Genomic DNA, 57671 nt, shown 5'->3' on the forward strand with positions numbered 1-57671 from the left:
ACACTTCAATTTATTATAATAAAGGTTCGCCGCTTGATGTCGTTTTTTAGTAGCATTTAATTGTTCATTCTAATACATCTTGCATGTCCCGAATTTTATTTTTGTTTTTGTGCTTGCCTTTAATAGGTTCAGCACAGAATAACATATCAGCTCATATTTATAACAGTCACACAAATGAGCCTTTACAAAATGTTGAACTCAAATTATTCAATGTTTATCATGGTTTTAAGCAATTACAAACAACTTCATCTGCGGGTGTTGCACATTTTAAATCTGTGCCTTCATTTGATGGATTTCAAATTGTATTCAATGGGAATTCTCAGTTTAAAGAAGCTAAAAGCGAAGTATTCAATTTGCGTTCAAATGAAAACCCGACAATTATTTTATACGCGACTTCTACAAAATCAGAGATCCAAAATTTAGACGAAGTTATTATCTCTTCTGAAAATCAGCCTCAATTAAATCGACGTGATGCTGAAGTTTCTTTCGAGATAAATTCTAAAGAAATTGAACAAATTCCCGTTGAAGGACGGTCGATTTCAAAAGTGCTTCACCGCTTGCCAAATGTGACCAAAGCGACTGGATTTTTTACTGAAGCGCCAAATGTAAGCGTGAACGGTGCCAATCCATTATTTACAAATTATACGATTGATGGCTTAGATAATAATGAAAGATTTCTTGGCGGAATGCGTTTTCCAATTCCATCTGGAGCTGTTAAAAATATGACTGTATTCACCAGTAATTATTCTGCAGAATATGGTTTGACGCATAATGCTGTGATTGATGTGACAACAAAATCTGGTCGTAATCATCTTGAAGGAGAGGTTTTTTTCTTGACGCGACCTGGTTCTGTCATTGATGCTTCTAGTCCTTTTGCACAGAGAGATTTATCAGGTAATCAAGTTAAAGATGGTTTTGCACGTTATCAATCAGGTTTTTCTCTTGGTGGACCTTTGGTAAAAAACAAAACTTTCTTTTTTATAAATTACGAACACACGACAGATGTGAAAGATAACTTGTTGAATAGTCCAGATTTAGGAATTTCTGAAACAATTAGAGGAAACAATAATTTTGATTATATCACGGCTAAAATTGATCAGCATTGGAGTCCGAAATTTAGATCTTCATTACGTGCCAATTTAGGTTTAATCACTATTGACAACCAAGGCGGCGGTTTAGATGGCGGAGTTGCATTTCCTTCAGCTGGTTTTGTGCAAGAACGCAACAGCTTCAATTTAGCCTTTAAAAATGCTTATTATGTTGATAATTTTGATTTTGAAACAAATTTTCAATACAGCCGCTTTCATTGGGATTATTCAAAATCTTTTCAAGATGGGCCTCAAGTCACAATCCGAAATCCTCAAGAGTTCCCCATCGCAATTATCGGTAATAATGGAACGACCTTCGATGAGCTTGAAAACACTTTTCAGTTTCAACAGAAAGTGAGTTATTTCTATAAAAATCATACCTTCAAAGCTGGATTTCAGTTTTTGTCAGGCGATCATCAACTTTTTGGCGGTGGCAATCCTGATGGTAATTATCTTGTTGATTTGTCACAAAACCAACTTGACTTTTTAAGATCTCAAAATTTTGGAAGTCGATTATCACCTGAAGATCTTCCTGCAGATGTTGATGTTGTCAATTATAATGTCGAATTAAATCCAAATTCTTTTGGAGCAACACAAAGAATTTATAGCTTTTATCTTGAAGATGAATGGCAAGCTTCACGCAACTTAAAATTGACTTTTGGGTTAAGATACGATTATGACAATCTTTCAAAAGGCGGCGCAACAAAAGGTGACAAAAATAATATCGCACCACGCTTAAATTTCAATTATCAATTGTCCAAAAACTCAGTGATCAGAGGTGGTTATGCCATTGCTTATGATAAAATTAATTATGCAATTTACAGCGATGCGCTTCAGCAAAACACAACTTCTGATGCTTATAAACAACAACTTCAAGCTTTGATTGATCAAGGTATTTTACCACAAAATACGTCTTTAGATCGCATCACTTTTGATGGGAATTTAGTTGCAAGTTTACCTGATGTCCCTTACCTCAATGCGCCAACGGCTTCAGATTTACAAAACCAAAGAGAAAGCATTTTTTCTAATGAACGTCGTATCTTAAACCCTAACGGCTATCAAAATCCTTATAGTCATCAGTTTTCTTTGGGATATCAAACAAAAATTGATGGTGATAAATTATTTTTCATCGATCTTTTTCATAACCGAGGTGAAGATTTGTTTCGTTTACGAAATTTAAATGCTGCTGAGGAGATGACGATTGATCAAAATTTCACTGCAGCTGATGTGAGAACTGTTGAAGAAGCTGATGCTTCAAGACCTATTCCTATTAAAAATAATCAAGGATTTATTAATGGTCAGTGGGTTGACGGTGTTGCAAGAAACATTGTGATGACAGAATCAAAAGGGCAATCAGAATACTGGGCGGCGAGTTTTAATTTTCAAAAATCACGTGGCGATGATGCTTATGAACTCAGGCTAAATTATACGATTTCTTCTTTAAAAAATAATACTGAGGATATCAACTTCCGAGCACAAGATGCTAATAATTATGAAGCAGAATGGGGACCGTCCATCAATGATAGAACGCATAACATCAATGGGATTCTGACTTATTTTCCATTGAAAAACACGCAATTAACTTTTGCAGGTTTGTTGCAAAGCGGACAACCAATCAACAGAATTCCTGATGCTGAAATTTATGGAACCACAGATCTAAATGGTGATGGGTCAGGATTTGGGGAAGCTTATTTGGGTAATAGCGATAGGTCGCCAGGCGAGTCTCGAAATAACGACCGACTGCCTTGGTCTTTTAATTTTGATCTTGGAGCTCAATATCAATTCGTATTTAATGAAAATTCACGTTTCATCATTCGTGCCGATATTTTCAATGTCTTTAATGTTGAAAATTTGAGCGGTTATAGCAATAATGCAACGCAGAGCAATCAGATTCAAGTTGGTTCAAAATCTTCAGGTCGTTTTGTTCAGCGTAATGCAGGTCCGCCACGTCAATTTCAGTTTGGTTTAACTTACTTATTTTAATAAAATGAAATTTTTAAAACTCGCTTTTAGTATATTAATTCTATTTTTTTTGATGTCTTGTCAAGAATCAAAAAAACAAGAAGAGATTGATTTGTCAAAATTATCTTGGGATGAAATTATTGAACAAGGCAAATCTCAAAAAATCAATATGATGATGTGGAAGGGCGACCCCAAAATCAATGCTTATATGAAAGATTTTGTAAAGCCTTTGGTTAAAGAGAAATATGATATTGAACTTAACATTATCGGTGGACAAGGTAATGTTTTGGTACAAAATTTAATGAACGAAATACAGGCTGATGCAAGCCGAAGTGAACTTGACTTGCTTTGGATTAATGGAGAAACTTTTTATCAGTTGCGACAAATCGATGCGCTATTCGGCCCGTGGACTGAAAAACTTCCGAATTCAAAATATATCGATTTTGAAAACCCTTTTATAGGTAAAGATTTTCAGCAAGAGATTGATGGATATGAAATGCCTTGGGGAAATGTACAAATGACTTTGATTTATAATTCTGATAAAGTCAAAAACCTACCACAAACACGTGAAGAATTATTTGATTTTGTTAAAGAAAACCCTGGTAAATTCACATTCGATAACCACTTTACGGGTTTAACTTTTATGAAAAGTTTACTCATTGATATCGCTGGAAGAAATACACTTTCTGGTGATTTTGATGAAGAAAAATATAAGAAATACAGCTCAGAATTATTCTCCTATCTTAAAAAACTAAAACCTTACTTATGGCGAAAAGGAGAAGTTTTTCCTGAAGATGTTGCGCAGATGCATCAACTTTTCGCTGCGGGTGAGTTATGGTTTACAATGAGTAATAATGATGCAGAAGTGGATAATAAAATTAATGAAGGTCTCTTTTCAAAAAAATCACGGGCTTATGTTCCTGATTTTGGTAGTATTCAGAATTCTCACTACCTCGGGATTCCTGAAAAATCTGCTCATAAATTATCAGCCATGCTGGTAATTAATGAAATGATTTCGCCTGAATTACAGTTTCAAAAAATGCAACCAGAAGTTTGGGGAGACGGAAGTGTTCTTGATATTGAAAAGTTGCCTGAAGACTTGCAAAGGAAATGGCAGTCAAAAGTTCAACGACAATATGCACCATCAAGAGCTGAAATTCAACATAACGCTTTGCAGGAATTGGCACCTGAATATATGATAAGATTAGCTGATGATTTTCGAGAAAAAATGCTCCAAGAGTGAACAAAAAAGGCATCTACACAAAACTTTTTAGAGTCATTTTTTTAATACTGATTCTATTACCAACCTTAGCAGGTTTTATTTATGCACTCCTTTACAGTTTCGGCTTAACGGGTTTGCTTAGTGAAGGTTTCAGCTTAAAGTATTGGTCAAAAACTTTATCTGATTTCTATGTTTGGAAATCTATTGGTTTTAGTTTAATGATTGCCATGATCAGTGTGTTTATCAGTTTTTGCATATCACTTTTTTTGGTTTTAAAACTCACAAAAGATTTTCAAAAGAAATGGTTTCACCGTCTGATTTTTGTGCCTTTGTGCTTCCCAGCAACCGTGATGGCTTTTTATGTGTTGCAAACTTTTTCTAAATCAGGTTTTTTTTCAAGAATAAGTTATCACTTGGGTCTTATTGATCAAATAGAAAGTTTTCCTGAATTAACAAATGATGCTTACGGGATTGGGATTATGCTCACTTCAGTCCTGATGCTTTTTCCTTTTTTTACAATTTATATCAAAAATATTTTTGATACCGAAAAATTAAATGATTATCAACAGCTGTCTCAAAGTTTAGGTGCTTCATCTCAACAAACCTTTTGGAAAATTTCATTACCAATTTTATGGCGAAAATCTAAACTGACTTTGATGCTTTACATCATTTTTGTGATGGGAAGTTATGAGGTGCCTTTACTTTTAGGTCGACAAAATCCGCAAATGATAACACCACGAATTGTTGATAAAGCACAGCGCTTTAATCTTCAAGATATTCCTCAGGCTTATGCCATGGCACTAATGTATTTAGGTGTTGTTTTAATTTTAATTCTGGTGACTTCAGCTTCTTTTATTCAATTTTTTAAAAGAAAAACTGATGCTTAAAAGAACTATACATCTCGTTTTAATCACCCTAATTTTATTACCTATCTTGGTTTTAATGATGTTGTCATTTGGTGAGCAATGGATTTTTCCTGATGTTTTCCCTCAAAATTTTAACATCAAAACTTGGCTGAAATTGTTTTCATCAGATTCAGAATTGACTCAGAGTTTAGCTCTATCGATTCTGATATCTTTAAGTGTTGCTTTTTTATCAACCTTCATGGCTTTTGTTTTTTCTAAAGTGATTTCAACCTCAAAATATAAAAATCAATACATCAAAATTGCCTATTTACCTTATATTTTGTCGCCTGTTGTTTTGGGTGTTTTATGGCATTATTTCGCAGTAATTTTAAAGCTCAACGCAAGTTTTTTCGGTGTTGTTTTAGCACAGTTTTTAATCTGTTTTCCTTTCGGATTTATCATTTTATCGAGTTTTTGGACACGACATATTTCTGATATTCAAAATCTGAGTTTCACCTTAGGTTCTTCATCATATTTCACTTTTAAAAGAATTATTTTTCCTTTAGCAAAACCTATTTTAGGTTTGTGTTTCTTTCAATGTTTTCTGATTTCGTGGTTCGATTATGGTTTAACACAATTAATCGGTGGCGGACAAATCAAAACACTAACTTTATCAGTGTTTAGTTTTATAAAAGAAGCCAATATTTTTTTAGCAGCTTTGGCGAGTTTACTTCTTTTATTTCCTCCGTTATTGCTTTTGTTTTTTAATAAAAAAATTATGTTTAAAAGAAGTTTGATCAATACTCAATAAAATGCGATTAGAACTTAAAAATATAGCTAAAAGTTTTCAACATAAATCTGTTTTATCTTCAGTTAATTTACAATTGAATGAAAATCAGGTCATCAGTATTTTAGGAAAATCAGGTAGTGGGAAAACGAGTTTATTAAAAATAATTGCCGGACTTGAAAAACCTGATTCTGGTGATGTTCTTCTCAATCGAAAATCCATTTTAAATCAGCAAATTAATCAACGACAAATCGTTTATCTCTTTCAGGAAGCTTTACTTTTTCCGCATTTAAATGTGTTCGACAATATCGCTTTTGGCTTGTTGGCGCAAAAGGTTGACACAACAGAAATTGAGCATCGCGTTAAAGCTATTTTAAAAGAAATTGCTTTGTCAGATCATTCCTCTAAATTACCGCATCAATTATCTGGTGGCGAAAAGCAGCGCGTTGCTTTTGCAAGAGCCATCATTATTAAACCTCAGGCTTTGTTGCTCGATGAGCCTTTTGGAGCCCTAGATGTAGAAACGCGTGAAAATATGCAAAAGCTGTTTCTGAAACTGATCAAACAATACGGAATTTCAGCTTTGTTTGTCACCCACGATTTAAAAGAAGCTTTGATGATTGGTGACCAAATTGCTAAAATCGAAAAAGGTTATTTGAAAACATACACAAGTAAAAAAGATTTTATTCAAGATGAATCATCTGGTGTAAAAGAAGAAATTGATTTCTGGACGACAATCCAGAAATTTGAATAGACGAAAAATGAAGAAAGATTTTAATCACGTTGAGTCGCTTTATTGGGTTTTTACACAACTTTGTAATGACGATTGTGACCATTGCTATAACGACTCAAGTCCGTTTGGGGCGAGAATTTCAAAGGAAGATTGCTTTGCGATTATTGAGAACATGCCTGATCGCGTTGATCGTTTGATTTTGAGTGGAGGCGAACCTTTATCCGAGCTCAAATTACTCTATGCTATTTTAGATAAAATTCAAGAAAAATACGGAGATGAAACGCAGGTGATGTTGCAAACAAATGGAGACTTGTTGAGCAAAGAGAAACTTGAAATTTTAATCGAAAAAGGTGTCAGACGTTTTGACATTGCAAGTATTGATCGCTATCACAAAAAAGCAGGAAGTCGTCTAGCTGAATTAGCTGAGATTTTTGAGACTTGCGGCGTGAATGGCACAGAAAAAGATCCGTTGATTGAAGGCGGACATTATTTAGCCGAAAACCCTTTGAGCTGGGGTTACTGGGGCGCAACTGAAGAAATGTGGCTCGGCGGAAATTGGGCGAGAGGCAAAGCCGTTAAAAATGATATTTATAAGAAAGACCCTGATCATAATTTCTGTAATATTTTATCAGGCGCCAGAAACTTTTTAGGCGGCTATGATGATATTCCTAATGAATTTAGCATTCAGTTATGGCGCATTAATCCATGTTGCCCAGGCACACACTTTCCGATGGGCGATGCACGAAAAGAAAAAGTTGTCGATGTTTTAGAGCGCGCTTCCAAAAATTTGGTTTTCAGAATGCTCAACGAAGGAAAGCCGCTTGAAATGGGAAAACATCTCGGTGTTTCTGAAGAAGAAGCTAAAGCTAAAAATGCTGATTTGAAAAATATCTGCTTGTATTGTGATGCGTTTATGAAGTGTCACAAAGACGAAATTTTTGATAAAAATGGAGTGATGCATACTGATGCTGTTCAAAATTGATAATCTTACTTTGAAAAATGTCAATATCTCATCAAAAAATCATTCAAGAATTATTAGCACAGAAAAATACTGGCGAAGTTCCTTATATTTCTGTTGAAGATTTACATCAAATAAAAGAAGAAGATTTTCTTATTTTCGATACGCGTGAAAAAGATGAATTTAATGTCAGTCATTTGCCAAATGCGATACATATAGGTTATGAAAATTTTGATTTAGAAAGTTTTAAAAATGAATATTCAAAAAACTCAAAAAATATTCTTTATTGTTCTTTAGGTGTTCGCTCGGAACGCATAGGAATTCAACTTCAGAAAGCCGGATTTGAATCTGTTCACAATTTATATGGTGGCATATTTCAATGGGCAGATTTTGGTTTTCCGCTTTTTAATTCTTCAAATGAAATCACCGAAAAAGTTCATGTTTATAGTTCAAAATGGGAAAAATATCTTTTAAAAGCTGAGGCTGTTTTATGAGTAAAGAAAAAAACATCTTATTGATTTTTGCACGACATCCAGAGTTGGGAAAGTGCAAAACAAGATTAGCCAAAAGTGTTGGAGATCATGCAGCTTTGGAAGTTTATAAATACCTTTTAAAAAATACAGCCGAGATCACTCAGAAAATTAATGTTGAGAGACAAGTTTGGTACGCCGATCAAATTCATCAAAACGATATTTGGTGTGATGATTTATTTAAAAAAAGAGAACAAATTCAAGGTGATTTAGGTCAGAAAATGAAAGCTGCTTTTGAAACTGCTTTTGATGAAGGCGCACAAAAAGTTGTGATTGTTGGCACTGACATTCAAGATTTAGATGAGAATATTATCAATCAAGCTTTCAAAGAGCTTGATGTAAATGATGTGGTGATTGGTCCAGCAACAGATGGCGGTTATTATTTATTAGGTATGAAAAATTTAAAACCTAAAGCTTTTCAGCTCAAAGAATGGAGCACAGCACAAGTTTTTAATCAAACAATTGATGCGCTCAAGGACAAAAAAATAAGTATTTTAGAGCAGAAAAATGATGTTGATTATCTAGATGATATTAAAGGAAACACAGAATTAGAAAATATTATAAAAAAATACAAATGACATACATCGAGCAAACAGTTGACTACCTAAGAGAAAGAGGTTTTGAGTCGCCAGATATCGGAATAATTTTAGGAACAGGTTTAGGGAAGTTACCTGATGAAGTTGAAGTTTTAGCTGAAGTCAGTTACAATCATATTCCGCATTTCCCAACAGCAACAGTTGAATTTCATAAAGGTAAATTGATTTACGGAAATCTTGAAAGTAAAAAAGTCGTGATTATGCAAGGGCGTTTCCATCTTTATGAAGGTTATGATTTTCTTGATGTGACTTATCCTGTTCGGATTATGAATCGTTTAGGAATCAAAAAACTTCTCGTTTCAAATGCGGCTGGTGCGATTAATTTAGATTTTAAAAAAGGAGAAATCATGTTAATTGACGATCACATCAATTTATTGGGCGGTTCGCCTTTAGCTTATAAAGGTGTTTCTAAAACTGGAGAGCGTTTCGTAGATATGAGTTGTCCTTACGACAAAAAAATGAGTGAAAAAATCGAAGCAATTGCCAAACGAAATAACATTACTTTACATAAAGGTGTTTATGCTTCTGTAAAAGGACCTCAACTTGAAACAAGAGCCGAATATCGTTATTTGAAAATTATTGGTGCCGATGCTGTCGGGATGAGTACAGTACCAGAAATTATTGTTGCCAACCACCTGAAGCTTCCTGTTGTTGCTGTTTCTGTGCTAACTGACGAATGTGATCCTGATGATTTAAAAGAAGTTGATGTACAATCTATTTTAGAAATGTCAGCTAAAGCAGAACCTAAAATGATCAAGCTGTTTAAAGAATTAATTGCTGATTTAGAAGTTTAAACATCGGTTTTGACATAAAAATTTAATTAAAAAGCATAGTTTTGAAGACTATGCTTTTTTTGTGAATGTGAGAATTTTATTTGTCCTTATTTTATTTTTAAGCTTCGTTGTAACACAAGCGCAAAACCAAATTGATGGTTTTTATACGACTTATCTTTTTGGGAAAGTAATTAAGCACAAACCAGAAATGTCACATCTTGTTCAAGGACCAACACATGGATTTTCTTTATCTTATGATCGTTTTTTAACTGGCGAGGAGGAATGGCATCATTATTATAATTACCCGAGTTTTGGTGTGAGTTTTGTTTATCAAAATATGGGTTCTAAAGAGTTGGGAGGCGTTTACAGCCTTCACCCGCATTATAAGTTTTATTTTCTTAAACGTCGTCTGAACTTGAAGTTTGGCTTAGGTTTGGGATATGTCACAAATCCTTTTGATAAAGTTGGCAATCCTAAAAATGTGGCTTACGGATCAAAATTAACGGCAAGTGTTTTATTTGAACTTTCTTATCAATCTCAGCGATTATTTGACTTGCCATTAAGGTTTCAAGCTGGATTATTTTTGATGCATTATTCAAATGGGAAAATGCAATCACCAAATACAGGAACAAATAATTATGGTCTTTCTGCCGGTTTGACGTATGATGTTTCTGAAGACATAAGTTTTAAGGAGAAAGAAATCTCAGGAACTCCAATCAAGCCAATGAATTTCCAATTTATATTTGCTTCAGGTTTTAATGATTTAGGTTTGTTGCAGTCAAAAAAATATCCATTTTTTACACTAACAGCTCTAGCTGAAAAACCTTTGACTCACAAAAATGCAATACAATTTGGTGCAGATTTATTTTTGAGTCAAGCGGCAAAAGAATATAATGTTTATAGGGAAGCTGCTTTTCCTGATGATGGCTTTTCAGCGGATGATGATTACAAAAGAATCGGACTTTTTGGAGGGCATCGTTTTTATATGGGAAAACTCAATATAGCAACGCAAATCGGATATTATATTTATTACCCTGTTGATTATTTAAAGAGAGTTTATACCAGAATTGGTTTACAATACGATATTTCAAAACACTTTTTTGGATCCTTATTGTTGAAAACGCATTTCGCAAAAGCAGAATCAATTGAATTCGGAATAGGTTTTAAGTTATGAGAAAAATTTTGCTTTACATCTGTATAATCACTTTGTTTTCTTGTGAAATTGAAGACGCTAAAGATTGTTTGCGTTCTCATTCTGATAAAGAAACCTATGAACAAGACATCATTGCTATTGAAGAAGTGATTGTGCGCAGAGACATTCAGTTATCTATTAAACAGTCTTCTGAAAATAAACTAGAAATCATCACCGATCAAAAATCTTTTGAAAACTTAAATATTGACTTTAATAATCAAACTTTAGAATTGAGTTTAAGCAATGTTTGTCCTTTCGGAAACTCAAAACCACTGGCTGAAATTGTTTTGCATGTAACTGATATCCGACAAATTCGAAATTCAAGTCAGTACACAATACAAAGTCTTGGACAGCTCAATTTTCCTTTTTTAAGATTGGTATCTGAAAGTTTTAATGACAATGAAGCTTTAAATTCAGGTGATTTTGAAATGGAAATTGATGTTGATAATTTCGGGATTGTTAGTTCTGGCATTTCAGATTTCTACATCACAGGAAAAACCAATAAGATGTCACTCGGGTTTTATGATGGTTCAGGAGCCTTTTTTGGGGAGAATCTTCAGGCTCAAAAAGCAGATATATTTTACCGATCGAGCAGAAATTCACGACTTAATGTGCAGCAAAAAGCTGTTGGTGAAATTCGCTCGACAGGCTCAATATATTTTCAGCAAAAGCCAGAAACTTTAGCGATAGAATGTTTTTATACAGGATGCTGGTTTGTGACAGATTAGTCACGAGAAATCTCGATAATCTCGAAAGTAAGCGTGCCATTTGGCACTTTAATATCAGCAAGTTCGCCTTCTTTTTTGCCAAGTAAGCCTTTGCCAATAGGAGAATCAACAGAAATTTTGTTCGATTTTAAATCAGCTTCGCTTTGTGCAACCAATTTATAAGTCATCTCTTGATTCGTTTTTGTGTTTTTAAGTTTTACTGTAGAGTGAATCAAGATTTTTGATGTATCTAATTGCGATTCATCAATAACACGTGCATTTGCTACTAATTCTTCTAATTTAGAAATTTTCATCTCTAACATGCCTTGTGCTTCTTTTGCAGCATCATATTCAGCATTTTCACTCAAATCGCCTTTGTCTCTTGCTTCACCAATTGCTTGTGAAGCTTTAGGCCTTTCAACATCTCTTAATTGGTCAAGCTCAGCCTTCAGCTTTTTTAAGCCTTCTTCTGAATAATAAGATACTTTACTCATAATCTTAGATTTATATCATAAAAAAAGAATCCCGCTTTTACGAGATTCTAAGTTGCAAATGTAATAATTTTACAGATTGAAATCAATAGTTTTAAGTTATGTTTAAAAAAGCCCTCCTGATATTTAGCTTGTTAATCGCTTTGACTTCATGTGAGTCTGATGATGAAAGAAGAAATAATCCTAATTTGGTTGATCTAAATGTTGATTTGCAAATTAGCTTAAATTTACCTCAATTTATCGACCTCAACTATCCAGGGAATGCTGTTTATGTTGGGACACAAGGCAACCTTGGTATTATCATTGTCAATACAGGAAATAACTTTTTAGCTTGGGATGCTGCTGATCCAAATTTATTACCAAATCAGAATTGTGCACGATTAGAAATTAATGGTTTAAATGCAGAATCGGAGTGTGAGCAACTCAATGTTTATAGCCTTGTGACTGGACAGCCAATTTCTGGTGAAAACCTCATCTATCCGCTATATCAATACAGAGTGGTTCAATCAGGTGATATTATTCAGATTTATAATTAAGTCTGGATTTTATTCTCTTGAGATCAAAGTGAAATTTGATTTGATTTGTAGTCGGTTTTTCAACTGAATTGATGATGATTTCTTCGCCTTTGTATTTTGCAATAATCATATAATGCTGACCTTTAAAATAGATATTTAAAACGTCAGCTTCTTCAGTGGCATTTTCAGATATTTTAATTTCTTCAGGATAAATAATGGTTTTTTCATCTGAAGGTTTGATCTCAGGAATCATGAGTTGATTGACTTCTCCAAAAAGCGAAGCACAGTACATGTTTTTTGGTTTGTTATAAACAGTTTCAGCTTTTCTGTAATCTATTTGTTCACCATTTTTCAAAACCATAATGCTATCTGCAAAACCTAGTACATCATCCATATCATGTGTGGCAACAATCAGGCTGATATTTTCTTTTTTGAGATATGAAAAAATCTCTCTTCTCAGTTTATGTTTTTTAAATTGATCAATATGGCTGAATGGCTCGTCAAATAAAATCAGCTGAGGTTTTTTGGCTAAAGCACGACCGATGGCAACACGCTGTTTTTGTCCGCCACTCAAGTTTTTCACCATTTTATCTTTTAAATCTTTAAGTTCTAAAAGCTGAAGAAGTTCATCAGTTTTCTGTTGACTTTTCTCTGGAAATTGACGTGAGAGATGTTTTTTTATGTTTTCTTCCACGCTGATGTATGGCATCAAATCAAACTCTTGCGCAAGATATTTGAAATGTTCATAACCAGGAATTAAATTGTATTTTGGTCCTTTAATTTCATCTTTATTCCAAAAAATTTGCCCTTCTTTGAGGTCATAAAGTCCAAAAATGGATTTGAGAAGTGTGCTCTTACCGCAACCGCTTTCGCCAATAATCGCAGTAAATTCTCCAGGTTGAACTTCAAAATTGATATTTTTCACACCTTCAGAAGCATTGTGAAGGTAGGTCAGGTTTTTAACTTTTAACATGATACAAAGATGAATAAAAAAATCCTGATGAGATATCAGGATTTAAGTAAAATGTAGTGAATTACTTTTTCAGTCAGTCCTTAAAAGGGTTAAATTTTTGTGACATTTCTTGATAAGACTTTTGACTGACGATAGGTATTTCTTGAGATGGCTTTTTGAGATGAGACGCATCAACTTCTTTTAAACTCACTAAGTTAGCTTTAAAAAGTTGACTTTCTAACTTGATAAGTAGTCCTGGTAAACTTGAATAATCAATAATGTTAAATTGCGTTGGAATAGCAGGAGCGTACCAAAGTTTCAAATTTTGTTTTTTTGAATAAAATGTTTCAGCTAGATAACATTGATATTTACCAATTTTTCGAGATTGTTTTTTTAATACGATTGGTTTAAAATCTGATTTTAACAGAAACTCCTTGATGTCAAGATTTTTTCTGTAGAAATGCACAAGTATGGAATCTTGATTTTTTGAATTGTAATATCTGTTGTTATCACCTGCAAATTTGATAATTGGTAATGATTTTCTTTTTTTATAATTGACCTCATCGTTTTGAATCAAATGATAATAACTTGCTTTTGAATTAAAAATTAATTTAGCAGTTACAGGTTTAGGATCTAGAAACCTTGAAAAAGCTTTTCTCATAAAGGTTGAATCTCCACCTGCTTTTATCTTTTTATGAAGTTCTTTTTCATAGAATTCTTTATTGATCTCAAACTGATAAGTTGCTTCAAAAGTTTGAGCGTAATTCATTTTGACGATAAAAAATAACACAATCAAAATTCTCATAAAACCTGATTTTAAAAACGGCTTAAGAATTCTTAAGCYGTTTTTAATAAATTTTTAATTATTGAACAATCAACTTTTTTGTTGTTGTTTTTGAACCATTATTCATCTTTACAAAATAAACTCCGCTCGATAAATGACTGACATCAATAACTTGATTTTCTGAAGTTTCTTGAGAAAGAATTTCGCGTCCATTAATATCGTATATCTGAACATTAATTTTATCAAAAGTTAACTGACCAAAATCGATTTCAAAATAATTTTGAGTTGGATTAGGGAAAATCTTAAAATCAGATTTATTAAAACTTTTATTATTTAAAGTACAATTTAGTAGATCAGAAGGCGGTAAATCAAAAGCTTCAGTTTGATCAAATCGGTTATATGCAGAACCTTGGTCGGCGCTGTAGCCTAAACCACGACGCGCAAACACTTCCCAAATTAAACATTGGTTTTCTCCATTATTAATCAGTTGGTCTGCTTGTAAAATGGCATCACGTCCGTCAATAAAACCAGGGTCACATGATTGTAGTTTTAACCCATCAATCACAAGCTGCATTACTTTATTGTTTCCGCCATCACCATTGTATAAATCTGGATCATAACCGTAAACATCGATAAATTCCCAAGTTAAATCCCAAAGCATTGTTGCCCAAACAAACCCAATGCCGTGAGGTGCTGAGAGCTGATAATTATTGGTTAAATCATAAGTTGCAGGATTAACACTCATATTCGTCGTGTAAGGAAAAGGACGAATTCCTAAACCTGAAATATCTTGGTTAACAGCAAAAGTTCCATAACCACGAGGATTAGTACCTTGGTCACCTTCATTCATTGTCATGATAAGTCCGATCCAGTCGCTCCAGCCTTCACCCATTTGTTCGTCATTAAAAAGACAATTGACGTCAGCTTTTCCACCAGTCAGTCTGCTTGAAATACCATGACCATATTCGTGAGCAATAATGCCATTGTCAAAATCTCCATCAATTTTGAAAGGACCGTTATTCGCTATGTTTGTTGTTAATGTTTCATTGTTTTCAAGAGCTGAAATTATATTTTGCCCATCAAATTGTGTAATCATTAAGGATGGGATAATGATTGAAGTATTTTCTCCGCCCATTCTGATGGGTTGTCCAGCTTCATTATTGACAACAATCACAGCAATGGCGCCTGCGTTTTGAGCATTCATAACTTTGTCAGTAAAGCTGCAATTTCCTCGCTTGATCACTGCAATTTTTCCATCAATCTCAGCTGGATTGGTTAAGTTATTGCAAGCTTCATAAGCATTCAAGCTATTTTCATTTTCAGCTAAAACAAGATTAGCGATTAAAGCTTCAGTGGATAAAGCCGGACCGAAAGCAGCTTCAATGCCAAAATATTCTCCAGAAGCGCTTGAGTTTGTAATGTTTATTTGTGGTAAAGGCTGTCCTGCTGTTGCCCATAAAAACATTTGCATTCTTGGGCTGTAACCATCAGGAGGTGTTCCGAAATTAGCATTATTGACTCCGCTGCCATCTTGCGCATCAGCATACACAGGATCATTTTCGGAGAAAGCTGAAGCTTCATAGTTTTTTTGTTGGAAGTTGCCAGATTCTTCATCAAAGCCATAAATAAACCAAAGATCGTGCATCATGTTATTACGCACAAAAAGGTTTGTTATTGCAGCATCTTCATTGATTAGTGCAGGCTGGTTTTCTTGAACAGGGAAATCAAAATTAAGATTTGAACCTCCGTCAGGTGAGTAGCCTGGCGAGTCATCGCCAGCTCTATCTTCATGTGCATAAACATTGTTACCTCTTGTGATTGTATATTCTGCACCTTCCACACCATCTGTATCATGCCATCCATAAGGAGAAGCAGTTGTGTTTGCAGGATTGATCAACAAAGATGTTTCGCCGTGATTTGGCGATTCAATAGTGATATCGTAAGCGCGATATTGAGCGTTGTCGCTTAAATTTGTATTGCCAAAAAGAACAGATTCTTTCTGTTGAGTTTTTTTATTTTGCTTTAAACCTGAAAAGTTTTGATGATCATGATTTTCAAAATTACAGCTGAGTAACCAATCGTTCTGATCGATGATTTCTCCTGAGTGAGCATCTAATCTAAAACTCCACCAGTGTTCAGTATTTTTAAGATAGATACTGATATCCCAAGCTAAAACAAGTGCATTATCAATTTCTTGATAAACCAACTTAACAAGAATTTTTTCATGTGAAATCGAGTTGTTTTCTAATACGTAAGAATTCTTAGTTTTACTCTCAATAATTCTAGTTTCAGAATTCTTATCTAATTGAAAATAATTTGCAGCAATATTGATAGCTTCTTTGACATCAAGACTTGCAGATGTGTTTGAAGTTTTTTCATTAAGCTGTGACGTGAAATTGTGACTTTGTAAAGAAACCTCTTGATTTTTGACTAAAAAAGTCCCAATAGCATTGTAAATAAGGATTTCATTGACGCTTTGTTGCATGTAAACTAAATCGGCATCAAGACTTTTAGAAAAATGTTGACTGCTTAATTGCAGTTGATCAACATCTTTAAACTCTAATCCTTCAGTTGAAGCATTGCGTTTAAGATAGTCTGTAATAAGTTGTGAGTTGTTTTGAGCAAAAAGGCTTGACGATATGATCATCAAGTCTAATGTGAAAAGTAAAGTTTTAAACTTCATTAAATTTGATTTTTCTGCAAAATAAACCGAATTTAATGAAAAACTGATTCAACCCATGTTAAAATTATTTCAGGTTGTTTGGGTTGTAGCCAAGATATTCAGTTTGTGTTTCTGTGAACTCAATACCATGTTCTTCTAATTCTTTCAAAATAGGTTTATAAATCTCAGGATAAATTGGTCTGAGAACACCAGGTCTAGTAACTTCTTTTTTGATCATTTTTATAATCGCAATTCCTAATGGTAAACCAACAGTTCGAGACATGGCTGTAAATGTTTGATCTTCGCCAATGCTCACCATTGTCGAGTCAATTTGCTTTTTCTGACCATCGAGTTCATAGCCAAATTTATGATACATCACAATCATATCTTTGTCGTCAGGTTTTAGCATCCATTTTTCTTCAAGAATCGATTGTAAAGCTTGTGCTGGCGTTGCGTTTTTGATGCCGATTGTTTTTTTATTGTTGAAAATATCTAGATCTAAAAGTTTCTCCCAAAGCAAATCATCTTGATCGATTTTTAGACTGTGACGCAGTTTTAATTCAACAGAATCTGTTGGTGAGTAAGGCAAAAATGTATTGAAAAACTCACGATAAGTCATGGGTTCTGAATCTTCTAAAGTATAAGTGTCATCAGTCACGCCAAGTTGAACAAAAACATTCCATGCTTTGCTAAACCCAACGCGACGCAAGGTTCCTCTGTATAAAGTAGGGATGTCTTCGATGCCGTAAACCTCACGGTAAGCTAATGAGTTTCTGTTGGCTAAACCTTCAAACCTGCCATAACCAGGAACTTCTAAAAATTCAGTTCTTCTAAATAAACGTTGATAAGGAATATATTTGTATTTGCCTTCTTGTATAAATTTAGCAGGACCACCTTGTCCAGCAACGACAACATTTCTTGGGTTCCATGTGAATTTATAATTCCAAAGATTATCATCACTTTCAGGAGCGACCAACCCGCCAGTGAAAGATTCGAAAAGGATAAGTTTACCACCATTCTCTCTGATTTCATCAATCACTTTCATGGCACTCATGTGGTCAACACCAGGATCAACGCCAATTTCATTCATAAAAGTTAAGCCTTTAGCTTTAACTTCTTTATCGAGTGCAGCCATTTCATCAGAAACATAGGAAGCCGTTGCCATATTTTTACCAAAATTGACACAATCTTTAGCGACCTCAATATGAAATCTTGCCGGAAGCATTGAGACAACCATATCGGCTGCTTTTATTTGCTTCTGGCGTTCTTCTGTGTTAAATATATCGAGTTCAATTGCTTTTGTTGAAGGATAAGCAGCTGATTTTTTAGCAGCTTGCATATCTTTGTCAGCGATTAAAATTTGTAAGTTATTTTCTTGAGCGTTTACATCTAAATATCTGACAAGTGCAGATGTCGATTTACCAGCTCCAATGATTAATAATTTAGTCATAGTGTAAATAAATTAGTAAATATTAGTTTAATTGGCACGAATGTAATTAAATAAGTTTGAAATGAGCAAGAAGCTATTAGGTTTAGGATTAGGACTCGGTGGAGTCACAATTATTTTAGGTGCTTTTGCATCACATGGTTTAACAAAACACTTAACTGAAAGTCAAATTCTTACTTTTGAAACTGGTGTTCGATACCAAATGTATCAAGCCTTTTTCTTAATTTTAATGAGTTTTATTAAGGAGTTGAGTTCAAAATCGAAATCAGTTGTTTTGTGGCTTAACGTTTTTGGTGTTTTGTTTTTTTCAGGATCTATTTATGGCTTATCAACAAATGCTTTGACGGGCTTTGATTTTACTGAAATTGCATTGATTACACCTTTAGGAGGAAGCCTTTTGATCTTCTCTTGGTTCTATGTTTTATTTCAGGTCATTAAAAAAAGAAAATAAAGGAGCTTGTGCTCACGTATTTGGAAATAAGTGTTTAAATTTGTTTGCCAAATGACAATACAACATCTTATATTATGCAAAACAAGGATAGCAAGGCGAAAACGATTTCGCTAAAATCTTACGGCATTCATTCAGATCAAATTAATTATCAATTATCTTCTGAAGAACTTCACAAATTAACAATCGAGAAAGGGCAAGGGCAGACTGTTGATTCAGGTGCTTTAGCTGTCAATACCGGTAAGTTTACTGGTCGATCTCCAAATGACCGCTTCATCGTTAAGGATGACATCACTAAAGATGAAATTTGGTGGGGAGATATCAACATTCCATTTGATGCAGATAAATTTGACAAACTCTATGATAAAGTTGTCAAGTATCTTTCAGAAAAAGAAATATTTGTCAGAGATGCTTTTGCATGTGCAGAAGAAAGCTACAAAGTTAACATCCGACATATTAATGAGTATCCATGGAGCAACATGTTTACATACAATATGTTTTTAAGGCCAACTGAAGTTGAACTTGAAAACTTTACACCAGAATGGACTGTGGTTAATGCACCAGGATTTTATGCTGACCCAGAAGTTGATGGCACACGTGCTAAAAACTTTGCAATTTTAAACTTTACTAAAAAGATTGCTCTCATTGGTGGAACAGGTTATACTGGCGAAATCAAAAAAGGAATTTTCTCAGCATTAAACTTTATTTTACCTGTTTTCAAGAATACATTGCCAATGCACTGTTCTGCAAACTCAGGAAAAGATGGAGATACAGCGATCTTCTTTGGACTTTCAGGAACTGGTAAAACAACATTATCAGCAGACCCTGAGCGCCAATTGATCGGTGATGATGAGCATGGTTGGACAAATGAAAATACTGTCTTTAACTTTGAAGGCGGTTGCTATGCTAAAGTGATCGACTTAACTGAAGAGAAAGAACCAGACATTTATGGAGCGATAAAGCCAGGTGCAATTCTTGAAAATGTCACGATTCGTGACGGAAAAGTAGATTTTGAAGATTCTACAATTACACAAAATACAAGAGTCAGTTACCCGATTTATCATATCAACAACATCATGAAGCCTTCAGTAGGGAAGAATCCTAAGAATATTTTCTTCCTAACGGCTGATGCATTTGGTGTGTTGCCTCCAATCAGTAAATTAACGCCAGGTCAAGCTGCTTATCACTTTATCAGTGGTTATACTGCTAAAGTTGCAGGAACTGAAGCTGGTATTGATGAACCTTTACCAAGTTTCTCAGCTTGTTTTGGAGCGCCATTTATGCCATTACACCCAACGCGTTACGCTGAAATGTTGAGTGAAAAAATGAAAGAAAGTGGGGTTAATGTTTGGCTAATCAACACAGGTTGGACAGGTGGACCTTACGGCGTTGGATCAAGAATGAAATTGAAATATACACGTGAGATGATTTCTTCTGCATTAGAAGGTTTACTTGATAATGTTGAGTACGAAACGCACGAGATTTTTGGCTTAAACATGCCTAAAACATGTGAAAATGTACCAAGTGATGTGCTCAACCCTAAATCAACTTGGAGTGATGCAAAAGCTTATGATGCGAAAGCAGAAATTTTAGCTAAATCATTTAAGGACAACTTTAAGAAGTTTGAAGATTACGCGAATGAAGAAATCATGAATGGAGGACCACTTCATTAATTGATTTTGACATAATGACATTAAAAAAGCCTCTCAAAATATTTTGAGAGGCTTTTTTTGTGTTTTAAAAAAAGACAATAAATTTTATTTTTTATCGTCTTTAATATAATTCTCTAAAGCCATTGTCATCGATGGAGCTTCTGGTGTTGGTGCTTTAATTTGAACTTTTAAACCGTGTTTTTCGGCCATTTTTAAAGTTGTTTTGCCAAAAGCAGCTATGCGAGTTTCTTTCTGTTCAAAATCAGGGAAGTTCTCAAAAAGAGATTTGATTCCGCTTGGACTGAAAAAGACAACGACATCGTAAAAAACTTCTTTAAGATGAGATAAATCACTTACAACAGTTTTGTAAAAAATACCACGTGTCCAATCCACACCGATTTTATCGAGTTGTTGAGGGACAACAGGTTTTAAACTGTCAGAAGAAGGCAATAAAAATTTTTCATCTTTATGTTTTTTAATGCTTGCAACTAAATCTTGGAAGTTTCTTTTGCCGACATAAATTTTACGTTTACGGTAAACAACATATTTCTGTAAATAATACGCAACAGCTTCACTCTGGCAGAAATATTTCATGCTGTCAGGGATTTTGAAACGCATTTCTTCAGCGATTCTAAAGTAATTATCAACAGCATTTCTACTTGTTAAGATAATTGCAGTGAAATCATTTAAATCAATTTTTTGCTGACGAACTTCTTTTGATTCAACACCTTCAACGTGAATAAACGGAATAAAATCAACTTTTACTTTGAGTTTGTCTTCGAGTTCAGCGTAGGGTGAATTTTCAACTTTGGGTTCTGGTTGGGAGATGAGAACAGTCTTGACTTTCATGTGTGTTTGGTTTTGAAACACCCTAAGAGTTAAGCCACTTATAGCTAATAACTAGTGGTGCTATTTCAAGGCTGCAAATGTACAAAATAAAATAATACCAATCTTGCATTAAATACTTTCTATATCTGTAAACGTAATTTCCAATAAAGACAAGGTTTATCAGGCAAAATAGTGCGATAATAGTGTAGGAGAATCCTTCAGATGTAAATTGATTGTATGCTAAAATCGCTGTGAGAGGTAAAATAAATAATGAAGCATAGCCTAAACTTGCAATTTTAAAAAGAATATAATTAAGGATTAAGTCAGTTTTATTTATAAAAATTCCAACACAGATTTCTAAGATGCTTTTTGAAATAATAATAATTGAAAAAAATAAACCGATCTGAGAGAAGTTAATAATGTCAGAGTTCGTTTTTAAAGTTTTAATCTGCATGATGCTTAAGCTCATGACGCTAATTGTAATCATAAAAAGTATCAAATCAAACCAAATGATTTGTTGTTTGAATCTTTTCTTTTCAGCGAAATAAGATTTTAAGAAATCGAACTTAAAAAATAAATAAAACTCATTGGTATTGATATATTTGGCAGCGACAATCAAAATGAGGATAGCTAAATAAATAAAGCTAACCCAATCAGATGAACTTGTATGCCTAACAATAACCTCCACAATTTTTTTCTGCAAATGTAAATTAATTTGTTGTTTTGTTAACTCAATCCATGGACATAAAATATTTACCTTTGCGGCACAAACTTTAGCAAATCAATGAACAAACGATTGGTGATCATACCAACTTACAACGAATGCGAAAACATCACAGATATCATTGATGCTGTTTTTTCGCTTCCACTTGATTTCCATCTTCTTGTTGTTGATGATAATTCTCCAGACAGAACTCCCCAATTGGTCAAAGATTTACAGAAAACTTACCCTAATCTTTTTCTTGAAGTCAGACATAAAAAAAATGGTTTGGGAACGGCTTACATTCATGGTTTTAAATGGGCTTTGGAAGAAGGTTACGAAAAGGTTTTTCAGATGGATGCCGATTTTTCTCATAATCCTAAAGATTTGGTTGAAATGGATAAAGCATTTCTAACCGATGGCGCAGATGTTGTGATAGGATCTAGGTATTTGACAGGTGTAAATGTTGTTAACTGGCCGATGAAAAGGGTTTTGATGTCTTGGGGCGCCTCAAAGTATGTAAAGTTGATCACAGGTTTAGAAATAGAAGATACCACGGCGGGTTTTGTAGCTTACAGAAAAGAAGTTCTTGAGAAAATTGACTTGAATTGCATAAAGTTTATAGGTTATGCTTTTCAAATAGAAATGAAGTATAAAGCTTATCATTTAGGTTTTAATGTCAAAGAAATTCCGATTATCTTTACCGACAGAACTCGTGGAAAATCTAAAATGAGTAGCAAAATAATAACAGAAGCTGTATTTGGTGTAATCCGTATGCGCTTCCGTAAAATGATAGGTAAATTGTAGATGGTATATTTAATTAAACATGCGAAGATTGTTAATGAAGGAAAGATAACTGAAGGTGACGTTCTGATTGAAGATCATATCATTAAAGAAATCAATTCTTCTATAAGTGTTAAATCAAGCGAAACAAAAGTGATTGATGCTGAGGGAAACTATTTAATCCCTGGTATGATTGACGATCAGGTTCATTTTAGAGAACCAGGATTAACACATAAAGAAACAATTTTGACAGGTTCGAAGGCTGCTGTTTCTGGCGGAATCACATCTTTTTTTGAAATGCCGAACACGAATCCGCAAACAACAACGCAAGAGAAATTTCAAGAGAAAATAGAACTAGCTCAAAAAGGAAGTTTTGCTAATTATGCTTTCATGTTTGGTGGAACGAATGATAATTTAGAGGAGATTAAAAAGATAGATCCTCAAACAACGCCTGCACTGAAGCTTTTTTTGGGTTCTTCTACAGGAAATATGTTGGTTGATGATGAAAAGGTTTTAAAAGAAATTTTTGAAAATTCTCCGATTATTATTTCTGCACATTGTGAAGATGAAGCAACGATTAAAGCAAATTTAGAAAAAGCAATTGAAGGATTTGGTGAAGATATCCCGATTAGTCAACATCCGGAAATTAGAAGTGCTGAAGCTTGTTATTTATCTTCTTCAAAAGCGATAAAACTGGCAGAGGAAACAGGGGCTCGATTGCATGTTTTCCATTTGTCAACAGCAAAAGAAATGCGTTTGTTTAACGGAAAGAAAAAATTAGAAAATAAAAAGATTACAGCTGAGGTTTGTGTGCATCACCTATGGTTTTCAGATGAAGATTATGAAGAAAAAGGGACATTCATCAAATGGAATCCAGCGGTTAAATCAACCAAAGATCGTCAAGCTTTATTAGATGCTTTAAAAAGTAATAAAATTGATGTCATCGCAACAGATCATGCGCCTCATACACTTGAAGAGAAAGAGAACTCTTACACAAAAGCACCAAGTGGAGGACCTTTGGTTCAACATGCTTTACCAGCACTTTTTGAATATTACCACCAAGGTGTTTTAAGTTTGGAGCAAATTGTTCAAAAAACATCGCATAATCCAGCAAAACTTTTTGATGTTGAAAAAAGAGGATTTATAAAAGAAGGCTATTTTGCTGATCTTGTTTTGGTAAATCTTAATTCCCCTTGGACAGTCAATCAATCTAATATTTTTTATAAATGTGGTTGGTCACCATTTTTTGGAAATACCTTTAAATCGAGAATTACGCATACTTTTGTTAACGGACATCTTGTTTATAACAACTTTAAGTTTAGTGAAGAAATGCCGGGACAGCCATTAAAATTTGACAGATGATAAAACGTCTTAGTTATATTTTTTTTATTCTAACCATGATGGTTTCATGTCAGGAAACTTATGAGGTATCTAAACCTGATCAATTGATTGGTAAAGAGAAAATGGTTGAGATTGTCACTGATATGATGATTCTTGATGCTGCAGGTAATGTTTCTGATATTCCTTTGAAAAAAAACAACATTAGCTCTTATCAATTAATTTCTAAAAAATATGGAATTGATAGTATTCAGTTGAAGCAAAATCTGAATTATTACAATACTCAATTTGATGAAAATTTAGAAATTTACAAGGAGGTGAAAGCAAATGTGGAAGCTAAGAGAAGCGCCTTAGATGAGCCGAAAGAAGATTCAGACTCAACCTCAGTAAAAACAATTAAGTAAAACAACTTTAAGATTCTTCTTCTTTATCGTGATATGCGATAAGTTTGATACTGTCTTCTATTGATTTGAATTCAAAATTTAATAACTCTTTGATTTTTGAATTATCGTAAATTAATTTAGAATTCAGATTTTGTATTAAATTTAAGTTGATTTGTTTCTTGTAGCCAAACACAGAAATCATCGATTCTATCACCCAGAGAATATACATCAAAGTTTTGCTAAGTTTAATGCTCGGAGGTTTTGCACCATACGCATTAGCGATAAGCGTCATCACACGTTTAAAGTCTGTATTTTCGCTGACCAAGATAAAACGTTGTTGTTTAACCTCATGTTGTGTGAGTTGATACATGATTTCAACACAATCATAAACATCAACAAATCCCGTTTGTTTAGGAATATAAAAAGAGAAGCCAGCTTTAGCTTTTTTGAGAATTAATCCGCTGCCTGACGCTTCAAAACCATCACCAAGCACAACACCAGGGTTCACAATAACTGCATTTAAGCCTTCTTGCGTTGCTCTCCAAACTTCTCGCTCTGCACCATATTTTGCAATGGCATAAATGTTTGTTTTATCTTGTTCAGAGATCGTTATTTTTTCGGTGATTCGGTCAGAAATTTCATCAGGACTCAGTGTCGCAATTGAGCTGACGTGACAAAGTTTTTCAACTCCGTAATCCAAAGCAAAATTGACAATGTTTTTGGTGCCGTGAATATGCAGTTGTCGCATTTCTTTATAGTCAGATGGTGAATTGCTGACAAGGCCAGCGCAGTGATAAAGATGTTTGATTTTTGTTTTAAAAATTTCTTCTAATCTTGGAATATCTAAAATATCCGCTTTTTCCCATCTGATGTTTTCTGAAATTGATTTAGGTGTAATTTCGTCATACTTCAAAAGAATTTTAATACTGTGTTGTTTCTTTTGTTCACTTCTAAAAATAGCAATAGATCTTTCTTTTTGAAGAATTAATTTGGCCAGTAGATGCGTGCCTAAAAAACCTGTTGCGCCTGTCACTAAATTCATGTTGTAAATATACTCAGGATATAGGAAAAAAGAAACATTATAATATCTTTGTACCAAATTATTAAAAGATGAAAAAGGATTTTGTAAAAGAGGTCACCTGGAGAGGAATGGTACACGATGTCATGCCAGGCACACAAGAGCATTTGAATGAAGAGGTAAGAGCTGCATACGTTGGTATTGACCCCACTGCGGATTCACTTCATGTTGGGCATTTGGTTGGTGTGATGTTGTTAAAACATTTTCAGTTGTCAGGTCATAAACCTGTTGCTTTAATTGGTGGTGCAACTGGAATGATAGGTGATCCGTCTGGGAAATCAGATGAAAGAAATCTACTAGATGAAGAAACGCTTGCAAAAAACCAAGCAGGCATTAAAAAACAATTATCTAAGTTTTTAGATTTTGAAAGTGATGCTGAAAATGCTGCAATTTTGGTTAATAATTATGACTGGATGAAAGAATTTAGTTTCATTGATTTTATTCGTGATGTTGGAAAACACATGACTGTCAATTATATGATGTCTAAAGACTCTGTCAAGAAAAGATTAGATGCATCATCTCAAGTCGGTCTGAGTTTTACTGAATTTACTTATCAATTGGTTCAAGGCTATGATTTTTTACATTTATTTCGCCATCATTCATGCAGTTTGCAAATGGGTGGTAGTGACCAGTGGGGAAATATCACAACCGGAACTGAGCTGATAAGAAGAGTTGACCAAGAAAAAGGTTATGCCTTGACTTGTCCTTTAATCACAAAAGCTGATGGAGCTAAATTCGGAAAAACAGCCTCTGGTAATATCTGGTTAGATCCTGAAAAAACATCTCCTTTTAAATTTTACCAATTCTGGTTAAATACAAGTGATGATGATGCAGAAAAGTTTATCAAGATTTTTACTTTTAGAGATCAAGAAGAGATTGAAGGCTTAATTGAAAAGCATAAAGCAGAACCTCACTTGAGAACTTTACAAAAAGTATTGGCTGAAGATTTAACAATCACGGTTCACAGTGAAGTTGAATTAGAAAAAGCCAAAAAGGCAACGCAAGTTCTTTTTGGTAAATCAACTTTTGATGATTTAGCGTCTATTGATGAAAAAACATTTTTAGATATCTTCGATGGTGTGCCTCAGGCTGAAATCTCTACTGATTTAATTCAGGGCTTAGATATTGTTGAAGCATTGACAACGCATTCTGATTTTTTAAAGTCAAAAGGCGAAGCAAGAAGAGCATTAAAGCAAAATTCTATTTCAATCAATAAAGAGAAGGTCAAAGAAGATCACGTTTTGTCATCGAAAGATTTAATTAACGGAAAATACGTTCTGGTAAGTAAAGGAAAGAAACAAAATTTCTTATTGGTTGTGAAGTCTTGAGTTATAAAAGTAGTAAAGCCTCGAAAAATTCGAGGCTTTACCTTAACTAACCAATCTATTATGAAAAAACTTCATCCTAGTACAAACATAGTTTAAATATCCATTTGCACAAAAAAATAATCGACAAAATTTGGATTATTTTATGAATACTATAACGCCATTAAATTGCAGCCTCTGATATCACTGTTGTCAAACCTTCCGATGACTTCAAATTTTTTATCAGAAATTTTTCTACCTAAATCTTGTGTTGCAATAAAGCTACAAGAATTCAAATTGGCTAAGTCAATAATGTTTAGACCACCGTTTTTATTATTTTCTAAAAGCGTCAGTGGATCTTCGGTATCGCGCACAATAACATCCATGTGTTCTGGTAAATCAAATACGCCGTGACCTTTACTATAAGCTTGTGACAAAAGTTCTGTCATGCCGTACTCACTGTGAATTTCTGTTAGATTAAAACTCTTTTTTAAGATGTCATGAACTTCTTCTCGTATCATTTCTTTTCGTCTGCCTTTCATGCCGCCTGTTTCCATGACAATAATGTTCTGAAGATCAACACTGTAATTTTCAGCAAGGTCTAGCAAAGCAAAAGTAACACCGATTAATAAAACTTTCTTTTTCTTGATTTCGGGGTTTTCTAAAGTTTTGACGAGTTCATCTAAGTTGTTTAGATAAAAGCCACTCTCGTTAGATTTATTTCTTTTAATAAAGTCATTTGCCATGTGAACCAAAGAAGAGTTATCTCTTTCTAAGTAAGAAGGTAATAAAGCTAAAACGGTGAAATCTTCAACTGAACCGTAAAATTTCTCAAAAGTGTGAAGACAGCTTTTTTCATATAATGCTATATCTGCAACATGATGAATACTTCTTTGCTGACCAGTTGTACCGCTACTCATAAATTGAATGTCAGCATCACAGTTTTTGTTTAAAACTTTATGAGATTTGAAAAACTCAATAGGCAAAAAAGGAATTTCTGATATTTCTTTTACCTCATCCGGATTGACCTCAAGCAAATCGCAATATTTCTGGTATACTAAAGTATGCTCATATTGGTATCGAAAAACTTTTAAACAAGTTTTGATAAAATCTTCCTCAGATTGAATATTAAAGATTTCTTCTTCAAGTTTCATAAAAATTGTTTCAGACAAAAAAAGCACCTCAACAGAGGTGCTTTTGCAAATATATTTATTTTAAATTGATTATCTAACAATCAATTTCTTTGTAATGCTATTTGACTCTTGAGTGATTTTAACTAAGTAAACTCCAGATTTTAAAGCTGAAATGTTCAAGCTTTCGTTAGAGTTCATTTCTTGAGAAATAACTGCTTTACCTAAAATATCATAAACTTCAACAGTAAAATCATCTGAATTTGAAGTGTTGATGTTTACATAAGTTCCTTGAGTAGGGTTAGGATAAACGCTAAATTCAGTAGCGTCAAAAGATGTGTTTCCTAAAGTTGCATTGAAATCATCTAAGCTTCTTGGGAATAACTGACCATCTCCTCCAAATTCAGAAACAATACCTACAACATTGTTTAATTGAGTTGATGGAATTACTTCACCAATAAAATCAGCATTTTGAAATTGAGTTCTAAGAATAGTTGAGTTTGATCCATCGGTTAAAGTGTAGTTAGTTCCTGCAGCGAACATTGCAGTACCATCACCTTCAGTAATTGTTACATTTTCAATAGCAACAACTTCAGATTCGTAGTCATTAAAGTTTGTAAGCAACTCATTAATTGTGATGATTTGTGGTACAATTTCGTTGTTGTTAGAAGTTGCGACACCTGGATCTTCACTTGGGATAAATTGCATGATACCGTTGTATTCAGAAACAGAACCTGTCATGCCAGTGATACCATCTCCAATGTTATAAGATGTTGTGATATTTCCATCAAAGTCATCGATTAAGATTGCACCAGTGGCATCTTCAATATACTTCTGACCTCTAAAGTTTTGTTGGAAAGTCAATATAGCCTCGCTTGTTAATGTGAATATGCTTCCATCTTGAGCGCTAGCTCTTAAAGCTGCGATATCAGAAACAGTACTTGTAGAAACAATATTAAAGTTGACTTCAGCAGCTACAGCAGGAGATAAAGGTTGGTCGCTTTGATCAAGCAATTCCATGCTAATACTGTGAGCACCTTCACTTAAACCAACTAGACTAATAGGAGTTGAATCATATTGAGCAATTGGTGTACCGCCATCAACAGTGTAAGAGATATAGCCGTCACCAGTTCCATTTCCTAAAGCGAAATTTTGTACGCTAAACTCAACGCTGACATCACCAGAAGCAAAGTTTTGACCTTCAGTAGGTGTTAAAATTGCTAATGCAGGACCAGAAACTTCTTCAACTTTAAAGTTATCAATGTAAAATAACGAACCATCAACCCAATCTGCAACAAGATCATAAAAACGAATACCAAATTCTTGAGAACCATCTGCTGTTGGCGTGTATTCAAAAGAAATTGTTTGCCATTGGTTTAAAACAGCAGGATCAGAATATTGGCTTGGTTCATAACCAGTAGCGTTAAAGACTCTAACTCTAGCTTGGTTGTTAGTTGCGTAAACATCAAGGCTTACTATATAAGTTGTTCCGCTAACTAAACTCACTGACTGTCTGATATCAGTATTGCCTTGATCCTGAGTAAGTAAATTAACACTTGCAGATGAGTTACCTTCAGAAACAAAAGCTGCATCAGTGTTTTGTGTCAAGTCAGTTGTTGAAAAATCAATCACCGGCCATCCGTCAGGTGCACCTGATGTCCAATCTTCAAAGCTACCGTTGGTTGCCAAGTTTTGACCAACCATCGCAAAGCTAAAAAGCATAGCAAATAATAAAGTAATTTTTTTCATAATGTTTGTTTTTAATTTTCGCTTCAAATATAGGCTTTTTTAAGCTATTTGTCATTCATAAGTTAATAGACTTAACGATTTGATGATATAAGTCATGATTATCATTTTTAAAATATGGATTTGATAAAGGAAAAATTAATAGTATTTTTATTTGATAATAAAAACTAAAAGAGTTAATGAACATTATCAATTATTGAAAATGCAAACTGCTCTTTTTGGTATAATATTTTTTAGTTATTAAAGGTTAACTAAAGTTTACTAAAAAACTCCTTATCATAATTATTTATTAATTTAGGTGTCTGATATATTTGTCTAAATTTGTATCAGAAATATTTAAAATCTTTATGGAAAAATCAGAGATTACAATTTTAATTGCAGACGACGATCCAGATATTTTAGAAATATTAAGTTATAATCTAAAACAAGAAGGTTATAAGGTGATAAAAGCTGAAAATGGTGTCAAGGCTGTTAAAAAAGCCAAAAAGAAAAAACCTGAACTCATCATCTTAGATGTAATGATGCCTGAAATGGATGGTATTGAAGCTTGTGAGATTATACGTAATACAAAAGGTCTGCAAAATACAGTAATCACTTTTTTGACAGCACGCGCTGAGGATTATTCTCACGTTGCAGGTTACGATGCTGGAGCTGATGACTATATTACCAAGCCTATTAAACCTAAAGTATTGATGAGCAAAATCAAAGCTTTGCTGCGTCGTTTTAGAACTGAAGAACCTGAAGAATTAAATATTTACAGCGTTGGCGATATGACTGTTAATCGAGATGAATATAAAGTCACTAAAGCTGACCAAGAATTTTCGCTTCCGCGTAAAGAATTTGAACTTCTCGCTTTGTTATCTTCTCAACCCGAAAAAGTTTTCAAACGTGAAGATATTCTCAATACAGTTTGGGGTGATGAGGTGATTGTTGGTGGTCGCACAATTGATGTTCATATCAGAAAACTTCGTGAGAAAATAGGAAATGACAGGTTCAAAACCGTAAAAGGTGTTGGTTATAAATTCGTTGTTTAATGTCTATTAAATATAAGCGTTCATACAAGTTTGCCTTTTTTACTTCAACTTATATCACATTATTTCTGAGTTTACTCATTCTGATTTATCAGTATTATTTTTTTGAAGTCTTGTGGCTTTCCATATTGATTTTCGCACTGCTTTGTTATGTTTTCTCTTTTTTTATTATCCAATTAAGGATAGAATATTTTATATATAAACGTGTAAAATCTGTTTATGATAGTGTCGCCTTATTAGATGCTGAGTCTATAAACCCTCAGCGATTAACTTCGGATATGAAAACTTTAACAGCTGAAGTTGAGCGATTTGCAAAACATAAAAGATTAGAAATCGAAACCTTAAAAGGTCGTGACAGCTACCGAAAAGAATTTATGGGTAATGTAGCGCACGAACTCAAAACGCCTTTGTTTACAGTGCAAGGTTATATTTTGACTTTGTTAGATGGCGCTTCTAACGATGAAAAAGTTAGGGATAAATATTTGGCGAGAGCCAGTAAAGGCGTTGATCGCTTGATATACATCGTGAAAGATCTTGACATGATTACCAAATTAGAAACGGGTGATCTTAATCTATTTCAAGAAAAATTTGATATCAACGAACTTCTTGATGGCGTGCATGATTTGTTAGAAATGAAAGCTGCTAAAAAAGAAATCAGCATTGATATTGAATCTATTACAAAACCTATTTTTGTTAAAGCTGATAAAGAACGGATGCAGCAGGTTTTAGCAAATTTAGTAGTTAACTCAATTAAGTATGGTAAAAAGGGAGGGATTGTTAAAATGGTCGTTGAAGACATTTCTTCTCATAAAATAAAAGTAAGCGTTAGCGACAATGGAGAAGGTGTTAAGGCTCAAAATATTCCTCGACTTTTTGAACGCTTTTACAGAGTTGACAAAAGTGGATCACGTAAAGAAGGCGGTTCAGGTTTAGGACTGTCAATCGTTAAACACATTGTTGAAGCGCATCAAGAAAAAGTAAAAGTCGATAGTGAATATGGTGTTGGTAGTGAATTCTCATTTACTTTAACGAAATATCAGGAAGAATGAGTTTAGTATCTTCAGAATTCAATTTTTGAAATCCAGTATATTTTTGATCCATACTCATAAAATCTGTGGCTTCAATGTCTTTTTGATTTTTGTAATCAAAGATTCCTTTCTTTTTAAGATATTTAGCTAAATAAATTTGCTCTGGCTGCTCAGGTGTCGGAATCAAAATTCCTTTTTTATGAAGATGCGTTAAATCCATCAAACTTGAATAACCTGATCTACATATAATATAAGACGAAGCATTAAGTGCGTTAGAAAGTTCTTGACTTGTCATATAGTTAATATAAGTCAGTTGATGATATTTATAGGTTTTCTGTTCATTTTCAAAGCGCCCTCCAATCATAATTGATTTTTCTTTTTTACTCTTAAAAATAGCAATCAATTTTTCTTCTAATAAACCGCGCTGAGGTTCTGGACCAGACAACAAAATGCAAAACTCATAAGTTGAAGGCGTTTCCTTTTTTTCTAAAGCAGAACATAAGCCGATATAATATGTTTTATGTTCAGCTTTTTTCCATTGAGATAGTCGGCCGCTCAGTTTATTTCCCCCTCGCTGATCAGGAACCCAAATTTGATCAAATTTGTTCAGAAAAGACCTGTAAACAACATGAGGAAGCCAAGCTGAAAAATGATGTTTTAGGTTGAGTTGATGTGAGATAATGACAGATTTTATAGTTTTGTTTCTAACGCCTAAGCGGTTATCAGAAATAATAAAATCAATTTTTTCAGCATCACATATTTCATTAGTTATCCTTTTTTCTCTTTTAATACCGAGAAGCATTTTAAAACTTGCTTTAAATAAACGGAATTTCATGTTGGTTTTGCCTGCACCATAAATAATTTCAGAAGATTGAAATCGATAGCTTTTTAATTCAGTAAACTCTTTATTTAACAAGTCTAAAGCTTTGCCATCACTAGCAATGACAATGTGATGACCTTCAGAAATTAGTTTTCTAATAATCGGAATGCAGCGCGTCGCGTGACCCAAACCCCAATGAAGTGGTGCAACAAGAATATTTAATTTTCGCATCAATTTTTATTTCAGTTTGAGCACAACCTTTAAATCCTTAATTTTACAAAAAATTTAATTGTGGGGAGTAAAAATAAATTAAAACGTTTTAAAGAAAACGAAACATTTGAAAATGTTATACAGCCAACGCGTGAAGAAGTTGTTGAAGAAAAAATGAAATATAGAGGTCAGTGGGCTTCATCTTTTTTTAATAATGAAAACCCAATCGTATTAGAGCTTGGTTGCGGTAAAGGCGAATATACAGTTGAGTTGGCAAAGCAAAATCCTGACAAAAATTTTATTGGCATAGACATTAAAGGCGCACGTTTTTGGCGAGGTGCTAAAACTGCCACTGAAGAAAATCTTGATAATGTTTGTTTTATCAGAACACAAATAGAGCTTGTCCATCATATTTTTGAGGAAAATGAAATCAGCGAAATCTGGATTACCTTTCCTGACCCCCAAATTAAGTGGAAAAGAACGAAGCATAGAATGACTAATCCTAGTTTTTTAGAAAAATATAAACACATTCTAAAGCCTGACGGAATCATGCATCTCAAGACAGATAGTGAATTTATGCATGGTTATACATTAGGAGTTTTAGAAGGTTTATCTTACAATGTTATGTATGCACATCATGATATTTACGTCAATCATGATGCGCCAAAAGAAGTTATTGGAATTCAGACTTTTTACGAATCGCAATACTTGAAAGAAAACAAAGCGATTACATATTTAAAATTTAATTTTAATTCATAATTTGGTAGAACTACAAGTCTATATACTCACTTACCTCGCAGCCTTTGCAGGAGTTGTTCCGCCTGGTCTTATCAATATGTCTGTGGCAAAAGCCTGCCTGAATCGTGGCAAAAAAGCAGCTTTAATGATGGCGATTGGTGCCAGTATTGTTGTGTTGCTTCAAGCGACGGTTTCAGTTCTTTTATCATCTTATATTTTTGATCACCCTTTTGTGAAAGGGATGCTTTTAAGAACAGGTTTAGTGATATTAATTTTGATGATGCTTTACTTCTTATTAACAGCTCAGCATAGTAAGTCTAAAGATGAAATCAGTAAATCAAAATCCTCCCGTAGTTTTTTGAATGGTTTGTTAATCGCAGTTTTAAATGTTTTCCCTATTCCTTATTTTGTTGTGTTATCAACAGTTTTTGGTTCAGAATTCGACTTTGAATTTACGACCTTAAATATTATTCTTTTTGCTTTAAGTGCAGCTTTGGGAACCTTTACAACACTTTACGCTTATATTGTTTTCTTTATAAAAATTGAGGATAAAACCACTAGATTTAAAAAATACTCAAACTATTTCATGGCAGCTTTAATGCTGATTTTAGCATGCGTTACTGTCTGGAGAATTTATTATAAAGGCGGATGAAAAAAACAGAAGATTTTTACGAAAAGGTTTACGAAGTTGTTCGTCAAATTCCTGATGGAAAAGTCACCAGTTACGGAGCAATTGCAAAAGCAATAGGAGCTCCTAAAAGTGCAAGAACTGTTGGTTATGCGATGAATAATTCATTGAAAAATGATGCTGGATTACCAGCGCATCGTGTGGTGAATCGAAATGGCGTTTTAACAGGGAAGCATCATTTTAATGAAATTGATATGATGCAAAAACGACTTGAAGCTGAAGGTCATGTTGTTGAAAATGATCAGATTAAGAGTTTTCAAGAAGTTTTTTGGGATCCGTTCGAACTCTATTAAAATCAAGATAAAAGAGTCTTTATTAAGCGCTTAAATCGTATATTTGCATTTAGATTAAATCTTAATAAATGTCACATAAGTTTATGAAGCTCAATAAAGAAGATATCAAAAAGGCATTGTCAACAATTAGCGTTGCTGGCGAAGGTCAGAACATGGTTGAAAGCGGTGCAGTTCAAAATATAGTCACTTTTGGTGATGAAGTTATCGTTGATCTCAAATTATCAACGCCAGCTTTAAATATTCGTAAGCGTGCCGAGGTTGATGTGATGAAAGTCATCCACGAAAAGGTTTATGAAAAAGCTAAAGTTGAAGTTAAAGTTTCAGTTGAAACATCTTCTTCACAAAAGAAAGAAACAAACGAGATCAAAGGAAAACCTATTCCAGGAATCAAAAATATAGTTGCCGTTGCATCTGGTAAAGGTGGCGTCGGAAAATCTACAATCACAGCTAATTTAGCTGTAAGTTTATCTAAACTTGGCTTTAAAGTTGGCTTGTTAGATGCTGACATTTATGGACCATCTGGGCCAATTATGTTTAATGTCGCTAATGAAAAACCTTTGTCAGTTAATGTTGGAGGAAAATCAAAAATGAAACCTATTCAAAGTTACGGTGTGAAAATGCTATCAATTGGCTTTTTTACTAAGCCAGATCAAGCAGTTATTTGGAGAGGACCAATGGCTGCAAAAGCATTGAACCAAATGATTTTTGATGCTGACTGGGGAGAGCTAGATTTCCTTTTAGTCGATCTACCTCCAGGAACTGGAGATATTCATTTATCTATCATGCAATCAATGCCAATTACAGGAGCTGTTGTTGTGAGTACGCCTCAAAACGTTGCTTTAGCTGATGCCAAAAAAGGTGTTGCAATGTTTAATCAAGAAAGTATCAATGTACCAGTTTTAGGTATTGTTGAAAATATGGCTTACTTCACTCCGGCTGAATTGCCTGATCATAAATATTACATCTTCGGTGAAAAAGGCGCAAGCTATCTGGCTAAAGATTTAGATGTACCATTTTTAGGAGAAATTCCTCTTGTACAAAGTCTTCGTGAATCTGGAGATATCGGAAGACCTGCTGCATTACAAGATGATACATTATTAAGTAATGCATTTTTAGAACTAACAAGAAATGTGGTACAGCAAGTTGTTGATCGTAATGAGAATTTACCTGAAACGGAAGCAATTCAAATCACAACGATGGCTGGCTGTAGCGCTGTAAATAAGTAGAATAATGACAGGACAAGAATTACGTGATAAAGTGCAAGTTGCACTTGAAGAAATCAGGCCATTTCTTAAAAATGACGGTGGTGATATCGAGCTGCTTGAAATCGAAGATGATAAGCATGTAAAAGTGAAATTGCTTGGCACTTGTATAGATTGCACAGTTAACCAAATGACATTGAAGTCTGGTGTTGAAATGACAATTAAAAAACACGTGCCGCAGATTGAATCTGTGACAAATGTGAAGGCTTAAAAATATTAAGCAAATTTGACAAAAGTCATTTGAATTCTTTTTAGGATCAATGACCTTTATATTTTCAAAGTACAAAAATATGATTGAAACAGATATTCTTATAATAGGTGCTGGACCAACAGGACTTTTTACAGTTTTTGAAGCAGGATTGTTGAAATTAAAATGTCATTTAATTGATGGGCTACCACAGCCTGGCGGACAACTTGCTGAACTCTATCCGAAAAAACCTATTTATGATATTCCAGGTTATCCAGAAGTTTTAGCTGGTGATTTGGTTGATAATCTAATGGAGCAAATCAAACCCTTTGAGCCTGGATTTACATTAGGGGAAAGAGCGCAGGATCTAGAAAAACTTGATGATGGAACTTTTATCGTTACGACAGATGAAGGCACAAAGCATCACGCTAAAGTTGTTGCAATTGCTGGTGGTTTGGGTAGCTTTGAGCCTCGAAAACCACCAATATCAAACCTAGCAGATTACGAAAAGAAAGGTGTTTCTTATATGGTAAAGAATCCTGAAGATTACCGTGAGCAATCTGTTGTCATTGCAGGTGGCGGTGATTCAGCTCTCGACTGGTCTATTTACCTTGCTGATATTGCTTCAAAAGTGACTTTGATTCATCGAAGAAATGAATTCAGAGGTGCTCTAGAATCTGTTGATCGTGTTAAAGAATTAAAAGATTTAGGTAAAATAAAACTAATCACTCCAGCTGAAGTTGTCGGTATAGAGGGTGAAAGCCAGCTTAAATCTTTAGTCATTAGAAAAAACAACAATCCTGAAGAGGATTTTAAAATAGAAACAGATCATTTTATTCCACTTTTTGGATTGTCTCCTAAATTAGGACCAATTTCAAAGTGGGGATTAGAGATTGAAAAAAATGCTATTAAAGTTGATAATTCATTAGATTACCAAACGAATGTTCCTGGTGTTTATGCCATTGGCGATGTGAATACATATCCAGGTAAACTCAAATTGATTTTGTGCGGTTTTCATGAAGCTACGATGATGTGCCAAAGTGCTTACCAGCGTATTTTTCCTGATAAACGTTACGTGATGAAATATACAACTGTTGGTGGTGTAACAGGTTTTGATGGGTCAAAAAAAGAAGCACCTAAAGCTGTGGTTAAAGCAATCGATTAATTTATGGATATCAAAATAACGATTACAGATCGTGAGGGAGAAACTCATGTCGTTGATGCGCCTACTGACATAGCGATGAATTTAATGGAAATCGTAAGATCATACGAATTGGCCCCAGAAGGAACAATTGGTATTTGTGGCGGAATGGCTATGTGTGCATCTTGTCAATGTTATATTAAGTCCGACACTGAGTTACCAGAAATGGAAATGGACGAAGAAGCCATGCTTGCTGAAGCTTTTCATGTAAAAGAAAATAGTAGGCTGGGGTGTCAGATTCCTATTACTGAAGATTTAGAAGGCCTAGTCGTAGAATTAGCACCTGAAGAATAATATATTTTTATAACATTTAAACACTGTTGTTGATTGAATAAATTGGCAGCAGTTCTATTTTGCAATACCTTTTTGTAACTGAATTGTTTTCAAAATCTGATTCCAAACTTTTTCCCTAAGCTGATAAAATGTTTTTAAATTTTCGATTAGTTTTTCACAATTTGTGTCCTGATAAACAATCATTTCTTTGAGTTCATTTTTTAGGTTTTGAGTTAGATGCTCATTCTTTATTTCTTTTTCAAAAAACATTTTCAAAATTTCAAAATTATGTTTTGGAAACTTTTGTTGTAAATATTTAATAGTATTTAAAGATAGATTTGCAATCACTTTTCTTTGACTGAAAACTGAAAAAACTAACTTATGATGCTTTTGACTTGAAGAAATTTTTGAATAATAAAAATCAAAAAAATCCAATTGAGCTTGAGATAGTTCAATATTTTTAATGTCATTAAATTTTATATCAAGATAATCAAACAAGGCGGTAATTTCAGGTGAAGAATTATCTTTGTTTGAATTCATCTTTTCTAAATAATAAATTTCAATTGCATAACTTTCCAAAAAGCAATTTAAATCCTGAGGACTTTCTATCAGTGGAAATAAAAAGTGATCTCTGGTTTCACTTTCATTTTGTCTCGATATTTCTTCTAAGTTCTTTATACAGCTCATATTAAATAATAAAAAAAGCGGCTTTGATTAAAACCGCTTTTGAAGTAAAAATTAATTTTTTTTTATTTAAAAGCAGGAATTCCTGTGACATCTGCACCTGTAATTAGTAGGTGGATGTCGTGTGTTCCTTCGTAAGTGATGACACTTTCTAAATTCATCATGTGTCGCATAATGCTATATTCGCCAGTAATTCCCATGCCACCAAGCATTTGTCTTGCTTCTCTAGCGATATTAATTGCCATGTCTACATTGTTACGTTTTGCCATAGATATTTGTGCTGTAGTCGCTTTGCCTTCGTTTTTAAGTTGACCTAAGCGTAAAGCAAGCAATTGTGCTTTTGTGATTTCAGTAATCATTTCAGCAAGTTTCTTTTGTTGTAGCTGAAAGCTTGCAATAGGTTTGTCAAATTGCATACGTTCTTTTGAATATCTTAAAGCCGTGTCGTAGCAATCCATCGCGGCACCAATTGCACCCCAAGCAATACCAAATCTTGCAGAATCTAAGCAAGAAAGTGGAGCGCCTAAACCACTTTTGCCAGTTAGTAAATTTTCTTTAGGAACTTTCACGTTGTCAAAAATAAGCTCACCTGTTGCTGATGCTCTTAGCGACCATTTGTTATGTGTTTCCGGTGTTGAAAATCCTTCCATGCCACGCTCTACAATTAATCCATGGATACGACCTTCTTCGTTTTTCGCCCAAACAACAGCGATATCACAAAAAGGAGCATTCGAAATCCACATTTTTGCACCATTGAGTAGGTAATGATTACCTTTATCTTTATAGTTTGATGTCATTCCGCTTGGGTTAGAACCGTGATCTGGTTCAGTTAAACCAAAAGCACCCATAAATTCTCCTGAAGCTAATTTTGGAAGAAATTTCTTTTTTTGTTCATCAGTTCCATAAGCGTAAATCGGGAACATCACGAGTGATGATTGTACAGATGCAGTTGATCTTACACCGCTATCACCACGCTCGATTTCTTGCATGATTAAGCCATAAGAAATTTGGTCTAAACCTGCGCCGCCATATTCTTCTGGAATGTACGGGCCAAAGGCACCGATCTCTGAAAGACCTTTGATAATTGATTTCGGGAATTCAGCTTTTTGTGCTGCTTCTTCAATAATCGGACTGACATCTCTTTTAACCCAATCACGGGCAGCTTGCCTGACAAGTCTGTGTTCTTCGGTTAATAAATCATCAATATTGTAATAATCTGGAGCTTGAAAAGTATCTTGTTTCATAATTTCTAATAAATTGACCCAAATTTAAGGAATATTCAGATCATCTTGACTTGACTTTTGTTATAATTTTAGAAAATTCTTAGTCAAAACAAGTTTGTTTTTTATAAGAAGCCAGTTTACATTTTGAGATAGAAATCTTTTACCAAATTGATGTATTCTTCAGTGTAATCATGTCTCGCATTTTCAATCACAAGTTCAGAGATTAGCGTTTCTGTTTTAGTAAACGTCAAATTGATCAAACTTCTTTTAATTTCAGTTTCTTTTCGTCCTTTTATATTTAAAATATCAGAAGGATAGAGTTGATATTTTTCAGCGATTTTAAGAAATTCATTTTCAGCTTGAGCAGGAATAATCACTGAGAAATTTCCTTTTTGAGATAGAAATTTTTTAACGCCAAATATCAATTCTTCAAAAGTTAAGGCATCTTGAAAACGTGCTTTTTCACGTGAAAGATCTAAATTTAAATTGTTTTGCTTTTTAAAGTAAGGTGGGTTAGAGACAATGAGATCGTAAGTTTCGTCGACCTCTTCAGTGAATTCTTGAAAACTAGCGTGATAACAGAACAGACGGTCGCTCCACGGACTTTCTTCAAAGTTGTGAACACATTCTTCAAAAGCGGAATCATCTAATTCAATCCCATCAATTTGTTCAGCATAACTGCGTTGTGCAAGCTGTAAAGCAATAATGCCTGTGCCGCTGCCAACATCCAAAATGCTTTTAGTATTGTCATTAATTTTTGCCCAAGCACCAAGTAAAACAGCATCAGTGCCAACCTTCATGGCAGCATGTTGATGATGGATAGTAAACTCTTTAAAACGAAATGGTTTCTCTGACAAAACTGAAGTTTGTTTTATAGGTATAAATCAAGAAGACCTTCAGGTAGATTAAAGTCGATGCGTTTATTATCTTTATCAATCTCTTTGATAAAAGCATCATTCACAGGTACTAAAATTTCTTTTCCGTCTTTATCAATTAAAAACAAAGCCTGTGGCGAGTTGCTGTCAATACCTTTTATTTTACCAAAAAAACCTTCTTGAGCATCGTGTGCTTCAAATCCGGCAACTTCATGAAAGTAAAATTGTGAATCATCGAGATCAGGAAGTTCAGAAAGTGGTAAGTAAACAGCCTTTTTTATCAAATCCAAAGCATCTGCTTCGTTGTCAACATCTTCAAGTTTAACGCGGAGAAGGTTTGTTTTCTGCAGATTAGATTTTATAATAAAAAAAGGAATCAGCTTGTCGTTAAAATCGACAAGAACTGATTCCAAGTTTGTGTAAGCTCCAGGCTCGTCCGTATCAAGTTTGATTTGAACTTCACCTTTGAAACTAAATTTACTGACAATTTCTCCAAGATAAAAACATTCATCTTTTGTCATCGCCAATTTTTTAAGCTTTGTCTTCTTCGTTAGACTCTTCAGCTTGCGCTTCTTCAGTTTTACCTTCAGCAGCCTCGGCAGCTTCAGCTTCTGCAGCAGCTTTCGCCTCATCATCAGCAGCTTTTGCTTCAGCCTCGCGCTTAGCGTTCACTTCTTTTTCAGCAGCTAATGCTTTTTCTTTAGCATCTTTCTCTTTCTGACGAGCGCTAGCGTTAGCAGAATCAACTTTTGAATTTTTTTCTTCTAACCAAGCTTCAAACTTTTTGTTTGCTTCTTCTTCAGTTAATGCGCCTTTATCAACTCCTGCAAGCAAGTGTTTCTTAAGCATCGCACCTTTGTAAGATAGAATTCTTTTTGCTGTATCAGTTGGTTGAGCACCTTTGCGTAACCACTTCACAGAAGCATCGACATCTAATTCTATCGTTGCTGGAATTGTTGTTGGATTGTAAATTCCTAATTTCTCAATGAATTTACCATCTCTTTTTTCACGACTATCTGTCGCAACTACCCAAAAAAACGGTTTTCCTTTTCTACCGTGTCTTTGTAATCTGATTTTTGTAGGCATAAAAAATTAAATTTTGAGGTTCTCGACCTCCGTTATTAATAATCGGCAAAGATAAGTTTTATTTTTCTAAAATTTTCAATTATGTATTCATAATTTTTATATTACATTTGTTAGCAAAATTTTAAGAATGAAGCGATTTACCCTAGTTTTTCTTATTGCCATCCTTACTTTAAGTTGTTCTGATACAATTACAAGAGATGAAACAGTGTTTCAAACAATGATTGATAATGACTTTTTTAGATCTCAAACAGGAGTAGCTTATCTAAACGATGAAGGACATTTGACTATTGAAAGTACAACGAATGAGAGTGTAAAATTAACCACCGAGTTTAGTCAACCAGGTATTTATACACTTGCACCAACGGGAGTTAATTCTGCAACCTATAAAACTTATTTAGGAGATGTTTATACCTCAAAACATTCAAATATTGACGGAGTTATAGAGATTTTACAAATTAATGAAGATGGTTACGATGGTAATTTTAACTTCAATGCTGTCAATGAAACTGGTGATACGATTGTTTTTCATAAAGGTGCTTTTTTTAATGTGCCATTAGGAAATCCTGGCGGAGGTGATATTGACGAGCCAGGCGATTTGCCTACAGAGTATATGTTAGCAACTATTGATGGAACTTTACTGGAAACTCAAGGCGTAACAAGATCAATTTCGGATGGTCGTATTTCTGTAACTGGTGATTTTGACGGAGCTGAAATTAATATTTCTTATCCAGAAACTCTCGAACCAGGAACTTACACCATCGCTGATCAAGCTGATTTAAGTATGGATTATACTGAAGGCGGAACACTTGATGCAGCAACTTCAGGTCAATTGACAATCAACGCTGCCGAAAACGGATTTTATTTAGGAACTTTTAATTTCACAACAGAGTCAGAACTTCTTATTGAGGCAGGCTCTTTTAATGTACAATAATATTTTGGGCGTTACCTTGCTTAAAAAAAAGCAAGGTCAGGCTTTCCGCTATATCTTTGCTTGAAAAAAGCAAAGGATGCCGCATCAATCCTTAACGCAAGTTGAGGATTTTTTTTGTATTCAAGTTTTGTCATAAAAACAGAAGTCAATTGAAGTTTCGTCTCGCGCTTTTTTATATCTCACTCAAATCATCATCAAATTTCTTTTTTCATTAGTAAAGGCTTTAATTTTTGAGGTTCTTATTTAATTATTTTAAACCCAATTTATAATTGTTTTCAGAAAGTGTTTTTAGTCAAAAATCATTGTGGATAACTTCTTGACTTAAGCATCAAGCTCGCATCTTTTTTTGTGTAATTTTACGCAAAATCTTGCTCTATGTATATCATATTCGATACCGAAACTACGGGTTTACCAAAACGCTGGAATGCGCCAATCTCCGATGTTGATAATTGGCCAAGAGCCATACAAATCGCATGGCAGGTGCATGATGAATGGGGCGAACTTGTAGAGCATCAAGATTTTTTAATCAAGCCTGAAGGTTTTGATATTCCTTATGATTCAGAGCGTATTCACGGAATTTCTACAGCTTTAGCCGAAGAGAAAGGCGTGCCGATTCTTGAGGTTTTAGAAAAATTTAATGTTGCCTTAGGCAAAGCTAAATTCGTAGTTGGGCAAAATGTTGGTTTTGATGTCAATATTATGGGAGCGGAATATTACCGTGCTCAAGTTGACTCGCCAATGACGGAAATGCCAGTGCTTGATACCTGTACAGAAACCACAGCTGAACTTTGTCAAATTCCTGGCGGTCGAGGTGGTAAGTTTAAATTACCAACATTAACTGAATTACACGAAAAGTTATTTGGCGTTCCTTTTAGTGAAGCGCACAACGCAACTGCAGATGTTGAGGCGACAACACGTTGTTTTCTTGAGCTGATCAGAACAAACATTTATTCTGAGAATAAACTTCAAGCTGAAAACGGTTATCTTCAAGAGTTTCAAGCAAAAAACCCAGAACCTTTTAAAGGCATTGGTTTAAAGCATGTGAATCTTCAGAAGGCTTCAGAAAAAATTAAAAAGGCGCAAAGCGATTCTTCAAACGAGCCAACGAAAGCTGAAATGAATGAGAATCTTGAAAAAATTCAAGATGCAAATTTTATTCATTTACATAACCATAGTCAGTTTTCAGTTTTACAATCTACAACATCGATTCCTGATTTGGTTGAGGTGGCTGCCAAACATAAAATGCCAGCAGTTGCTTTAACAGATCATGCCAATATGATGGGCGCTTTTCATTTTGTGAATGCAGTTCAGAAGCATAATAAATCTATTGATGAGGAAAGTGATCAAGTGAAAATCAAACCGATTATTGGCTGTGAGTTTTTTGTGTGTGAAGATCATTTAGATAAATCTCACAAAGACAATGGTTATCAAATTGTGCTTTTAGCTAAAAACAAAAAAGGCTATCACAATTTGGCAAAAATGTCTTCTATTGGTTTTACAAAAGGTTTTTACTATGTGCCACGTATCGACAAGAAAGTCGTTGAAAAGTATAAAGATGACCTGATTGTATTATCAGGAAATATGTATGGTGAAATTCCAAGTAAAATTCTGAATATCGGCGAAAAGCAAGCCGAAGAAGCTTTGTTGTGGTGGAAAGAAACTTTTCAAGATGACTTTTACATCGAGTTGATGCGTCACGGTCAAGAAGATGAAGATAGAGCAAATGAGGTTTTAATCAAGTTTGCAAAAAAACATCAAGTTAAACTAGTGGCTTCTAACAATACTTACTACGCAGATCAAGAAGATGCCAACGCACACGACATTTTACTGTGTGTAAAAGATGGTGAAAAACAATCGACACCAATTGGTCGTGGTCGTGGTTATCGTTATGGCTTGCCAAATGACAAGTATTATTTTAAGTCAACAGAGGAAATGAAATCTCTTTTTAAAGACGTTCCTGAAGCAATTACGCATACGCAAGAAATAGCTGATAAAGTTGAAGCTTACGAATTGGCGCGTGATGTATTATTGCCTGCCTTTGGTATTCCTGAGCGTTTTCTTGATGCAAAAGATGAAGAAGATAATGGCAAACGAGGTGAAAATGCTTATTTAAAATACCTCACTTTTGAAGGTGCAAAAGAGCGTTATGGTGAAATAACACCTGATATTGAAGAAAGACTGAATTTTGAATTATCAGTGATTGCTAATACAGGTTATCCGGGATACTTCTTAATTGTTGAAGATTTTATTCGTGAAGCCAGAAAAATGGATGTTTCTGTTGGGCCAGGTCGAGGATCGGCAGCGGGAAGTGCTGTTGCCTATTGCTTGAAAATTACAAATATTGACCCGATAAAATACGACTTGCTTTTTGAGCGTTTTTTGAATCCTGAACGAGTCAGTATGCCAGATATCGATATCGATTTTGATGATGAAGGCCGAAGTCGCGTCATGGATTATGTGATTGATAAATATGGTGAAAATCAAGTCGCCCAAATTATTACTTACGGAACAATGGCTGCTAAATCTGCCATTCGAGATACAGCGAGAGCTTTAGATTTACCTTTATATGAAGCTGATCGTATTGCAAAGTTGGTTCCTGATATGTCAAAACTCCACAAGATTTTTGGCAAAGATGAAAAAGAATTAAGAGCAAAATTCAGATCTGAAGATGTTGAAAAAGTGATGGAATTAATCGGGATTTCAGAGCAAAATACACCTGAAGCTGAAACGGTTAATCAGGCTAGAATTCTGGAAGGCTCTGTTCGAAATACAGGAATTCACGCTTGTGGTGTGATTATCACACCAGATGATATTACCAAATTCGTCCCTGTTTCTGTCGCAAAAGATTCAGACTTATACGTCACTCAATTTGACAACTCAGTTGTTGAAGACGCTGGTCTGCTCAAGATGGACTTTTTAGGTTTAAAAACTTTGACGCTGATTAAAGACACGGTTTCTATTGTTAAAGCTAGACATGGTTTAGATCTTGATCCTGAAGCTTTCCCTTTAGATGACGAGAAAACTTACGAGCTTTTCCAGCGTGGAGAAACAGTTGGTGTTTTTCAATATGAATCTCCAGGGATGCAAAAACACATGAAGGATTTAAAGCCAACTGTTTTTGAAGATTTGATTGCGATGAACGCGCTTTATCGTCCAGGGCCGATGGAATATATCCCGAGTTTTATTAAAAGAAAACATGGCGCTGAAGAGATTAGCTATGATTTACCTGAAATGGAGGAATACCTTGAGGAAACCTACGGAATTACGGTTTACCAAGAGCAGGTGATGTTACTATCGCAGAAATTGGCAAGTTTTACCAAAGGTGAAGCCGACGTGTTGCGTAAAGCCATGGGGAAAAAGTTGCAAGATGTTCTTGCGAAGCTTAAACCAAAGTTTATTGAGCAAGCGAAAGCAAATGGACATCCTGAAGATAAACTAGAGAAAATTTGGAAAGACTGGGAGGCTTTTGCGAGTTATGCATTTAATAAATCTCACTCCACGTGTTATGCTTTTGTGGCTTATCAAACCGCTTATTTAAAAGCGCATTATCCAGCAGAATACATGGCGGCTGTACTTTCGAATAACATGAACGATATTAAAAAAGTGACTTTCTTTATGGAAGAATGTCGACGAATGGGATTACCTGTTTTAGGACCTGATGTCAATGAATCTTACCATAAATTCTCTGTGAATAAAGAAAATGCCATTCGTTTTGGAATGGGAGCGGTCAAAGGCGTTGGCGGTGGGGCTGTCAAAACAATAGTTGAAAACAGAAAAGAAGATGGACATTACAAATCTATTTTTGATCTAGCTAAACGTATTGATTTACGAGCCGCCAATAAAAAGGCTTTTGAAAGTTTAGCCTTAGCAGGCGCTTTTGATAGTTTAGGAAATGTGCACCGTGCGCAATATTTCCATCAAACAGAAGGCGAATTAACTTTTATTGAAAAAGTTGTCAAGTTTGCAGCAAAATATCAAGAGAATAAAAATTCAGCTCAAGTCAGTCTTTTTGGTGAAGCGAGTGACGTTCAAATTCCTGAACCAGAAGTGCCACCTTGTGATGAATGGCACACTATGAAAACACTGAAAGCTGAAAAAGAAGTGATAGGCTTATTTCTTTCAGGACATCCGCTTGATGATTTTAAACTTGAAATGAATAATTTCTGCTCTCATGATTTACGCGTTTTTGAGTCTATCGAAGATCACTTGAATAAAGAAATTAGTATTGGTGGTGTGATCACGGAATTTGCTCATAAAACCAGTAAAATGGGAAAAGGTTTTGCCGTTTTTACTGTTGAAGATTATTACGATAGCCACGAGTTCTGGATTTTTGGTGAGGAATATTTAAAATTCAGACACTTTTTAACGCTTGATAGTTTTGTGCATATAAGAATGACAGCAACACAATTTATTGATAGAAAAACAGGCGAACCTGGTCGTGTACGCATCAAGTTTAAAAACTTCAAACAATTACATGAAGTTTTAGCTGAGTTTTCAAAACGAATCAAATTACAGCTTGATATCAATCAGTTAACTGAAGAAAACATTGAAAAGTTGGAAGAGTTGATTCTTTTAAATCAAGGTGAGAAACAATTGAACTTTCTGCTTTTTGAAAGAGAGAATAAAATCAAACTCGATATGGCGAGTCGATCAAAATCTGTCGATATCAATAAAGAATTATTAGCAGGTTTAGATGACATTAATTTTCATTATAAATTGATGAAATAATTTAAGATTAATTAAACCTCTTGATATTTTAAATATGTTAAGGGGTTTACTCATTCTTATTGATTATTGTAATTTTGAATAAAAATTATAAGTGATGAAAATCTTATTAAGATTGATTATTTCTGCGATTATCGTTGTGGTTTTAGCAAATATACTTCCTGGTGTTTATGTTGATAGCTTCTTAATTGCTGTTGTTGCAGCTGCAGTGATATCAATGCTGAATCTTTTTGTAAAGCCAATTTTACTCATCTTAACTTTACCAGTGACCATTATAACTTTTGGATTATTTCTCTTGGTGATCAATGCTATCATTATTTTGTTGGGTGATGCCTTGGTTTCAGGATTTCAAGTTGACGGTTTTTGGTGGGCGCTGTTATTCAGTTTATTGCTGACTTTCTTCCAATCTCTTGTATTTCAGCTTGCTGAAAAAGCATAGTTTTTTATGAAAAAAATCAATCTTTTTGCAGCATCAGTTGTTACGCTATTTGTCTTTCCAGCGGTTGCTTTTGTTGTTGGACATTTCAGCGATTCGTTCGATTACTTTTCAATTTTCCCAGAGTTTTTTAGCGGTTTATCAATAGGAGTAGGGTTATTATTTGGTCTCATTGCTTCAGGTTTAGGAATTCTGCTTTTAAAGCTTGATATCTTTAAAAATGTCAAGAGTTTTTATTCAGAAATCTTTGCAGATGTAGAGATTAAAACACCAGATATCATTTTTTATTCACTGTGCGCAGGCATAGGAGAGGAGATTTTCTTTAGAGGAATGTTGCAAGAGTTCTTTGGTATCTGGCCAGTTGCAATCTTCTTTGTTTTGATTCATGGTTACTTGAATTTCAAGGATTGGAAGAAGAGCATTTATGGTGTATTTCTGATTCTGATTTCTGCTGGTTTTGGTTATTTATATGAGTACTTTGATATTTATGCTGCCATATTAGCGCATACGATTTATGATATTTTTATGTTTAAACTCTTGTTGAAATCTAAGGAAAAACAAACTTGATTCTCATTAATAATCAAGTCAATACCTCAAAATAAACTTGATTTAAGGATTTGATGAACTGATTATCAAAAACTTGTCAAGACGTTAAATAAATTGTAGTTTTGCAAACTCAAAAAACTATTGGATAGAAATGGATATAAGTTTAGAAAATAAAGATGCATTAAATGCAGTTGTAAAAGTTGATATCGCTAAAGAAGATTATAGCGAAAAGGTTGATGGTGTTTTAAATAATTACAGAAAAACAGCTAACATTCCAGGTTTTCGTAAAGGAATGGTTCCTAAAGGAATGATTAAAAAACAATATGGTCAAGCAGTTTTAGTTGATGAGGTGAATAGACTTTTACAAGATTCACTAAACAATTATATCGCTGAGCAAAAGTTAGATATTTTAGGAAATCCACTTCCAGTTCAACAAGACAATTTTGATTGGAATGCTGAAAACTATAGTTTTGAATTTGAGTTAGGTCTTGCGCCTGAATTCGAATTAAGCCTTGATAATAAAGAGCCAATTACGCATTACATCGTAACTGCTGATGAAGAAATGATTGACAACCAAGTCAAAATGATTCAGAAGCAATATGGAAAAATCGTTTCACAAAACGAAGTTAAAGAAGGCTACACAATTGAGGGTGTTTTCCATAATGAAGAAGAAGGTATTGAGCACAACACAAGTTTCAATATTGATGAAGTTGACGGAAAAACAAATGCTAAACAGATTTTAGGAGCTAAAACTGGTGAGCAAGTGACTGTTAAGACTAACAAGCTTTTTAAAGACGATGAAACTTTAGCAAGTAAATTAGGTGTTGATGCTGAAAAAGCTGAAGACCTTAAAGTTGAATTGACCTTAACGATTAACGAAATCAACGAAAATATTCCTGCTGAATTAAATCAAGAGCTTTTTGATAAATATTTTGGTGAAGGTGAAATCACTTCAGAAAAAGAAATGCGTGAAAAAATCGCTAAAGATTCTGAGCAAACTTTCGCACAACAAGGCGATCAGCAATTATTAAATGACATCACTGAGCACTTAATCGGTTCAGTTGATTTTGAATTACCATCAGAATTTTTGGTCAAATGGTTGCAAACGCAAGGTGAGCAAAAAATGACTGAGGAAGAAGCGCGCGAAGAGTTTGAAAATTCAAAGAAAGGTTTAAAATACCAATTGATTGAAGGCAAAATTATTAAAGCAAACGATTTAGAGGTTTCTCAAGAAGATCTTAAATCAATGGCGATTGATAGAATTAAAGCGCAAATGGCACAATTTGGTCAAGCAAATTTACCTGACGATCAGTTAGAAGATATCGCAATGCGTGTGTTGTCAAATCAAGATGAGGCAAGAAAAATGGCTGAACAAGCGATGAGTCAAAAGCTTCTTGATTTTTATAAAGAAAAAATGAACCTTAAAGAAGAAAAGGTTACTTATAAAGAGTTTATCGATAAGGTTTACAAATAAACATCTATTCATAGACGAAGAATTTAAATATGCTAAAAGATAACTTTTAGCATATTTTTTTCATAAACTAATCAAGTTCAGTTTATCTTCGTAGCACAAATTTGAAAATAATGGATTTAAATAAAGAATTTCAAAAATTTGCGACTAAAGATCAAGGGATCAATAGCAATTATTACGACAAGATTATCACGAGTATGTATCCTGTTGGGATGACGCCAAACATTATTGAAGAGCGTCAAATGAATGCCGTGGCAATGGATGTTTTTTCTAGATTAATGATGGATAGAATCATTTTCTTAGGAACACCGATTAATGATCAAGTTGCGAATATTATACAAGCACAACTTTTGTTTTTAGAAAGTACAGATGCAGCAAAAGATATCCAAATTTATATCAATTCTCCAGGCGGAAGCGTTTATGCAGGTCTCGGGATTTATGATACAATGCAGTTTATCAAGCCAGATGTTGCGACAATTAATACAGGTATTGCTGCCTCTATGGGAGCGATTTTGTTATGCGCAGGAGCAGAAGGTAAAAGAAGTGGTTTGCCACATTCACGTGTGATGATTCACCAACCTATGGGTGGTGCTCAAGGTCAAGCTGATGATATTGAGATTACTGCTAAACAAATCATTATGTTGAAAGAAGAACTATATAAAATTCTTTCCAAACATACAGGGAAATCTTATGATGAGGTTTATGAAGATGGTGATCGTGATTTTTGGATGAATTCTTCAGAAGCAAAAGATTACGGAATGATTGATGAAATCTTGAAAAGAGATTAAAAAAATATTATGGCTAAAGAAGTATTAGAATGTTCATTTTGTGGACGTAAAAAAGCAGAAACCAATTTATTGATTGCTGGTTTAGACGCGCATATCTGTGATCGTTGTATTGAACAAGCACATGGTATCGTTTTGGAAGAGTCAAAGCAAGATTCAAAATCTGAATTAACTTCAGAGTTAAAGCTCAGAAAACCAAAAGCGATCAAATCATTTTTAGATGAATATGTTGTAGGACAAGATCAAACTAAAAAAGTGATGTCTGTGGCAGTTTATAATCACTATAAACGTATTCTGCAACCCAAAAACGATGATGATATTGAGATTCAAAAATCAAATATTGTTGTGGTAGGCCCAACAGGAACAGGAAAAACATTAGTTGCTAAAACAATTGCTAAAATGCTGAACGTGCCTTTGGCTATTGTGGATGCAACGATATTGACAGAAGCAGGTTATGTTGGGGAAGATGTTGAAACCATCTTGACAAAACTTCTTGCGGCTGCAGATTATAATGTTGAAAAAGCACAAAGAGGAATTGTCTTTATTGATGAAATTGATAAAATCGCTCGTAAAAGTGATAATCCTTCTATTACACGTGATGTAAGTGGTGAAGGCGTGCAGCAAGCATTATTGAAACTTCTGGAAGGCACAACAGTTAACGTTCCACCTAAAGGAGGTCGGAAACATCCTGACCAAAAATTCATCGAAGTTGAAACAGAAAACATTCTGTTTATTGCCGGAGGTGCTTTTGATGGTATTGAGCGTGCAATTTCCAAACGTTTGAACATGCAAGCTGTAGGTTATGATGCTTCTAAAAAAGGTGATGATATAGACAAAGAAAACTATTTAAAATACATCACACCAAGAGATTTAAAAGACTACGGGCTCATTCCTGAAGTCATAGGACGTTTACCTGTCTTAACTAACATGAATCCTTTAGATAAAAATGCTTTAAAATTGATTCTAACTGAACCCAAAAACGCAATCATCAAGCAATATAAAAAATTGTTTGAAATGGATGGTGTTGATTTTAGCATTACCGATGGCGCATTAGATTTTGTCGTAGAAAAAGCCTTAGAGTATAAGCTCGGTGCAAGGGGACTGCGAGCTTTGTGCGAAACAATATTGACAGATGCAATGTTTGATCTGCCTGAAAGTGATGAGAAAGAGTTTAAAGTCACAAAAACATATGCTGAAAAAGCATTGAGTAAATCAAACCTTAAACAGTTGAAACAAGCGAGTTAATGAGTTTACTTAAAGATAAATATGATAAAGCTGCCTTTTAAAAGGCAGCTTTTTTTATAATAATTATTCCCTTTTCCTAGTAATTATTGAACTTATGTTAAGCTTTGTTTTAAAACTGATATTTTTTTGAATCAGATAAGTTAATCGTTAAATTTGTTAAAAATCTCAATTATGAAAACAAAATTACGCGGGCTGAAAAGCAGCCTTTTTATTTTGTCTTATAGTTTCATACTCGTATGGACAAGGATTAGAAGGTTTTTCAAATTCTAATGCAGGAGCCAGTTATTCTACTTCTAGTTTTATTGGAAATAACGGAGTGACTTGGAGTTATGTAGAGTCTCGTGATGGCGATGGTGATACCAATAATTCAGGAATTAATTTACCTGCACTCATGTTAAGAAGAAGTTCAGATAATAGTGCTGTAACTTCTAGTGATATTTCAGGAGGTATCGGCAATTTTTCTATTAAATTATATAAAGGTTTTACAGGAAGTGGAAATAGACAAGTTGAACTTTTTGTTAATGGAGTTTCTCAAGGTGCTTCAACGCCTTTTGATGATTTCAGTGAGCATGTATTTACTGTGAATAATATTGATATTTCTGGTGATGTTACAATTGAGATTAGAAATATTACGGGTAATCAGGTTATTGTTGATGATATTTCTTGGACAGCTTATGCAGGTTCCTCTAACGATCAAACAACTGAAGTTTATGCGCCAGCTAATCAAGTTGCGGCGAAAACTGTTACAGCTGCTGATATAACTACAGTGACAAGTGCAACAGATGTTTTTAAATTTACAGTTGAAGATCAGGGAAGTGGTGATGGCTTGCCGACTAATTTATCACGTGTGCGTTTAGTGCCTGGGCCTAATAATACAGCAAATTGGTCTGATTATTTACAAGGTTTTCAAGTCATAGATTCTGATATTAATATTTATACGCCAACTGCGACAATTTCAGATTCTGAAATACTTTTAGATTTTTCAACCCCAGTTTCTATTTCTGATGGAGGTGCTTTAGATTTTTAAATTTTTGCTTATCTCAATTCATCTAACATTCAAGATGGAAGTGTCTTACAATTTAAAGTAGATGGAGCTAATCCTGGCTTTTTGGCTGATTGATACAAACGGTTCTGGTTTTGTATCAAGTTTTACTTTAGGTGATGTTGTTGGAAATGACATTACTATCGATGTTGAAGCGAGTCAGTTATCATACTTGCAACAACCATCTGAAGTAATCGTTAACGAAGTGATGTCGCCTGCTGTTGATATTGCTTATACTGATGCTAATAATAATATTGATATAGATTATTCAGGTTTAGGTTTTAGTATTTCGATGATCAGTTCTGCTATTTTTAATGCTTCAGCAACGACAACAGTTGAAGCAGTCAATGGTGTTGCTGCTTTTTCAAACTTATTTTTTGATACTGAAGTGACTGGAGTCAATCTAACAGCTGCAGATGATTCAACATTAATTACAGGAACTTATGATTCTTCAACTTTTGATGTAACAGCTCCAATCTCAGGCGCTACTGATCTGTTTTTTTCAGAATATATTGAAGGTTCAAGTAATAATAAATACATAGAAATTTATAACGGGACAGGAGTACCTGTCAATTTAAGTGATTATAGTGTTGAGTTATATGTTAATGGAAATACAACTCCAAATAGTCCTGAAGATTTTACAGATCCAGTTTTTCCAATAAGTCTTAATAACGGAGAAACTTTGGTGATAAGAAATTCTAGTGCCACTATTCATCCAGCTTCAGTTCCTACTTACACTTCATCTGTAGCTAATTATAACGGAAATGATGCGATTGCTTTAGTTAAAAATGGAACTGTTATTGATGTTATTGGTGAAATTGGCGTTGATCCAGGTGTAGGCTGGGATGTTGCAGGAGCAACATCGGCTACTGAAGTTCATACTTTAGTCAGAAAATCTGATGTCTGTTCGCCTAATACAAGTTGGGCAACTTCAGCTGGAACTACAGCAGCTAATTCAGAGTGGACTGTTTACCCTAAGGATGATGTTTCAAACTTAGGAAGTCACACTTCAAATTGTGGGACACAAGCTTCAGTAAATTATGTTTACGACGGAACTTCTTGGTCACCTAATGACCCAAGTGGTGTTTCAACTATCAATGATAATATTGAAGTTTTGAGTGGCACAACTCAATTTACAGCTGATGTAAGTTCTAAGAATTTGAATATCAATACTGGTGCGACCTTAAATCTTGATTCCTCAATTGTTTTAAATATAGTTAATAACCTAGTCAATGAGGGTTCTTTAGTCTTTAAAAGTGATGCTACTGGAACAGCACAGTTTGATGAATTTAATGGGGCAATTTCTGGTATTGGAGATGTCGTTGTTGAGCGTTTTATTCCAGCTAAAAGAGCATTCCGATTTTTATCAACCTCAGTTGGAGGTCAAAGCTTTGCAGATGCATGGCAGCAAGGAACGCATATCACAGGAGCTGGTGGAGCTGCAAATGGATTTGATGTAACACAAACAAATAATCCATCGGTATTCACATTTAACAACCAATCAGCATCGCAAAACAGTAGTGACGTCTGGGAAGTCTTAACCTCTGCGAGTCAGTTGATGGAGGCAGGAAAAGCCTATAGAATTATGGTTAGAGGTGACCGAACAATTGATCTGAATGATCAAAATGCAACGCCAACAAATACAACTTTGATTTCCAAAGGAAGTTTAATGACTAATAGTTATTCGCCAGTTTTAGCGCAAGCAAATAGTTTCTTTAGTTTTGTGGGAAATCCCTATCAAGCTATTGTTGATTTTTCAGCCTTGACTTTTACAGGTGATATTAACACGTCTATGTTGTATGTGTGGGATCCAACTTTAGCTGGTGCTAATGGAAGAGGCGCCTATGTTGCAATAGATGTCAATGCAAATTCACCGAGTCCTAGCTCATCTGAAGCTAATAAATTTATAATGCCAGGTCAAGCATTTTTTGTTCAAAACTCAAGTGCTGTTAATCAAGCACCAGGTTTGACTTTTACGCAAGCCGCGAAGTCAACTTCCACAGCACAAAATTCAGTTTTTTCAAATCAGCCAGAGTTTTATATTAATATGCGTTTATATAAAAACTCTGCTTTACTTAATGGTGAATCAGAAAGTGATGCTATTGGTTTAAGGTTTGCTGATGATTACACAACACCTTCAAGTGACGAGGACGCAAGCAAAATGCCTAATCCAGGTGAAAATTTTGCAATTGTAAATGATAAATTGACTTCTATTGATAATCGTTCTTTACCTGAAATTGATGAAGAAATAGAGCTGTTTATTTCTGGTTATGAAGAAGAAAATTATGTGATTCAGTTTATGATGGATCATCAACCTGAAGATTTAAAAGTTCTTCTTAATGATACATATACAGAAAACTCTATTGAGCTTTCTAACGATGAGGTTTACACTTTTAATGTTGATTCTAATATACCAGAATCAATTGCTACTGACCGTTTTTACGTTAGTTTTGAAAATGTAACGATGGGTGCTGAACAGCCTGATGTTGAAAATATAATTAGCATTTATCCTAATCCAGCGAATGATCTTTTAAAAATTAACACCAAAGATATCGAGATAGAGCAGTTGAAACTGTTTAATTTACAAGGGCAACAACTTGAATCTTTAAACTTTAATTCTAAAGATGTTATCAATGTATCTAATTTAAATTCAGGTATTTATATTCTTAAGATTTATACTGATCGCGGAACAAGTGTTCATAAATTTATTAAGAAATAAACCAAAATTGTCATGTTATATAAAGCCATTACGTCAAGTAGTGGCTTTTATTTTTTGATACGTTTTTCGTTTTGCTTGATAAACGCATCCCAACCTGTGTATGATTTTGAACCTATTGTTTTTGAGCTGTTATAGAAATGACAAACAGCAGCAGCAAGTCCATCTGTAGCATCTAAGTTTTTTGGTAAGCTTTTTAAATTTAAAGTGCTTTGTAACATTCTTGCAACTTGTTCTTTGCTCGCATTACCGTATCCTGTAATTGCCATTTTTATTTTTTTTGGAGAATACTCTGTAATTGTTACTTCTCTTGACAAACCTGCCGCCATAGCAACACCTTGTGCTCGACCCAACTTTAGCATAGATTGAACATTTTTACCAAAGAATGGTGCCTCAATAGCAATTTCATCTGGATGGTGACTGTCTATCAGTTCAATAGTTCGCTCAAAAATTAATTTTAATTTGGTGTAATGGTCCTTGTACTTTTTCAAGTCGAGCTCATTCATCTGAATAAATGACATTTTTTTACCATCAATCTTAATAATGCCAAATCCCATAATGGTAGTTCCTGGGTCAATTCCTAAAATAATTTTTTCAGCCATTACAGTTTTTTAATTTGTTACTTTTGCCAATCTCATGGCAAACAAAACTAAACAAATATTTATCAAAGGACTTCAGCTCGTTTTTGCAATTATTTGTTTACTCTATATTTTTTATGAGATTTCAGCAGAAGAACAATATGTCAATATTCTCGTTGCTTACCAAGAAAATATCACTTTAACTCACAAAATTTTGCTTCTTAGTAGCATGCTTTTGTTTTCTGTATTGAATTGGTCATTCGAGTTTTCAAAATGGAAAATCTCAGTTTCTCATTTTCGTCAAATTAGTTTTTTTAAAGCGGCTTACCACTCATTTACATCTCATAGTATAGCTATTTTTACGCCGCAGCGCATTGGTGATTATGCGGCTAAATTGATTTTTTTTCAAAAGAGAAATAGAAAAAAAGTTTTATTAGCAAATTTTAGAGCCTCTTTTTCACAATTGATGAGCACCATAATTTTTGGGTTTGTTGCTTTATTTTATTTTGTGAAATATTATGGTTTAGAATTAAATAATACAATTATGTATTCAATATTGATACTAGTGATTTTATCTGCCACAATCTTGTTTTTCACAAAGGAAAATTTTCAAAATAAAATAAAATCTCTACTGATCAAAAGGCCAAAACAATTGATGCTATTAATTACTCTATCTTTAATTAAGCATTTAGTTTTTAGCCATCAATATTTCTTTTTACTGAATTTTATAACTGAAGTTGATTATCTTGAAGCAATGATGGCGATTAATTTGATGTATTTATTTGCTTCATTTTTACCAAGCTTTTTTATTATTGATTTCGCTATTAAAGGAAGTGTCGCTATTTTTATTTTCAATTACTTAGGAGTTTCAGCCACTGCGGTTGGGCTTGTTAGTTTCATCATGTGGTTTCTCAATTTTGCTTTGCCAGCAATCATAGGAACTGTTTTGCTGAGTCGTTATTCATTTCAAAAAACAGCTTTAAGTTGAATTTACTCGTCATTATTTTTAGCGGAATTGCAATTCTATACCTAATCGTAACAGGATGGATCACAAAAAAGCTTTCTAAGTTTAAATTTTCTAAGCAAAAACTGAATCTAGAGGACGAATTGACAAATTTTAGCCTTTTGGTTTCTTTCAGAAATGAAGCTGATAGACTTCCTTATTTATTACAATCAATTTCTGAAATAGATTATTCTTTAGATAAATTTGAAATCATTTTAGTCGACGATCATTCGTCAGATATGTCAAGAACTGAAATGAATGATTTGGTCAATAAATTCAATGTTAATATTCATCTATTTCATTTATCAGATGTTGGTCTATCAACCAAAAAACATGCTGTAAAGTATGGCGTAAATCAAGCTTCTGGAGAATACATTTTAACAACGGATGCAGATTGTATTTTGCCAATCGGAATACTCAAAGCGCATCATTTACAGATTATCGATCAACAACCAGACTTGATAGCGGGAGCGGTGAGCTTTATAAAGAAAAACACCTTTCTGAGTCAATTTCAATATTATGATTTTATGGCAATTCAGGCTGTGAGTATGTCCTGCATGATTCAAGGTCAACCAATTGCGAATAATGCAGCCCACATGAGCTTTAAACGCTCTGCCTTTTTGGAGTCTGATCCTTATAAAAAGAACCTAAATATTGCGAGCGGTGATGATGTTTTTTTATTAGAAAAATTCATTCAAATGAAACTTAAAATCAGATATTTAGAGTTTTCTGAAGTTGTTTTATCCGCTTCTCAAGAATCTTTTTCAGCTTTAATCAATCAAAGGAAAAGATGGTTTCTTAAGTCAAAACATGTTAAGAATAGAACAGCAAAACGTCTTGGTTTAATTTTGTTTTTAGGTCAACTAAATATGATTTTTGGCTTTATATTATTGTTTTTTTTAAATCAAATAGAACTTATCTTTAGTTTTTACATAATTGCCAAATTCGTTATTGATTATC

General features: G+C 34.1%; 56 protein-coding genes (2 of these 56 cut by a window edge). 39 read left to right on the forward strand and 17 right to left on the reverse strand.

The features are described from left to right. The 12 genes from CAP47_RS06625 to CAP47_RS06680 all read left to right on the forward strand — a co-directional run. Positions 1-50: the final stretch of a DUF2064 domain-containing protein gene (locus CAP47_RS06625; RefSeq protein ID WP_100775921.1), read on the forward strand. Its footprint begins 631 nt before the window's first position; the window shows 50 of its 681 coding nt (coding positions 632-681); the start codon falls outside the window, past its left edge; its stop codon occupies positions 48-50. 33 nt (positions 51-83) lie between these two features. After that, positions 84-3071, forward strand: coding sequence for a TonB-dependent receptor plug domain-containing protein (locus CAP47_RS06630; RefSeq protein WP_100775922.1), 2988 nt, complete (start codon positions 84-86; stop codon positions 3069-3071). A 4-nt stretch (positions 3072-3075) separates the two neighbouring features. Next, positions 3076-4293 carry an ABC transporter substrate-binding protein gene (locus CAP47_RS06635; RefSeq protein WP_100775923.1) on the forward strand — a complete coding sequence of 406 codons (1218 nt, stop codon included), beginning with the start codon at positions 3076-3078 and terminating at the stop codon, positions 4291-4293. Next, positions 4290-5159, forward strand: a complete 870-nt coding sequence (locus CAP47_RS06640) for an ABC transporter permease (RefSeq protein ID WP_100775924.1) — start codon at positions 4290-4292, stop codon at positions 5157-5159. The genes CAP47_RS06635 and CAP47_RS06640 overlap by 4 nt, the downstream gene beginning before the upstream one ends. Next, a complete protein-coding gene (locus CAP47_RS06645; RefSeq protein ID WP_100775925.1) occupies positions 5152-5928 on the forward strand; it encodes an ABC transporter permease in 777 nt (258 codons plus the stop codon). The genes CAP47_RS06640 and CAP47_RS06645 overlap by 8 nt, the downstream gene beginning before the upstream one ends. A gap of 1 nt (position 5929) precedes the next feature. Continuing rightward, entirely contained in the window at positions 5930-6658 is a 729-nt protein-coding gene (locus CAP47_RS06650) for an ABC transporter ATP-binding protein (RefSeq protein ID WP_100775926.1), read from the forward strand. Between the two features lie 7 nt (positions 6659-6665). Then, positions 6666-7619 carry a radical SAM protein gene (locus CAP47_RS06655; protein WP_100775927.1) on the forward strand — a complete coding sequence of 318 codons (954 nt, stop codon included), beginning with the start codon at positions 6666-6668 and terminating at the stop codon, positions 7617-7619. Between the two features lie 17 nt (positions 7620-7636). Continuing rightward, entirely contained in the window at positions 7637-8089 is a 453-nt protein-coding gene (locus tag CAP47_RS06660; protein ID WP_100775928.1) for a rhodanese-like domain-containing protein, read from the forward strand. Continuing rightward, entirely contained in the window at positions 8086-8703 is a 618-nt protein-coding gene (locus CAP47_RS06665) for a TIGR04282 family arsenosugar biosynthesis glycosyltransferase (protein WP_100775929.1), read from the forward strand. Before CAP47_RS06660 ends, CAP47_RS06665 begins: the two co-directional genes overlap by 4 nt. Beyond that, positions 8700-9515 carry a purine-nucleoside phosphorylase gene (locus CAP47_RS06670; protein ID WP_100775930.1) on the forward strand — a complete coding sequence of 272 codons (816 nt, stop codon included), beginning with the start codon at positions 8700-8702 and terminating at the stop codon, positions 9513-9515. Before CAP47_RS06665 ends, CAP47_RS06670 begins: the two co-directional genes overlap by 4 nt. Positions 9516-9582: 67 nt before the next feature. Continuing rightward, complete coding sequence (locus tag CAP47_RS06675; protein ID WP_153043502.1) at positions 9583-10668, forward strand: acyloxyacyl hydrolase; 1086 nt, start codon at positions 9583-9585, stop codon at positions 10666-10668. Further along, a complete protein-coding gene (locus CAP47_RS06680) occupies positions 10665-11414 on the forward strand; it encodes a GIN domain-containing protein (protein WP_100775932.1) in 750 nt (249 codons plus the stop codon). The genes CAP47_RS06675 and CAP47_RS06680 overlap by 4 nt, the downstream gene beginning before the upstream one ends. Here the strand turns inward: CAP47_RS06680 and greA are convergent. Continuing rightward, positions 11411-11887 carry a transcription elongation factor GreA gene (gene greA / locus CAP47_RS06685; RefSeq protein WP_100775933.1) on the reverse strand — a complete coding sequence of 159 codons (477 nt, stop codon included), beginning with the start codon at positions 11885-11887 and terminating at the stop codon, positions 11411-11413. The two genes, CAP47_RS06680 and greA, sit on opposite strands and share 4 nt — an antisense overlap. Positions 11888-11985: 98 nt before the next feature. On the opposite strand from greA, the gene CAP47_RS06690 reads away from it, so the two are divergent. Next, on the forward strand, positions 11986-12420 hold the full coding sequence (locus CAP47_RS06690; protein WP_100775934.1) for a hypothetical protein: 435 nt from the start codon (positions 11986-11988) through the stop codon (positions 12418-12420). On the opposite strand, the gene CAP47_RS06695 is transcribed toward CAP47_RS06690, so the two are convergent. From CAP47_RS06695 to CAP47_RS06710, 4 genes are all read right to left on the reverse strand, one after another. Further along, positions 12401-13372 (reverse strand): ABC transporter ATP-binding protein, encoded by a 972-nt coding sequence (locus CAP47_RS06695; RefSeq protein WP_100775935.1) that lies wholly within the window; start codon positions 13370-13372, stop codon positions 12401-12403. The two genes, CAP47_RS06690 and CAP47_RS06695, sit on opposite strands and share 20 nt — an antisense overlap. A gap of 73 nt (positions 13373-13445) precedes the next feature. Then, positions 13446-14156 carry a GLPGLI family protein gene (locus tag CAP47_RS06700; protein WP_100775936.1) on the reverse strand — a complete coding sequence of 237 codons (711 nt, stop codon included), beginning with the start codon at positions 14154-14156 and terminating at the stop codon, positions 13446-13448. A gap of 58 nt (positions 14157-14214) precedes the next feature. After that, positions 14215-16818: a T9SS-dependent M36 family metallopeptidase gene (locus tag CAP47_RS06705; protein WP_100775937.1), complete on the reverse strand. Its 2604-nt coding sequence runs from the start codon at positions 16816-16818 to the stop codon at positions 14215-14217. Positions 16819-16882: 64 nt separating this feature from the next. Then, positions 16883-18247 carry a saccharopine dehydrogenase family protein gene (locus CAP47_RS06710; RefSeq protein ID WP_100775938.1) on the reverse strand — a complete coding sequence of 455 codons (1365 nt, stop codon included), beginning with the start codon at positions 18245-18247 and terminating at the stop codon, positions 16883-16885. Positions 18248-18308: 61 nt separating this feature from the next. Between CAP47_RS06710 and CAP47_RS06715 the strand changes: the two genes are divergently transcribed. Both CAP47_RS06715 and pckA read left to right on the forward strand, forming a co-directional pair. Then, positions 18309-18695 carry a DUF423 domain-containing protein gene (locus CAP47_RS06715; protein WP_100775939.1) on the forward strand — a complete coding sequence of 129 codons (387 nt, stop codon included), beginning with the start codon at positions 18309-18311 and terminating at the stop codon, positions 18693-18695. A 74-nt stretch (positions 18696-18769) separates the two neighbouring features. Beyond that, the gene (gene pckA, locus CAP47_RS06720; RefSeq protein WP_100775940.1) at positions 18770-20365 is read left to right on the forward strand and encodes a phosphoenolpyruvate carboxykinase (ATP); all 1596 of its coding nucleotides are present in this window, start codon (positions 18770-18772) and stop codon (positions 20363-20365) included. 84 nt (positions 20366-20449) lie between these two features. On the opposite strand, the gene CAP47_RS06725 is transcribed toward pckA, so the two are convergent. Further along, positions 20450-21193 (reverse strand): uroporphyrinogen-III synthase, encoded by a 744-nt coding sequence (locus tag CAP47_RS06725; protein WP_100776101.1) that lies wholly within the window; start codon positions 21191-21193, stop codon positions 20450-20452. 22 nt (positions 21194-21215) lie between these two features. Further along, a complete protein-coding gene (locus CAP47_RS06730; protein ID WP_192869958.1) occupies positions 21216-21875 on the reverse strand; it encodes a DUF4271 domain-containing protein in 660 nt (219 codons plus the stop codon). Between the two features lie 81 nt (positions 21876-21956). Between CAP47_RS06730 and CAP47_RS06735 the strand changes: the two genes are divergently transcribed. Genes CAP47_RS06735 through CAP47_RS06745 form a run of 3 tightly spaced genes read left to right on the forward strand, consistent with a single transcriptional unit; the run spans position 21957 to position 24397 of the window. Further along, positions 21957-22679: a polyprenol monophosphomannose synthase gene (locus CAP47_RS06735; RefSeq protein ID WP_100775942.1), complete on the forward strand. Its 723-nt coding sequence runs from the start codon at positions 21957-21959 to the stop codon at positions 22677-22679. Then, a complete protein-coding gene (locus CAP47_RS06740) occupies positions 22680-24017 on the forward strand; it encodes a dihydroorotase (protein ID WP_100775943.1) in 1338 nt (445 codons plus the stop codon). Then, positions 24014-24397 carry a DUF4296 domain-containing protein gene (locus CAP47_RS06745; protein WP_100775944.1) on the forward strand — a complete coding sequence of 128 codons (384 nt, stop codon included), beginning with the start codon at positions 24014-24016 and terminating at the stop codon, positions 24395-24397. Before CAP47_RS06740 ends, CAP47_RS06745 begins: the two co-directional genes overlap by 4 nt. A 7-nt stretch (positions 24398-24404) precedes the next feature. On the opposite strand, the gene CAP47_RS06750 is transcribed toward CAP47_RS06745, so the two are convergent. Beyond that, complete coding sequence (locus CAP47_RS06750; protein WP_100775945.1) at positions 24405-25418, reverse strand: NAD-dependent epimerase/dehydratase family protein; 1014 nt, start codon at positions 25416-25418, stop codon at positions 24405-24407. Between the two features lie 68 nt (positions 25419-25486). On the opposite strand from CAP47_RS06750, the gene tyrS reads away from it, so the two are divergent. Next, positions 25487-26782, forward strand: coding sequence for a tyrosine--tRNA ligase (gene tyrS, locus CAP47_RS06755; protein WP_100775946.1), 1296 nt, complete (start codon positions 25487-25489; stop codon positions 26780-26782). Between the two features lie 149 nt (positions 26783-26931). Here tyrS and CAP47_RS06760 read toward each other — a convergent pair whose 3' ends face one another. Continuing rightward, positions 26932-27912: an acyl transferase gene (locus tag CAP47_RS06760; protein WP_100776102.1), complete on the reverse strand. Its 981-nt coding sequence runs from the start codon at positions 27910-27912 to the stop codon at positions 26932-26934. A 69-nt stretch (positions 27913-27981) separates the two neighbouring features. Then, positions 27982-29637, reverse strand: coding sequence for a T9SS type A sorting domain-containing protein (locus CAP47_RS06765; RefSeq protein WP_100775947.1), 1656 nt, complete (start codon positions 29635-29637; stop codon positions 27982-27984). Positions 29638-29981: 344 nt separating this feature from the next. On the opposite strand from CAP47_RS06765, the gene CAP47_RS06770 reads away from it, so the two are divergent. Together CAP47_RS06770 and CAP47_RS06775 are read left to right on the forward strand one after the other, a co-directional pair. Further along, on the forward strand, positions 29982-30668 hold the full coding sequence (locus CAP47_RS06770; RefSeq protein ID WP_100775948.1) for a response regulator transcription factor: 687 nt from the start codon (positions 29982-29984) through the stop codon (positions 30666-30668). Continuing rightward, positions 30668-31714, forward strand: a complete 1047-nt coding sequence (locus CAP47_RS06775; RefSeq protein WP_100775949.1) for a sensor histidine kinase — start codon at positions 30668-30670, stop codon at positions 31712-31714. The genes CAP47_RS06770 and CAP47_RS06775 overlap by 1 nt, the downstream gene beginning before the upstream one ends. Here CAP47_RS06775 and CAP47_RS06780 read toward each other — a convergent pair. Then, on the reverse strand, positions 31686-32744 hold the full coding sequence (locus CAP47_RS06780; protein ID WP_100775950.1) for a glycosyltransferase: 1059 nt from the start codon (positions 32742-32744) through the stop codon (positions 31686-31688). The genes CAP47_RS06775 and CAP47_RS06780 overlap by 29 nt on opposite strands. Before the next feature lie 60 nt (positions 32745-32804). Here CAP47_RS06780 and trmB point away from each other — a divergent pair, with 60 nt between their 5' ends. The 7 genes from trmB to CAP47_RS06815 all read left to right on the forward strand — a co-directional run bounded on the left by trmB (position 32805) and on the right by CAP47_RS06815 (position 37386). Beyond that, positions 32805-33482, forward strand: coding sequence for a tRNA (guanosine(46)-N7)-methyltransferase TrmB (gene trmB / locus CAP47_RS06785; protein ID WP_100775951.1), 678 nt, complete (start codon positions 32805-32807; stop codon positions 33480-33482). Between the two features lies 1 nt (position 33483). Continuing rightward, positions 33484-34113, forward strand: coding sequence for a LysE family translocator (locus CAP47_RS06790; protein WP_100775952.1), 630 nt, complete (start codon positions 33484-33486; stop codon positions 34111-34113). Further along, entirely contained in the window at positions 34110-34442 is a 333-nt protein-coding gene (locus CAP47_RS06795) for an MGMT family protein (RefSeq protein ID WP_100775953.1), read from the forward strand. Before CAP47_RS06790 ends, CAP47_RS06795 begins: the two co-directional genes overlap by 4 nt. Positions 34443-34525: 83 nt before the next feature. Continuing rightward, a complete protein-coding gene (locus CAP47_RS06800) occupies positions 34526-35668 on the forward strand; it encodes an Mrp/NBP35 family ATP-binding protein (RefSeq protein WP_100776103.1) in 1143 nt (380 codons plus the stop codon). Between the two features lie 4 nt (positions 35669-35672). Then, the gene (locus CAP47_RS06805) at positions 35673-35915 is read left to right on the forward strand and encodes a NifU family protein (protein ID WP_100775954.1); all 243 of its coding nucleotides are present in this window, start codon (positions 35673-35675) and stop codon (positions 35913-35915) included. Positions 35916-35994: 79 nt separating this feature from the next. Continuing rightward, entirely contained in the window at positions 35995-37056 is a 1062-nt protein-coding gene (locus CAP47_RS06810; RefSeq protein ID WP_100776104.1) for an NAD(P)/FAD-dependent oxidoreductase, read from the forward strand. Between the two features lie 3 nt (positions 37057-37059). After that, complete coding sequence (locus CAP47_RS06815; RefSeq protein ID WP_093245016.1) at positions 37060-37386, forward strand: 2Fe-2S iron-sulfur cluster-binding protein; 327 nt, start codon at positions 37060-37062, stop codon at positions 37384-37386. Positions 37387-37440: 54 nt separating this feature from the next. Here CAP47_RS06815 and CAP47_RS06820 read toward each other — a convergent pair whose 3' ends face one another. The 5 genes from CAP47_RS06820 to CAP47_RS06840 all read right to left on the reverse strand — a co-directional run bounded on the left by CAP47_RS06820 (position 37441) and on the right by CAP47_RS06840 (position 41233). Further along, positions 37441-38052, reverse strand: a complete 612-nt coding sequence (locus CAP47_RS06820; protein WP_093245021.1) for a DUF3050 domain-containing protein — start codon at positions 38050-38052, stop codon at positions 37441-37443. 62 nt (positions 38053-38114) lie between these two features. Beyond that, positions 38115-39293, reverse strand: coding sequence for an acyl-CoA dehydrogenase family protein (locus CAP47_RS06825; RefSeq protein ID WP_093245025.1), 1179 nt, complete (start codon positions 39291-39293; stop codon positions 38115-38117). 116 nt (positions 39294-39409) lie between these two features. Then, positions 39410-40129: a tRNA1(Val) (adenine(37)-N6)-methyltransferase gene (locus CAP47_RS06830; protein WP_234953142.1), complete on the reverse strand. Its 720-nt coding sequence runs from the start codon at positions 40127-40129 to the stop codon at positions 39410-39412. Positions 40130-40143: 14 nt separating this feature from the next. Continuing rightward, entirely contained in the window at positions 40144-40668 is a 525-nt protein-coding gene (rimM, locus tag CAP47_RS06835) for a ribosome maturation factor RimM (RefSeq protein WP_093245030.1), read from the reverse strand. A gap of 10 nt (positions 40669-40678) precedes the next feature. Then, positions 40679-41233 (reverse strand): 30S ribosomal protein S16, encoded by a 555-nt coding sequence (locus CAP47_RS06840; protein ID WP_093245035.1) that lies wholly within the window; start codon positions 41231-41233, stop codon positions 40679-40681. A gap of 127 nt (positions 41234-41360) precedes the next feature. Between CAP47_RS06840 and CAP47_RS06845 the strand changes: the two genes are divergently transcribed. From CAP47_RS06845 to CAP47_RS06885, 9 genes are all read left to right on the forward strand, one after another. After that, on the forward strand, positions 41361-42164 hold the full coding sequence (locus CAP47_RS06845) for a DUF6252 family protein (RefSeq protein ID WP_100775955.1): 804 nt from the start codon (positions 41361-41363) through the stop codon (positions 42162-42164). Positions 42165-42539: 375 nt separating this feature from the next. After that, on the forward strand, positions 42540-46892 hold the full coding sequence (gene dnaE / locus CAP47_RS06850; protein ID WP_100775956.1) for a DNA polymerase III subunit alpha: 4353 nt from the start codon (positions 42540-42542) through the stop codon (positions 46890-46892). A gap of 94 nt (positions 46893-46986) precedes the next feature. Then, complete coding sequence (locus CAP47_RS06855; RefSeq protein WP_093245049.1) at positions 46987-47328, forward strand: phage holin family protein; 342 nt, start codon at positions 46987-46989, stop codon at positions 47326-47328. Between the two features lie 6 nt (positions 47329-47334). After that, complete coding sequence (locus CAP47_RS06860) at positions 47335-47892, forward strand: CPBP family intramembrane glutamic endopeptidase (protein WP_093245053.1); 558 nt, start codon at positions 47335-47337, stop codon at positions 47890-47892. A gap of 130 nt (positions 47893-48022) precedes the next feature. Next, positions 48023-49345, forward strand: a complete 1323-nt coding sequence (tig, locus tag CAP47_RS06865) for a trigger factor (protein ID WP_100775957.1) — start codon at positions 48023-48025, stop codon at positions 49343-49345. A 110-nt stretch (positions 49346-49455) separates the two neighbouring features. Next, a complete protein-coding gene (locus tag CAP47_RS06870) occupies positions 49456-50130 on the forward strand; it encodes a ClpP family protease (protein ID WP_093245063.1) in 675 nt (224 codons plus the stop codon). Positions 50131-50139: 9 nt separating this feature from the next. Further along, complete coding sequence (clpX, locus tag CAP47_RS06875) at positions 50140-51372, forward strand: ATP-dependent Clp protease ATP-binding subunit ClpX (RefSeq protein WP_100775958.1); 1233 nt, start codon at positions 50140-50142, stop codon at positions 51370-51372. Positions 51373-51688: 316 nt separating this feature from the next. Beyond that, entirely contained in the window at positions 51689-52399 is a 711-nt protein-coding gene (locus tag CAP47_RS06880) for a hypothetical protein (RefSeq protein WP_100775959.1), read from the forward strand. Positions 52400-52460: 61 nt separating this feature from the next. Then, positions 52461-55133 (forward strand): T9SS type A sorting domain-containing protein, encoded by a 2673-nt coding sequence (locus CAP47_RS06885; RefSeq protein ID WP_100775960.1) that lies wholly within the window; start codon positions 52461-52463, stop codon positions 55131-55133. Positions 55134-55180: 47 nt separating this feature from the next. Here CAP47_RS06885 and ruvC read toward each other — a convergent pair whose 3' ends face one another. Next, entirely contained in the window at positions 55181-55732 is a 552-nt protein-coding gene (gene ruvC, locus CAP47_RS06890; RefSeq protein ID WP_100775961.1) for a crossover junction endodeoxyribonuclease RuvC, read from the reverse strand. 34 nt (positions 55733-55766) lie between these two features. On the opposite strand from ruvC, the gene CAP47_RS06895 reads away from it, so the two are divergent. Beyond that, a complete protein-coding gene (locus CAP47_RS06895) occupies positions 55767-56696 on the forward strand; it encodes a hypothetical protein (RefSeq protein WP_100775962.1) in 930 nt (309 codons plus the stop codon). Next, positions 56693-57671 carry the 5' portion of a glycosyltransferase gene (locus CAP47_RS06900; RefSeq protein ID WP_192869959.1) on the forward strand. The gene runs 155 nt beyond the window's last position, so 979 of the gene's 1134 nt are visible here — the first part of the coding sequence; its start codon is at positions 56693-56695; the stop codon falls past the right edge of the window. The genes CAP47_RS06895 and CAP47_RS06900 overlap by 4 nt, the downstream gene beginning before the upstream one ends.

The sequence above is a fragment of the Psychroflexus sp. S27 genome, from assembly GCF_002810405.1.
GTDB classification, from domain to species: Bacteria; Bacteroidota; Bacteroidia; order Flavobacteriales; family Flavobacteriaceae; genus Psychroflexus; species Psychroflexus halocasei_A.

What these genes read in the sequence shown, in the direction of transcription:
- tyrS (WP_100775946.1), top strand. Translation starts at nt 25,487, where the DNA reads ATGAAAAAGGATTTTGTAAAAGAGGTCACCTGGAGAGGAATGGTACAC.
- greA (WP_100775933.1), bottom strand. Translation starts at nt 11,887, where the DNA reads ATGAGTAAAGTATCTTATTATTCAGAAGAAGGCTTAAAAAAGCTGAAG.
- CAP47_RS06650 (WP_100775926.1), top strand. Translation starts at nt 5,930, where the DNA reads ATGCGATTAGAACTTAAAAATATAGCTAAAAGTTTTCAACATAAATCT.
- CAP47_RS06735 (WP_100775942.1), top strand. Translation starts at nt 21,957, where the DNA reads ATGAACAAACGATTGGTGATCATACCAACTTACAACGAATGCGAAAAC.
- CAP47_RS06690 (WP_100775934.1), top strand. Translation starts at nt 11,986, where the DNA reads ATGTTTAAAAAAGCCCTCCTGATATTTAGCTTGTTAATCGCTTTGACT.
- CAP47_RS06680 (WP_100775932.1), top strand. Translation starts at nt 10,665, where the DNA reads ATGAGAAAAATTTTGCTTTACATCTGTATAATCACTTTGTTTTCTTGT.
- dnaE (WP_100775956.1), top strand. Translation starts at nt 42,540, where the DNA reads ATGTATATCATATTCGATACCGAAACTACGGGTTTACCAAAACGCTGG.
- CAP47_RS06645 (WP_100775925.1), top strand. Translation starts at nt 5,152, where the DNA reads ATGCTTAAAAGAACTATACATCTCGTTTTAATCACCCTAATTTTATTA.
- CAP47_RS06760 (WP_100776102.1), bottom strand. Translation starts at nt 27,912, where the DNA reads ATGAAACTTGAAGAAGAAATCTTTAATATTCAATCTGAGGAAGATTTT.
- CAP47_RS06775 (WP_100775949.1), top strand. Translation starts at nt 30,668, where the DNA reads ATGTCTATTAAATATAAGCGTTCATACAAGTTTGCCTTTTTTACTTCA.
- CAP47_RS06860 (WP_093245053.1), top strand. Translation starts at nt 47,335, where the DNA reads ATGAAAAAAATCAATCTTTTTGCAGCATCAGTTGTTACGCTATTTGTC.
- CAP47_RS06695 (WP_100775935.1), bottom strand. Translation starts at nt 13,372, where the DNA reads ATGTTAAAAGTTAAAAACCTGACCTACCTTCACAATGCTTCTGAAGGT.
- CAP47_RS06710 (WP_100775938.1), bottom strand. Translation starts at nt 18,247, where the DNA reads ATGACTAAATTATTAATCATTGGAGCTGGTAAATCGACATCTGCACTT.
- CAP47_RS06665 (WP_100775929.1), top strand. Translation starts at nt 8,086, where the DNA reads ATGAGTAAAGAAAAAAACATCTTATTGATTTTTGCACGACATCCAGAG.
- CAP47_RS06630 (WP_100775922.1), top strand. Translation starts at nt 84, where the DNA reads ATGTCCCGAATTTTATTTTTGTTTTTGTGCTTGCCTTTAATAGGTTCA.
- CAP47_RS06635 (WP_100775923.1), top strand. Translation starts at nt 3,076, where the DNA reads ATGAAATTTTTAAAACTCGCTTTTAGTATATTAATTCTATTTTTTTTG.
- CAP47_RS06815 (WP_093245016.1), top strand. Translation starts at nt 37,060, where the DNA reads ATGGATATCAAAATAACGATTACAGATCGTGAGGGAGAAACTCATGTC.
- CAP47_RS06825 (WP_093245025.1), bottom strand. Translation starts at nt 39,293, where the DNA reads ATGAAACAAGATACTTTTCAAGCTCCAGATTATTACAATATTGATGAT.
- CAP47_RS06800 (WP_100776103.1), top strand. Translation starts at nt 34,526, where the DNA reads ATGAAGCTCAATAAAGAAGATATCAAAAAGGCATTGTCAACAATTAGC.
- CAP47_RS06780 (WP_100775950.1), bottom strand. Translation starts at nt 32,744, where the DNA reads ATGCGAAAATTAAATATTCTTGTTGCACCACTTCATTGGGGTTTGGGT.
- CAP47_RS06820 (WP_093245021.1), bottom strand. Translation starts at nt 38,052, where the DNA reads ATGAGCTGTATAAAGAACTTAGAAGAAATATCGAGACAAAATGAAAGT.
- CAP47_RS06765 (WP_100775947.1), bottom strand. Translation starts at nt 29,637, where the DNA reads ATGAAAAAAATTACTTTATTATTTGCTATGCTTTTTAGCTTTGCGATG.
- CAP47_RS06870 (WP_093245063.1), top strand. Translation starts at nt 49,456, where the DNA reads ATGGATTTAAATAAAGAATTTCAAAAATTTGCGACTAAAGATCAAGGG.
- CAP47_RS06750 (WP_100775945.1), bottom strand. Translation starts at nt 25,418, where the DNA reads ATGAATTTAGTGACAGGCGCAACAGGTTTTTTAGGCACGCATCTACTG.
- clpX (WP_100775958.1), top strand. Translation starts at nt 50,140, where the DNA reads ATGGCTAAAGAAGTATTAGAATGTTCATTTTGTGGACGTAAAAAAGCA.
- CAP47_RS06895 (WP_100775962.1), top strand. Translation starts at nt 55,767, where the DNA reads ATGGCAAACAAAACTAAACAAATATTTATCAAAGGACTTCAGCTCGTT.
- CAP47_RS06840 (WP_093245035.1), bottom strand. Translation starts at nt 41,233, where the DNA reads ATGCCTACAAAAATCAGATTACAAAGACACGGTAGAAAAGGAAAACCG.
- CAP47_RS06655 (WP_100775927.1), top strand. Translation starts at nt 6,666, where the DNA reads ATGAAGAAAGATTTTAATCACGTTGAGTCGCTTTATTGGGTTTTTACA.
- CAP47_RS06725 (WP_100776101.1), bottom strand. Translation starts at nt 21,193, where the DNA reads ATGAAAGTCAAGACTGTTCTCATCTCCCAACCAGAACCCAAAGTTGAA.
- rimM (WP_093245030.1), bottom strand. Translation starts at nt 40,668, where the DNA reads ATGACAAAAGATGAATGTTTTTATCTTGGAGAAATTGTCAGTAAATTT.
- CAP47_RS06855 (WP_093245049.1), top strand. Translation starts at nt 46,987, where the DNA reads ATGAAAATCTTATTAAGATTGATTATTTCTGCGATTATCGTTGTGGTT.
- pckA (WP_100775940.1), top strand. Translation starts at nt 18,770, where the DNA reads ATGCAAAACAAGGATAGCAAGGCGAAAACGATTTCGCTAAAATCTTAC.
- CAP47_RS06885 (WP_100775960.1), top strand. Translation starts at nt 52,461, where the DNA reads ATGGAGCTAATCCTGGCTTTTTGGCTGATTGATACAAACGGTTCTGGT.
- CAP47_RS06705 (WP_100775937.1), bottom strand. Translation starts at nt 16,818, where the DNA reads ATGAAGTTTAAAACTTTACTTTTCACATTAGACTTGATGATCATATCG.
- ruvC (WP_100775961.1), bottom strand. Translation starts at nt 55,732, where the DNA reads ATGGCTGAAAAAATTATTTTAGGAATTGACCCAGGAACTACCATTATG.
- CAP47_RS06805 (WP_100775954.1), top strand. Translation starts at nt 35,673, where the DNA reads ATGACAGGACAAGAATTACGTGATAAAGTGCAAGTTGCACTTGAAGAA.
- CAP47_RS06795 (WP_100775953.1), top strand. Translation starts at nt 34,110, where the DNA reads ATGAAAAAAACAGAAGATTTTTACGAAAAGGTTTACGAAGTTGTTCGT.
- CAP47_RS06770 (WP_100775948.1), top strand. Translation starts at nt 29,982, where the DNA reads ATGGAAAAATCAGAGATTACAATTTTAATTGCAGACGACGATCCAGAT.
- CAP47_RS06740 (WP_100775943.1), top strand. Translation starts at nt 22,680, where the DNA reads ATGGTATATTTAATTAAACATGCGAAGATTGTTAATGAAGGAAAGATA.
- CAP47_RS06715 (WP_100775939.1), top strand. Translation starts at nt 18,309, where the DNA reads ATGAGCAAGAAGCTATTAGGTTTAGGATTAGGACTCGGTGGAGTCACA.
- CAP47_RS06745 (WP_100775944.1), top strand. Translation starts at nt 24,014, where the DNA reads ATGATAAAACGTCTTAGTTATATTTTTTTTATTCTAACCATGATGGTT.
- CAP47_RS06845 (WP_100775955.1), top strand. Translation starts at nt 41,361, where the DNA reads ATGAAGCGATTTACCCTAGTTTTTCTTATTGCCATCCTTACTTTAAGT.
- CAP47_RS06660 (WP_100775928.1), top strand. Translation starts at nt 7,637, where the DNA reads ATGTCAATATCTCATCAAAAAATCATTCAAGAATTATTAGCACAGAAA.
- CAP47_RS06810 (WP_100776104.1), top strand. Translation starts at nt 35,995, where the DNA reads ATGATTGAAACAGATATTCTTATAATAGGTGCTGGACCAACAGGACTT.
- CAP47_RS06670 (WP_100775930.1), top strand. Translation starts at nt 8,700, where the DNA reads ATGACATACATCGAGCAAACAGTTGACTACCTAAGAGAAAGAGGTTTT.
- CAP47_RS06700 (WP_100775936.1), bottom strand. Translation starts at nt 14,156, where the DNA reads ATGAGAATTTTGATTGTGTTATTTTTTATCGTCAAAATGAATTACGCT.
- tig (WP_100775957.1), top strand. Translation starts at nt 48,023, where the DNA reads ATGGATATAAGTTTAGAAAATAAAGATGCATTAAATGCAGTTGTAAAA.